This window comes from Mycobacterium sp. E2699 (assembly GCF_001666745.1).
Taxonomy (GTDB): domain Bacteria; phylum Actinomycetota; class Actinomycetes; order Mycobacteriales; family Mycobacteriaceae; genus Mycobacterium.
The window spans coordinates 288,358-346,028 of the sequence record NZ_LZJH01000055.1; the positions used below are offsets into that span (position 1 = coordinate 288,358).

Sequence of the window (57,671 nt, forward strand, 5' to 3'; positions counted from 1 at the left end):
CGTTCTCCGGCATCGTCTGGCGCGCCACCGGAGCCGGCGCCGGGGAGTCGGGCGCCGAATCCGTTGCGCGACTGGAGACCGAGATCGCGCAGCTGCTCAGTGCCGTGCACACCCTGCAGGGTGACGGGGCGGTGAAACTGCCCGGCGGGCTGTGGATCGTCACCGAACGGGCCGTGGCGACCGAGTCCGGCGAGCCGGTCGACCCGGTGCAGGCGGCACTGTGGGGGCTGGGCCGGACCATCGTCAACGAGGAGCCCGGTCTGCGCTGCAGGTTGGTCGACTGCGACGGATCGGAGCAGGCCGTGCGCGCGCTGGCCGGCTTGCTCGGTGAACCGATTGACGAACCCGAACTCGCTGTGCGCCAAGGCAAATTCTTGGCGTCCCGGTTGCTGCAGTGGTCGCGCAGCGGTCACCTCGCGGTGCCGCGGGCAGCCGATTACGTGCTGGCGCCCACCGAACGAGGCGCGATCGACAACCTGCGCCTGACCGAGGCGGAGGTGCCGCCGCCGGACGATGGTTATGTGCAGGTCCGGGTCGAGGCCGCCGGGTTGAACTTCCGGGATGTGCTCAACGTGTTGGGCCTCTACCCGGGTGATCCGGGTCCGATCGGCGGCGACTTCGCCGGCACCGTAACCCAATTGGGAAGCGGCGTCACCGGACTCGAGGTCGGCCAGCGCGTCTACGGCTTCATGCAGGGCGCGTTCGCCAGCCGGTTCAACGTGCCCGCCCAGTTGGTGGCGCCGGTTCCCGCCCGGGTGAGCGCGGTGGACGCCGCGACCATTCCCGCCGCGGCGCTGACGGCCCGGCTCGCCTTCGACTGGGCGCAGCTGAAGCCCGGTGACCGGGTGCTCATCCACGCCGCCAGCGGTGGCGTCGGGTTGGCCGCCATCCAGCTGGCGCAGCAGCATGGTGCGACCGTCTTCGCCACGGCGAGCACCTACAAGCGCGCGACACTGCGCAAGTTGGGTGTCGAATATGTCTACGATTCGCGCAGTACGGATTTCGCCGATCAGATCCTCGCCGACACCGACGGCGCCGGCGTCGACGTGGTGCTCAACAGCCTGACCAACGAGGGCTTCGTCGAGGCGACCGTGCGGGCCACCGCCCAGAACGGCCGGTTCGCCGAGATCGCCAAGCGGGACATCTGGACGCACGAGCAGATGGCGGCGGCCCGTCCCGACATCGCCTACGAGATCGTCGCGCTGGACACGGTCACCTTCCAAGAGCCCGAGCGCATCCGCGGCTTGCTGGGCGAGGTGTCCGACGGGTTGGCCAGGGGCGAGTGGACCCCGCTGCCCGCCGAGATCTACCCGCTCACGGAGGCGAAGACGGCGTTTCGCCGCATGCAGCAGGCGCGCCATATCGGCAAGATCGTGCTGCGGATGCCGAATCCGCTGCATCCGCGCGGTGATCGGAGCTATCTGGTCACCGGTGGGCTCGGCGCGATCGGCCTGCACACGGCGTCGTATCTGGCCCAACTCGGCGCGGGTGACATCGTGTTGACCAGCCGGCGCGCGCCCGACCCGGACGCGCAGCGGGCGATCGACGACATCACCGAGCGTTACCGGTGCCGCGTCCACACCTTCGCGGCCGACGTCGGCGACGAGGCGCAGGTCGAGGAGCTGCTGGCCCGGATCCGCGCGGAGTTGCCGCCGCTCGGGGGAGTGGTGCATCTGGCGGGTGTGCTCGACGACGCGCTGCTGGCCCAGCAGAGCCTGGAGCGCTTCCGGACGACGTTGGCGCCCAAGGCGTTCGGCGCGTGCTACCTGGACCGGTTGACTCGGGAAGACGATCTCGACTTCTTCATCGTGTCGTCGTCGGTGTCCAGCCTGCTCGGTTCGCCGGGCCAGGCCAACTACTCGACGGCCAACGCGCTGCTCGACGGGCTGGTCGCGGAACGACAGGCGCACGGCCTGCCGGCGACCGGCGTCAACTTCGGTCCCTGGGCCAAGGGCGGCATGGCCTCGTCGGAGGCCGCGCGCGCCAATATCAGTGCGCAAGGCCTCATTCCGCTGGAGCCGTCGGCGGCGCTGAGCGCGCTGGCCGAGGCGGTCGCCAACGGGTCCGCGCAGGCGACCGTGATCAAGGCCAACTGGCAGCGTGCCGCGAAGGTGCTGGGCAGTTCCCGCCCACCGATTCTCGACCTCGTGCTGCCCAGCGCCGCCACGGAGGCCGCCGGCGACAGCGAGTTGCTCCGGCAGCTGCAGGAGATACCGGTGGCGCAGCGCGCCGGTTTCATCACCGAATTCCTGCAGCGCGAAGTGCAGGGCTTCCTGCGGCTCGCGCAACCGCCCGCGGCGACCAGTCGGTTCCTGGACCTGGGCACGGATTCGCTGATGGCGGTCGAACTCCGCAACCGGTTGCACAGCCAGTTCGGTGGCGCGTTCACGATCAATGCAACCGCGGTCTTCGACTATCCGACCATCGGGGGACTCGCCGAGTACCTCGCCGGTCAGCTGCCGGAGTCCGACTCGGCCAAGGCGGAACCCGCGGCGGCCGGCCCGGAAACGGAGGCGGCCGAGCCCGAAGCGGAGGCGGCTGAGCCGCAAGCGGAGGCGGCCGAGCCGGAAGCCCCTGCGGCGCAGCCGGAGTCGAGCCCCGGATCGGCGGCGGGGGCACAGTCGAGCTGACGCCCGGCTTGGGTCAGTCGCTGATGTCGAATCCGGCGATGACCTTCGTCGGGCGCACCCGCACCACCAGCTCGCCGGGAACCGCGTTGCGGCGGCCGAACTCCTCGGCGCGCTCGGCGCCCATGTAGCGCGCACCGGTGCGCGTCGCGACGTCCAGCACGTCGCGGGCGTCCTCGCCCACCGACGCCAGGCCCTGGACCTGGACGAACGAGTACGGCGGATGCGGATCGTCGACGCACATCACGACCCGCGAATCACGTTTCAGCGCACGGCCTTTCGAGGTGTCCCGGCCGGTGGTGAACACCAGCTGGCCATCGTCGACCACAAACCACACCGGCGCCACCAGCGGCCGGCCGTCGGCGGCGACGTAACCGAGCATGCCGGTGCGCGTGCCTTGCGAGAGGAACCCGACCACCCGCTCCGTCAGTTTCGCGGGCTCGGCCATGAGCTACAGCCGGGCAAGGTCGTAGTCGCCGAGGTGGTCGATCAGGTTGTGCAGGTGGTCGCTGGAGGTGCCCAGGGTGTGCTCGATCGCGGTGAGCCGTGCGGCGTAGTGGCTGACCGGATACTCCGCGGTCACGCCGATTCCGCCGTGCATCTGGATCGATTCCTGCGCGATGTGCCGGCCGGACCGGCCGATCTGCACCTTGGCGCGTGACGCGATCAGCGGGTCCAGGTTGCCGTCGGCGATCGACAACGCGGCGTAGAAGCTCATGCTGCGCGCCACTTCCAGCGACACGTACATGTCGGCGGCCCGCTGGGTGAGCGCCTGGAACTTGTTCAGCGTGACGCCGAATTGCTTACGCGTCTTGAGGTAATCGGTGGTCAGGCGCAGCGCCTCCTCCATCGCCCCGACGGCTTCGGCGCACAACGCCGACTGGATGCGGATGACGGCGTTCCGGATGGCAGGCGAGACATCGACCGCTTCGCCGAGGGGTTCGGCGGTCGCGGCGTCCAGGTCGATCTGGGCGCCGCGCTGACCGTCGAACGTGCGGTAGGGGTGCCGTCGCACGGCGGCCGCCTCGACCAGGAACAGGCCGGTCCCGCCGTCCGGCAACGCGGCGCTGACTACCAGCGCGTCGGCGGAGTCGCCGGCCAGCACCGGGTTCTTGCGTCCGGTCAGCGCCCACGAATCGCCTTGCGGCACGGCCCGAGTCGTCACCGCGGCGGTGGGCGTGCGCTGGCCGGGTTCCAGGTGCGCGAAGGCGAGCAGGCGTTGCCCGGCCGCGACCTCGTCGAGCTGTTGTTTCTGGGCGTCGCTGCCCAGCTCGGCGATCAGCGCGCCCGGCGCGAGCGCGCCGTGCAGGATCGGTTCGGGGGCCAACCGGCGGCCGACCTCGGTGAGCACCACCATGATCTCGATCTGACCCGCCTCGTCCGGCTCGAACCCGAGCCCCAGGATCCCGGTGTCGGCGAGCTGGCTCCAGACGTCACGGCTCCAGCCGAGCTCGGAGCCGATCACCTTGTTGCGGCTCTCCGGGTCGTAGGTGCGCGACAGGAGGTCGCGGGTTGTGTCGCGGAGCAGGGCCTGCTCGTCGCTCAACTGAAAGTCCATTGCTGCCTCACAATCCCAGAATGGTGGACGCGATGATGTTGCGCTGCACCTCGCTGCTGCCGCCGTAGATCGTCGTCTTGCGGTAGTTGAGGTAGTGCGGCGCGCTGTGTTGCGCCCATTCGGGAGACGCGATCTGGATCGCTCCGTCACCGTCGGCGGGGAGCGCGTCGGGACCGGCCACCTCGACGAGCAGCTCGGTGGCGATCTGCTGCAGCTGGCTGCCGCGAAGCTTGAGCACCGAGGACGCCGGGTTGGGCTGCCCGTCGGCGGAGTCCGAGACGACCCGCGACTGCGTGAGTTCCAGCGCCAGCACCTCGTTCTCGGCCTCGGCGAGCCGCGCCGCGAACAGGGGATCGTCGAGCAGCCCGGTTTCGGCGGCGCGCTTCTTCACTTCGGCGAGGCGCACCTTGGTCCGTCCGACGCCGGCGATGCCGGTGCGCTCGTTGCCCAGCAGGAACTTCGCGTAGGTCCAGCCCTGATTCTCTTGTCCGACAAGCTGATTGGCGGGCACCCGGACGTCGGAGAAGAACAATTCGTTGATCTCCTGGCCGCCGTCGATGGTCTTGATGGGCCGCAGCGTTATGCCCGGCGTCTTCATGTCGAAGAGCAGAAACGAGATGCCGGCCTGGCGCTTGGGGGCCTGCGGGTCGGTGCGCACCAGGCAGAAAATCCAGTCCGCGTACTGGCCCAGCGTCGTCCAGGTCTTCTGTCCGTTGACGATGTAACTGTCGCCGTCCCGGACCGCCGTGGTGCGCAGGGACGCCAGGTCCGAGCCGGCCTCGGGCTCCGAGAATCCCTGGCACCACCAGATGTCGAGGCTGGCCGTCGGCGGCAGGAACCGTTGTTTGATCTCCTCGGAACCGAATTCGGCGATCACCGGCCCGACCATCTTGGTGTTGAAGTTCAGCGGCTCGGGCACGCACGCCAGTTGCATTTCGTCGGCCCAGATCTGGTGCTGGGTGGGCGTCCAGTCCTTGCCACCCCATTCGACGGGCCAACTCGGCACCGCGAGGCCGTGCTCGTGCAGGATCTTGTGGCTGGTGACGATGTCCTCGCGGCGCACCGACGCCGAGCCCGCGCGCACCCGCTCGCGCAGCTCCTCGGGGATCTTCGTGGTGTAGAAGGTGCGGAGCTCATCGCGGAACGCGGCTTCCTCCGGTGTGAGTGCCAACTGCATGGCAGCCTCCTGTCGTCGGGGACCACCGGAGGGGCGCAGCTGTCAGCGGGGGACCGGGGGTCTCGTCCTGCACGTTAAGCGCAGAACGCCATTCAACTTTAATCGGGGGCGCGGGGCGCAGCCCCGTCACCGCGGGGCTGTCCCCCGCCGGCACCGCCACCAGGCAAAGCAGGTGATCGTGATCCCGCCGAGGACGGCCGCTATCGCCAGGCGCGATGCCGCGGACCTCGCCTTGTCGGCCTTGCCGGCGATCGCTTCGACGGTGGCGCCGAGTTGCTCGCGCGTCTGCTCGATGTCGGCCTGCAGGTCATGGATGCTGGCGTCAGGCCCGACTGCGGGGGTGCCGGGACCCCGTGGCCGTTCAGCTCGGGTCATGGCGGGCGTCCTTCACTTTCTGGACGTCTTTCTTGACATTGGCGACGGTGAGGGGCGCCGCCGGTGCGACCTCTTCGACCTGGTGCTTACTGAGCAGCGTCGCCGCCCCGGCCGCGGCGAACAACGCCGCGCCGACGATCAGGGCGGCCGCCCACACCGGCACGGCCAGCGCCACCGCGGCAATGGCCGCCGCGATCAGGCTGGCAAGGCCCGATAGCGCGAGTATCCCGGCCGCACCGAACAGTCCCGCGCCAACGCCCGCGTGTTTCGCCGATCGTTCGATTTCCTTCTGCGCCAACTGCATTTCGTCGCGAACCAGCCGTGACAGCTGCGACGAAAGCTGACTCATCAGCTCGCCGATCGAGGCGTCGGACGTCGGCTTTGCCTCCGTGCTCATACGCGGCTGGCTACCCCCGCATGCGGACGCCAAACCTGGCGGACACCCCCGGCGCCCGCGTATTGCACAGCCCCGCCTCGCTCCACAGCCGGGCGCGGTACACACCGTCGCACGGCCGTTTCGGCGGTCGACGCGCCTACGGTCGGCGCATGCGAACAGAACTGCCCGCCGCGCGCCTGCAACGCAGGCTCGGAGCGGACCCAGAGGCCGATTCGGACACCGGGGCCGCGGACGGATCGGACCCCGAGGTCCAGGATGACCAGAATTCGCTGCTGCCGCGGTGGGTTCCGGATGCGGGAGAGGGCCGCGGGTGGCTGGCGAAGATGCGCGCCGACCCCGGCCGCGCCGGTGCGATCGCGCTGGCGGTCGTGGCCGCGCTGGCCGTGCTGGTGACGGTGTTCACCCTGATCCGCGACCGCCCCGCGCCGGTGATGTCGGCCAAGCTGCCACCCGTGGACAAGGCCGCCACCGCCGGCGCGAGATCCTCGGCGAGCCCGGGTGCCGGCCAGCCGGCCGCGCCCGACCGACCGGTGGTGGTGAGCGTCGTCGGCCTCGTGCACACCCCGGGTTTGGTGACCCTGGCGCCCGGCGCTCGCGTCGCCGACGCGCTGCAGGCCGCCGGGGGCGCGGTGAACGGCGCCGACACCATCGGGCTCAACATGGCCCGCCCGGTGGGCGACGGGGAGCAGATCGTGGTCGGCCTGGCTCCGGCGGCGGGGCAGCCGACGGCGCTGGGCAGCTCGGTGGCCTCCGGGAGCGCGCCTGCGTCCGGGGCGCCGGGGCCGGGCTCGGGGACGGTGAAGCCGAAGCCGGGTGAGGTGCTCGACCTCAACACGGCGACCGTCGAGCAGCTGGACGCGCTGCCGGGCGTGGGACCGGTCACCGCCGCCGCGATCGTGGCGTGGCGGCAGGCGAACGGCAAGTTCACCAGCGTCGACCAGCTCGCCGACGTCGACGGCATCGGCCCGGCGCGGCTGGAGAAACTGCGCCCGCTGGTCCGTGTCTGACACCGGTGCGCCGCCACGTCGATGTGCGGCTGGTGCCGCCGGCGCTCGCCGCCTGGATGGTGACCGCCGCCGGGATCTGGTGGCCGGTCGGGCGCGTGGTGGCGTGCGGCTGCCTCGTGTTGGCCGCCCTGGGCGCGCCGGCCGGTTACGGCGCGCGCCGCTTCGGCTGGACGCCGCGGCTTCCGGCGGTCGGCGCGGGCCTGGTGGCGATCGGCGTGGTGGGCGCCGGTTTCGGGCTGGCGATCGCGCTGCGCGCCGACGCGGTAGGTCGCCACCCGATCACTGCGGCGTTCGGCACGGCCGCCCCCGTAACGGTCACCCCGACCGAGACCGCGCTGTCGCTGGGCTCCGGCCGGCTGATGTTTCGCGCCACCCTGCAGCGCCTGCGTGACGATGAGATGTCCGGCAGGGTGGTCGTCTTCGCCCGGGCGTCGGACTTCGGCGGCCTGATGGTCGGACAGCCGGTGCGCTTCACCGCCCGCATCAGCCGCCCGGGCCGCCGCGACTTGACGGTCGCGGTGCTCAACGCGACGGGCCGGCCGACCATGGGGACCGCGGGTGCGGTGCAGCGGGCCGCCCACGCCGTGCGCCGCCGGTTCGCGGCCGCGGCCCGCGAGGCACTGCCCGCGGACGAGGCCGCGATGCTGCCGGCGCTGGTCCTCGGCGACACCGCGGCGGTCGCCAGCGAGACCAGCCGGGAGTTTCGGGCCGCGGGCATGACGCACCTGACGGCGGTGTCCGGGGCCAACGTCACGATCGTGTGCGCGGCGGTGCTGTTCTCAGCGCGGTTGATCGGCCCCCGCGCCGCCGTCGTGCTCGCGGCCGTCGCCCTGGTGGCGTTCGTCATCGTCGTGCAGCCGACCGCGAGCGTCCTGCGCGCGGCGGTGATGGGCGCGATCGCGTTGACCGGGATGCTGTCTTCGCGCCGGCGGCAAGCGATTCCGGCACTGTCCGCCACGGTGCTGATCGTGCTGGCCCTCGCTCCGCATCTGGCCGTCGACGTGGGTTTTGCGCTGTCGGTGCTGGCGACGGCCGCGCTGGTCGTCATCGCGCCCTCGTGGTCGCGGCGCCTGGTCGGCAGGGGCTGGCCCAAACCGCTGGCGGACGCGTTCGCCGTTGCGTGCGCCGCCCACGTGGTGACCGCCCCGCTGGTCGCGGGGATCTCGGGCCGGTTCAGCCTGGTGGCCGCGGTGGCCAACCTCGCGGTGGCTCCCGTGGTAGCGCCGATCACCGTGCTCGGCAGCGCGGCGGCCGTGGGCTGCCTGCTGTGGCCCGCCGGTGCGCAGCTGTTGATTCGGTTCAGCGGGCCCGAACTGTGGTGGGTGTTGCGCGTGGCGCAGTGGTCGGCCGACGTGCCCGCGGCGACGGTGCCCGTGCCGGCCGGTGCGCCCGGCGTGGTGGTGGTCGGCGCCGGCACGGCGCTGGCGATTCTGGCGGCGGCGCTGCTGTGGCGCCGGCGCTGGTTTCGTGGGGCGCTCGGGCTCGCCGGGTCGGCGGTCGTCCTGTCGTGGCTGGCCTGGTCGATTTCGGGCCTCGTGGCGATCGCGAGCGCGGCGTAGCCGGGCGCTGCGGGTCGCCACCATCAACCTCGTGGCGATCGCGAGCGCGGCGTAGCCGGGTGCTGCGGGTCGCCACCATCAACCTCGTGGCGATCGCGAGCGCGGCGTAGCCGGGTGCTGCGGGTCGCCACCATCAAACCCGTCGCACCCACGTGACACCATCGTGGGGTGAGCGAGGATGCGCACCACCTGCACCTGGTCCTGGGCGACGAGGAACTGCTGGTCGAACGGGCGGTCGCCGACGTGCTGCGGTCGGCGCGCGCACGCGCCGGCACCGACGATGTTCCGGTCAGCCGGATGCGGGCCGGCGACGTGAGCACCTACGAACTCGCCGAACTGCTGAGCCCGTCGCTGTTCGCCGACGAACGCATCGTCGTGCTGGAGGCGGCTGGGGAAGCGGGCAAGGACGCGGCCACGATGATCGCCGCGGCCGCCGCCGACGTCCCGACCGGCACGGTGCTGGTGGTCGTGCACTCCGGCGGCGGGCGGGCCAAGGCGCTGGCCGGCCAGCTGCAGTCACTGGGCGCCCAGGTGCATCCGTGTGCGCGGATCACCAAGCTCAGCGAGCGCGTCGACTTCATCCGCAGGGAGTTCCGCGAGCTGCGGGTCAAGGTCGACGAGGAGACCGTGACCGCCTTGCTGGACGCCGTCGGCTCCGACGTGCGCGAGCTGGCCGCCGCGTGTTCACAGCTGGTCGCCGACACCGCGGGTCAGGTCGATGCCGCCGCGGTACGCCGCTATCACAGCGGCAAGGCGGAGGTGAAGGGCTTCGACATCGCCGACAAGGCGGTGACCGGCGACGTCGCGGGCGCAACCGAGTCGCTGCGGTGGGCGATGCTGCGCGGCGAACCGCTGGTGGTACTCGCCGACGCGCTGGCCGAGGCCGTGCACAGCATCGGCCGGGTGGGCCCGCTGTCCGGCGACCCGTACCGCCTGGCCGCACAGCTGGGAATGCCGCCCTGGCGCGTGCAGAAGGCGCAGAAACAGGCGCGGCGCTGGTCGCGTGACACCGTCGCGACCGCGATGAGGGTGGTAGCGACGCTCAACGCCAACGTCAAGGGTGCCGTCGCCGATGCGGATTACGCGCTGGAATCGGCGGTCAGACAGGTCGCCGAATTGGCCGACCGGGGCCGCTGAACGGCCGAGAGGAACCCGAACGGGCTCAGATCTTGTTGAGGGCCCGCGCCAGCGCCGACTTCTTGTTGGCCGCCTGGTTCTTGTGGATCACGCCCTTGCTGGCCGCCTTGTCCAGCTTGCGGTTGGTCGACACCAGCAGCTCGGCGGCCTTCTCCTTGTCGCCGGAGTGGGCGGCCTCGCGGAACGCGCGCACGGCCGTGCGCAGCGAGGACTTTACCGACTTGTTGCGCAGGCGGGCGCGCTCGTTCGTCTTGATGCGCTTCTGCTGCGACTTGATGTTGGCCACGCGTGAGTTCCTTCGTCAAAAAAGTCGTTGCTTTGCTCGGGCGCCCCACACCCGATTGCGACTGCCCAGGTTAGCAGTCGGTTACGTTTTCTCCCAAAAGGGGAAACCGTGGCCGGCCAGAACGTCATTTTGAGGCACCATCTAGCGAGTGAGTCTTACGAGCCAGCTTGAGGAAACCAGGCGGGGACCGCGCGGCGCTTCGGGGCGCCCGGACGCGCGTGCCGAGCGCATCTTCGGCGGCTATGACGAGTCGGACGCCTACGCCGGCGTTTATTCGAAGGCCTTCGACGAGATGTTCGACGCGCAGGGCACCGTGCGCGGTCCGTACAAGGGCATCTACGCCGAGCTTGCGCCGTCGGACGCCTCCGACCTGAAGGCCCGCGCCGAGGCGCTGGGCCGCGCGTTCATCGACCAGGGCATCACGTTCTCGCTGTCCGGCCAGGAGCGGCCGTTCCCGCTCGACCTGGTGCCGCGGGTGATCTCCGCCGCCGAGTGGAGCCGGTTGGAGCGCGGCATCACCCAGCGCGTCAAAGCCCTCGAGCTGTATCTCGATGACATCTACGGCGACCAGGAAATCCTGAACGACGACATCATCCCGCGCCGCCTGATCACCTCCTGCGAGCACTTCCACCGTCAGGCCTTCGGCATCGTCCCGCCCAACGGCGTCCGGATCCACGTGGCCGGCATCGACCTGATCCGCGACGAGAAGGGCAACTTCCGTGTCCTCGAGGACAACCTGCGCTCCCCCTCGGGCGTGTCCTATGTGATGGAGAACCGGCGCACGATGGCGCGGGTCTTTCCCAACCTGTTCGCCACCCACCGGGTGCGCGCCGTGGACGACTACGCGTCGCACCTGCTGCGCGCGCTGCGCAACTCGGCGGCGACGAACGAGGCCGACCCCACCGTCGTCGTCCTGACGCCGGGCGTTGCGAACTCGGCCTATTTCGAGCATTCGCTGCTGGCCCGGCAGATGGGCGTCGAGCTCGTCGAGGGCCGCGACCTGTTCTGCCGCGACAACCAGGTGTACATGCGCACCACCGAGGGCGAGCGCCAGGTCGACGTCATCTACCGGCGCATCGACGACGCCTTCCTGGACCCGCTGCAATTCCGCGCGGACTCGGTGCTGGGGGTGGCGGGCCTGGTCAACGCCGCCCGCGCCGGCAATGTCGTCATCTCCAGCGCGATCGGCAACGGCGTCGGCGACGACAAGCTCGTCTACACCTACGTGCCGACCATGATCGAGTACTACCTGGGCGAGAAGCCGCTGCTGGCCAACGTCGAGACCTACCGGTGCTGGCTGGACGACGAACGCGAAGAGGTCCTGGACCGCATCGACGAGCTGGTACTCAAGCCGGTCGAGGGCTCCGGCGGCTACGGCATCGTCTTCGGACCGGAGGCGTCCGACAAGGAGCTCGCCGCCGTCGCCAAGAAGATCCGCGACGACCCGCGCAGCTGGATCGCGCAGCCGATGATGGAACTGTCCACCGTGCCGACACAGGTCGGGAGCACGCTGGCGCCGCGCTACGTCGACCTGCGGCCGTTCGCGGTCAACGACGGCGACGAGGTGTGGGTCCTGCCCGGGGGTTTGACCAGGGTCGCCCTGGTCGAGGGCTCGCGGGTGGTCAACTCCAGCCAGGGCGGCGGGTCGAAGGACACCTGGGTGCTGGCGCCGCGCGCCGCGTCCGGCCCGCGGGAGCTGGGCCGCGCGGAGGTGGTGCGCGCGCTGCCGAAATCCATTCCCGACCCGGTGCTCGAGGGCGGGCCGCGGTTGTCGCAGCAGCAGACGCAGCCGACCCAGGTCCCGGACGAACAACCCCAGCAACAGCAACAGCAGAGGCTGCACTGATGCTCGCCCGCAACGCCGAGGCGCTCTACTGGATCGGTCGCTACGTCGAGCGCGCCGACGACACGGCACGGATCCTGGACGTCGCGCTGCACCAACTGCTCGAGGATTCCAGCGTCGACCCGGACCATGCGTCCCGGCTGCTGCTGCGGGTGCTGGGCATCGACCCCCCCGACCACGACCTGGATGTCTGGTCGCTGACCGACATGGTGGCCTTCAGCACCAACGCTTCGGGAGGCTGTTCGATCGTCGACGCCATCACGGCGGCGCGGGAGAACGCGAAGTCGGCCCGGGAGGTGACGTCCATCGAGATCTGGGAATGTCTCAACACCACCTACCACGCCCTGGCCGAACGCGAGCGTGCCGCCAAACGCCTTGGGCCACACGAATTCCTGTCGTTCATCGAGGGCCGCGCGGCGATGTTCGCCGGCCTGGCCGACTCGACGTTGTCGCGCGACGACGGATATCGCTTCATGCTGCTGGGCCGGGCGATCGAGCGGGTCGACATGACGGTGCGGCTGCTGCTGTCGCGGGTCGGGGACAGCGCGTCGTCGCCGGCGTGGGTGACGCTGTTGCGTTCGGCGGGCGCGCACGACACCTATCTGCGCACCTACCGCGGGGTGCTGGACGCCGGCCGGGTGGTCGAATTCATGTTGCTGGACCGGCTGTTTCCGCGTTCGGTCTTCTACTCGCTGCGGCTGGCCGAACACAATCTCGAGGAACTGCTGCACAATCCGCAGAGCCGGATCGGGTCCACGACCGAGGCGCAGCGGTTGCTCGGGAAGGCGCGCAGCGAACTGGAATTCGTGCAACCCGGCGTGCTGCTCGAGTCGTTGGAGAGCCGTCTGGCGGCCCTGCAGCGGACCTGTAGCGATGTCGGAGAAGCGTTGTCGCTGCAGTACTTTCACGTCACCCCGTGGGTGGCATGGTCAGACGCGGGCCAGCGCGCCCGGCTGGTCAGCAGGCCGGGCGAATCCTGATGTGGCGCCTACGCGTCGTGCACACCACCGGCTATGCCTACCAATCGCCGGTGACCGCCTCCTACAACGAGGCTCGGCTGACCCCGCGCTCGGACGCCAGGCAGAACGTCATCCTCAACCGGGTCGAGACCATTCCCGCGACACGGTCCTACCGCTACATCGACTACTGGGGCACCGCCGTCACGGCGTTCGACCTGCACGCGCCGCACACCGACCTCACGGTGACGTCGTCCTCGGTGGTCGAGACCGAACGCGGCGAGCCGGCGGTGGCTGGGGTCAGCTGGAGCGACCTGCACTCCGCGGCGGTGATCGATCGCTTCGACGAATTGCTGCGTCCCACGCCGCACACCCCGACCAGCAAGCGCGTCGCGTCCGTGGCCAAGAAGATCGCCAAGTCCTACGATCCGGCCGAGGCCGTCGTCGCGGCGGGCAAGTGGGTGCGCGGCGAGCTGGACTACCTGCCCGGGACCACCGGCGTGCATTCGTCCGGGCTGGACGCGCTGAACGAGGGTAAAGGCGTCTGCCAGGACTTCGTGCACCTGTCGCTGATGATGTTGCGCGGCATGGGAATTCCTGGTCGCTACGTGTCCGGCTATGTGCACCCCAAACGCAACGCCGTCGTCGGCGACACCGTCGACGGGCGCAGCCACGCCTGGATCCAGGCCTGGACCGGTGGCTGGTGGAACTTCGACCCCACCAACGACACGGAGATCACCGAGCAGTACGTCAGCGTGGGTGCCGGGCGCGACTACACCGATGTCGCCCCGCTCAAGGGCATCTACTCGGGGGAGGGCGCCACAGACCTCGACGTGATCGTGGAGGTCACCCGGTTGGCCTAGCCGGGCGAACCGTGCCATAACCCGGGTGCACGCGCGGTGTCAGGCCCTGCTGCCGCGCCACCGTGGCAAGCAGCTCCCGAAGGGTGCCGTATTGCTCACTGTCGAGCGCGTTGGCAAATCGCAGCTCGTGTTGGCGCGCGATTTCGGAAAGCTTGCGCATCAGCCTTTTTCCGGCCGCCGTGAGGTAGAGAGCGTGCAGTCTGCGGTCGTCGGGATTGCGGCGCCGCTCGATGTAGCCGCGGTCCTCGAGCTCGTCGATGTAGACGACGACGCGGCTGGGCAACATACCCAACTGGGCGCTCAGGGCCTGCTGACTGCGTCCCGGCTCGGCAGCGATGGCGCGCAGAATTCCCGCGTGCGGAGGGGTCAACTCGATGGTGGCCACCTGTTCGGCGAACAGCGCTGCGGCGTGATGACCTAGTTGAGCCAACAGGAAGGCGACGCCGTCGGGACGGTCGTCGGGGGTCGATGACACCGCCACATCATAGCGGGCGCGAATGATTCGACGTGTGAATCGTTCAGGTCTTGTCAAGTCCGATTCCCCGGCCTATCGTTCACGCCATGAACGATTCACCGACAGATGGAACTCGGTCGGTCGCCGACCGCCCCGAGCAGGGGGGACCGCCGCTGGTGTTGCTTTCCGTGATTTGTCTGGGATTGCTTTTCGGCGGCTTTGCGATCGGCGTCACGCTGGGCGGCGTGCCGCCTTTGCCCTACGGGCCGGCGACGGCGGTTGTCGCCTATGTCCGCGCCCAGCCGGTCGCGGTGCAGGTGATCGCCACCTCGGTGTTCGCGTCGTCGGTGCCGTTGGCGATCTACGCGGCGACGGCCAGCACCCGGTTGCGGCAACTTGGCGTCACCGCCCCCGGTGCCACGATCGCGCTCACCGGCGGCACCCTGGCGGCGGGTGGTCTGGGCCTGACCGGGCTGGTGGCGTGGACGCTGTCAAGGCCGGACGTCAGCGGGGATGCCGCGTTGGTTCGCGCCCTCTACTTCCTGGTGTTTCTGGTCGGCGGCGTGGGTCACATCGTGGCGTTGGGTCTGCTTGTGGCGGGCATGGCGGTGCCCAGCCTCATCCTGGGATTGACGCCGAGACCGGTGGCCTGGGTCGGCCTGGCGACGGCCGCGCTCGCCGAATCGACGACGTTCGTGTTGGTGTGGCCGCAATTGGGGCCGATCCTGCCGATCGCGCGGGTCTCGGCGTTGCTGTGGCTGGTGCTGGCCGGTGCGCTGCTACCGCTGCGCCGGAACGACATTCGGCGAAAGGCGGCTATTGCCGCGCGGTGACCTCGACCCGATGTAGGTCGTCGCCGAGTTCGACCCGTCCGCCGAACTCGGCGGCGGCCAGCGCGCGCCACTGCTCCTCTTGGCCGGGCACCAGGGCCGGCACGTAGTGCGTCAACACCAGGGTGCCCACGCCGGCGCGCGCAGCCGTCGCCGCCGCCTCCTGCACCGACGAGTGGTACTCGCAGATGTCCTGCAGGCGCTGCTGCGGGATGTTGGCGACGATGTCCTTGCGGATCACGGTGTGCACCAACGCGTCCGCGCCGCGGGCCAGGTCGTCCAAACCGGCGCACGGCACGGTGTCTCCCGCGAGCACCACCGAGGCGCCGTCGGTCTCGATGCGGAAGCCGATGGTCGGCGCCACCGGCCGGTGGTCGGTCGGCGCCACGCGGATCGACACCCCGTCGCGGTCCCACACCGTACCGTCAGTGCATTCGTGCACCTCGACCGCCGGCGGCTCGTTCAGGTCGGCGTGGTGAGCGATGCGGTAGCCGATGTCATGGCCGAACGCCTTGAGCGTTGCCTCCACCGTCTCGGCGGTGCCGGGCGGCCCGATGATCGGCAGGGGCGCCGGATCGGGCGCGAACGTGGTGATCCACCGCGTGATGAGCAGGTCACCGAGGTCGCCGATGTGGTCGCTGTGCAGGTGGGTGATCAGCAGCGCCGACAAGCCCGCGGCGCCCACGCCGACCGCCGCCCCGCGCTGCAGCACCCCACGCCCGCAATCCACCAGGAACACCTGCCCGCCGGCCCGCACCAGGGTCGACGGCCCGGCGCGGTTGGGGTCGGGAATGGGGCTTCCTGTTCCCAGCAAAGTGATCTCGATCATGGACCCATCCTCGCAAGCCGCGGCCTTGCGCAGTGCCATTTGGCCGACCCGGGTTTGGGCCGTGAATGCCGGGGTATGGGAGCCCCCGGTTCCGGTGCTCGCGGTGGCTTTCCTGGCGCGCGAATTGGCCGTAACCTGGTGTGAAGCGGATCACAACCGGCTGGAGGCCCTCATGCGGATTGCGGACGTCTTGCGGAACAAGGGCGCGGCGGTGGTGACGATCAACCCCGAAGCAACCGTCAAGGAGTTGCTCGCCGGCCTCGCCGAGCAAAACATCGGCGCCATGGTCGTGGTGGGCGACGAGGGGGTCGTCGGCATCGTCTCCGAGCGCGACGTCGTGCGCCAACTGCACACGCACGGCGCCAGCGTGCTGTCCCGGCCTGTCTCGAAGATCATGACCTCGACCGTCGCCACCTGCTCGAAGTCCGACACGGTCGACTCCCTGAGCGTGCTGATGACCAAGAACCGGGTGCGCCACGTGCCGGTGCTGGACGGCAAGAAGCTGATCGGCATCGTCAGCATCGGTGACGTGGTGAAGACCCGGATGGAAGAACTCGAGGCCGAGCAGCAGCAGCTGCACTCCTACATCACGCAGGGCTGATTGCCCGCCCCCACATCACGCCCGCACGGCCGCCCGGCGGGCTGAACCGTCGTTTCGCTCGCACTTTTCTCGACGTGGTGACGCGCTCGGCGAAGCGCCGGCTAGCTCCACGCGTACTCCGCGCGCAGCCGGGCGGCGACGATGTCGAAGATCTCGCGGTCCAGGATGGCGCCTTCGCGGCGGATGCCCTCCTCGGGCACGTCGAGCACCCGGTCCAGGCGGACCCAGCTTTCCCTGCCCTCGTAATCCCAAGCGCCGGCGCCGATCCCGACCCAGTCGCGATCACCGGCGTGGCGCTCCTGGCTGGACACCATCAGCCCGAGCAGGACGCGCCGGTCCCGACCCACGACCAGGACCGGTCGGTCCTTGCCGCGGGTGGGATCGTCCTCGTAGACCACCCACGTCCAGACGATCTCCCCGGGATCGGCCCGACCGTCGAGGTTCGGGGCGTAGACCAGCTTGCGCGCCCGCTGGGCGGTCGGGAAGCTGGCGCTGGTCACCGGCCGTCCGGCGGTGACCGCCGCGGGGGGTTGCGGCGCGGCCGCGGCGATGACGTTCGCGGTGATCTTCACGGCCTGCTGGATCTCGCGCAGCACCGTCTGCGAGTTCTGCACGTGCCGGGCCAGCCGCGGGGCCCGGTCGAACACCAGGTTTTCCGCGAACCGCTGAAACGTCTTCCACTGAGACTTTCGGGCGGACGGCATATTCGCAGCATAGACGCGGGCGGCCGGGTCCGGCTGTGTCCAAGTAGGTCCCGCACACCCCGCCCAGATACCCTGGACATACTCGCGGGCCGCCGCTCAAGCGGCCACCAGCAGGCCCAGACCAGGAGATTTCCATCAGCAGTTTCGCCGACAAGACCTTCACGCCGCCGGCGCAGATTCGGAATTTCTGCATCATCGCTCACATCGACCATGGCAAGTCGACGCTGGCGGACCGGATGCTGCAGCTCACCGGCGTCGTCGATGAGCGGTCGATGCGCGCCCAATACCTGGACCGGATGGACATCGAGCGCGAGCGCGGCATCACGATCAAGGCGCAGAACGTGCGGCTGCCCTGGCGGGTATCCGGCGGCCAGGACGCCGGAAAAGAATTCGTCCTGCACCTCATCGACACCCCGGGCCACGTCGACTTCACCTATGAGGTGTCGCGCGCGCTGGAGGCCTGTGAGGGCGCCATCCTGCTCGTCGATGCGGCCCAGGGCATCGAGGCCCAGACGCTGGCCAACCTCTACCTGGCGCTGGACCGCGACCTGACGATCATCCCGGTGCTCAACAAGATCGACCTGCCGGCCGCCGACCCGGACCGCTACGCCGGCGAGATCGCCCACATCATCGGCTGCGAGCCGGGCGATGTGCTGCGCGTGTCCGGCAAGACCGGCGAGGGCGTGCCCGAGCTGCTCGACGAGGTGGTCCGCCAGGTGCCGCCGCCGCAGGGCGACGCCGACGCGCCCACCCGCGCCATGATCTTCGACTCGGTCTACGACATCTACCGCGGCGTGGTCACCTACGTCAGGGTGGTGGACGGCAAGATCACGCCGCGCGAACGCATCGCGATGATGTCGACGGGCGCCACGCACGAACTGCTCGAGGTCGGCATCGTCTCGCCCGAGCCCAAGCCCAGCGACGGCCTGGGCGTCGGGGAGGTGGGTTACCTGATCACCGGCGTCAAGGACGTCCGCCAGTCCAAGGTCGGCGACACTGTGACGACCGCCCGCCACGGCGCCACCGAGGCGCTGACCGGCTACCGCGAGCCCAAGCCGATGGTGTACTCGGGGCTGTATCCGGTCGACGGCTCCGACTACCCCGACCTGCGCGATGCCCTCGACAAGCTGCAGCTCAACGACGCCGCGCTGACCTACGAGCCGGAGACGTCGGTGGCGCTGGGCTTCGGGTTCCGCTGCGGCTTTCTGGGCCTGCTGCACATGGAGATCACCCGCGAGCGCCTGGAGCGCGAGTTCGACCTGGACCTGATTTCGACGTCGCCCAACGTCGTCTACCGCGTCGTGAAGGAAGACGGCTCCGAGGTCGTGGTGACCAACCCGTCGGACTGGCCGGAGGGCAAGGTGCGCACCGTCTACGAGCCGGTGGTGAAGACCACCATCATCGCGCCGAGCGAGTTCATCGGCACCATCATGGAGCTCTGCCAGTCTCGGCGCGGCGACTTGGGTGGCATGGATTACCTGTCGCCCGAACGGGTGGAGCTGCGCTACACGATGCCGCTGGGCGAGATCATCTTCGACTTCTTCGATTCGCTGAAGTCACGCACCCGCGGTTACGCCAGCCTCGATTACGAGGAGGCCGGCGAGCAGGAGGCCGACCTGGTGAAGGTCGACATCCTGCTGCAGGGCGAGGCGGTCGACGCGTTCAGCGCGATCGTGCACAAGGATTCGGCGTACGCCTACGGAAACAGGATGGCCACCAAGCTCAAGGAGCTCATTCCGCGCCAGCAGTTCGAGGTGCCGGTGCAGGCCGCGATCGGGTCGAAAATCATTGCGCGCGAGAACATTCGGGCGATCCGCAAGGACGTGTTGTCCAAGTGCTACGGCGGTGACATCACCCGTAAACGCAAGCTTCTGGAAAAGCAGAAGGAAGGCAAGAAGCGCATGAAGACCATCGGCCGGGTCGAGGTGCCGCAGGAGGCTTTCGTCGCCGCCTTGTCCACCGACGCGGCCGGGGACAAATCCAGTTCGTCAGGCAAGAAATAGTGCGGATCACGGGCGTGGCGGCGGCATTGGCGGTGATCGCCGCGTTGGCGGTGGGCTGTGGTGGAGTGGTCGGCGGCACCGCAAAGCCGGCGCCGAATCTCAAGCCCCGACCGCTCACCGGTGCGACCGTCAAGCAGGTGCTCCTGGACGGCGCGACGCTGTCGCGGATGCTCAGTCAGCCCTTCGTCGCCCGCAACCCGGCTGAGTCCGGCGGCCCCGAAATCCTTTACCACAAGGACGAAACGGTGTCGCCGGCCGATTGCCTGGGCGTGACCGCGATGCTGCAGAAGAGCGTCTATCAGCAGGCTGACGTGAAAGACGTCGCGTCGGAGTCGTGGTGGAACAACGGCGAACCCGCGCAGGTGCTCACCGTGATCGAGGGCGTGGTCACGCTGCCCTCGGCGGCGGAGGCCAACGCGCTGTTCGGGAAATTCTCGCAGCAGTGGCAGCAGTGCGCGGGCGCGACGATGACGGAACAAACCGGCCCGATCAGCACGACGAACGCCATCAGCGACGTCCGCGTCGCCAATTCGGTTGTCGCCGCGACCAATACCGCGACATCGACACTGCCGAACATGCCGCCCCTGCGGCCCACGCCCCAGGCGCGAGCGATCGGGGTCCAGCTGAACTGCCTGGTCGAGGTCGAGGTGGTGTTCTTCGGCGAGCGGCGCCCTGCCGACCCGGGATCGGGCAACGTCGACACCAGCGCCATCGACATCGCGCACGCGATGATGGACAAGGTCAACGCCCTGAGCTGACGTGGCTCTTGAAAAGAGCCTGAGACATAGCTGGCGGTGCGCTGTGGTTTCGGCGTGGCGACGGCGACCGCGTCGGCTCGAATCTAAACTGCGGGTGAACACGGACGCAACACGGTTGCGTCGTCAACGAATGCCCATGACCCCATGAAGATTCGCTCGTTTGTTGCAGTCCCGCTGGCGGCGATGACGCTCGTCGCCGGCTGCACCGCCACCGTCGGCGGCGCGGCGATACCGGCTCCGGATGTGACGCCGCGACCGCTGACCGGCGCGACCGTCGGTCACGTGCTGCTCGGCGACCGGGCGTTGTCGCGGATCGTCAAGCGATCCTTGAACATCGATCCACGCTTTCCGCCGCGGTTCGGCGGCGCCGAGGAATTGCAGGACGACGCAACGGCTTTGCCCGACGGCTGTCGCGGCGTCGCGTCGATGCTGCAGCAAAGCGTCTATCGGTCCGCCGATGTGAAAGAGGTCGCGGTCGAGACCTGGCGGCACGCCGCCCCGACCCCGGATGTGACGGGCGTGACGGAGGGCGTGGTCAGCCTGCCCACCGCCGCCGACGCCGGCGCGCTGTTCGCGTCGTTTTCCCGGCAGTGGCGGGGATGCGACGGCGCGGTGACGTCGTTGCCCGGCGGCGTGTTTCGGCTCAAGGGCAAGATCACCAACGTGCAGGTCTCGAGTTCCGTTCTCGCGGCGACCGTTTCGATAGGCTGGACGTCTGGCAGCGCGGAGCCGGAGGCGGATTCCATCCCGGCGGCGCGGGCCATCGGGATCCGCGGCAACTGCCTCATCGAGGTCGAGGTCGACTTCTTCGACGGCTCGAGCGCATCGGGGTCGGCCAATCCGGGCAACCTCAACGGCACCGCTGTCGACATCGCGCGCGCCATGATGGACAAGATCGGCGCGCTGATCTGACGTCGGCTCGCCAATGGCCTTGCTACATGGGGGCGTTGGCGGGCTGGAAGCCCCCGGTGCTGTCGGCCTCCTCCTCGGCCCGGATCACGTGGACCACGGCGTTGATCAGAGCCAGGTGGGTGAACGCCTGCGGGAAGTTGCCCAGGTGCCGTCCGGTGCGCGGCTCGATCTCCTCGGCGTAGAGGTGCAACGGGCTGGCGTAGGAAAGCAGCCGCTCGCACAGCCGCTTGGCGCGGGCCACCTCGCCGATCTCGACCAGCGCGGACACCAGCCAGAACGAGCAGATGGTGAACGTGCCCTCCTCGCCGGACAGGCCGTCGTCGGTCTCCTCGACCCGGTAGCGCAGCACCAGGCCTTCCTCGGTCAGCTCGTTGGCGATCGCCAGCACGGTGTTGCGCACGCGCGGGTCGTCGGGCGGCAGGAACCGGGTCAGCACCACCAACAGCAGTGAGGCGTCCAGCGCGTCGCTGCCGTAGCGCTGGGTGAACACCCCGCGCGAGTCCACCCCGTGCTGGAGGATGTCGGCCTTGATCTCCTCGGCGATGGCCCGCCACTGCTGGGCGTAGCTCTTCTCGCCCTGCCGTTCGGCGAGCTTGGAGCCGCGGTCGAGAGCCACCCAGCACATCACCTTCGACGACGTGAAGTGCTGCGGCTCCCCGCGCACCTCCCAGATCCCGCGGTCGGGCTCGCGCCAGTGCTTGATCGCCTCTTCCACCTGCTTCTTCAGCACCGGCCACAAGGTCTCCGGGATCTGCTCGCGAGACTTGGCGTGCAGGTAGAACGAGTCCAGGATCGAGCCCCAGATGTCGTGCTGGACCTGGTCGTAGGCGCCGTTGCCGATGCGCACGGGCCGGGCGTGGTCATAGCCGGACAGGTGGTGCAGCTCGTCTTCGACGAGGCTGCGCTCGCCGCCGACGCCGTACATCACCTGCAGCGGGTGGCGCTCGTTGCTGTTGGCGCCGGAGACGTCGGCGATGAACGCGAAGAAGTCGTCGGCCTCGCGGTCCAGTCCCAGGGTGTAGAGGCCCCACAGCGCGAACGTGGAGTCGCGGACCCACGCGTAGCGGTAGTCCCAGTTGCGCTCGCCGTGCGGCGTCTCGGGAAGCGACGTGGTGCTGGCCGCCAGCAGCGCGCCGGTGGGCGAGTACGTCAACCCTTTCAGGGTGAGCGCGCTGCGCTGCAGGTATGCCCGCCACGGGTGGTCGGGGAAGTTGCCGATGTTGATCCACTGCCGCCAGCACTCGGTGGTCTGCCACATCCTGTCGGCGGCCTCTTCGTACGTCTGCGGCGCCGGGTGCTTGGTCCAGCTCAGGGCGACGAAGATGTCGTCGCCCTCCTTCATCCGGGTGCGGGCGCGCGCCTCGCGGCCCTCCAGGCCGATGCGCAGGTTCGTGGTCAGCCGCAGCGTGGGGTGGGCGTCCGGTTGCCTGCTGGCGCGCGCGATGGCCTCGCCGTAGGCGTTGGCCGAGTATTCCCAGGTGGAGCCGACGCGGTGGTAGTCGAACGCCGGCTCGCAGCTCATCATCAGCTCGACGGTGCCGCTGACGCAGCGCACGGTGCGCAGCAGGATGTGCTCGGCGTCCCAGTCCATGGGGGTGCGGCGATGGGTCCGCGACCGCCGCTCGATGTCGTGCCATTTCCCCATCACAAGCGCGTCACGCACGATCAGCCACCCGGTGTGGGTCTGCCAGGTGGTCTCCATGATCAGGCTGCCCGGGAGATAGCGGCGCGCCGACGGCACCGAGACGCCGTAGGGGCCGAGCCGGAAATGGCCGGCGCTGCGGTCCAGGATCGCGCCGAACACGCTCGGGGAATCGGGCCGGGGCACGCACAGCCATTCCACCGACCCGGCGGGGGAGATCAGGCACGTCGTCTCCCAGTCGGAGAGGAACGCGTAGTCGGCGATCGGCGGGAACGGGTTCCGCAGCGACGCGCTGTGCACGAGCGGCTCGGGCGCATTGAAGTCGATCGGCGAGGGCAGCACCGCTTCGGGCGCCGTGTCGAACTCCTCCGGCCGGGCCTCCGGGGAAGCACCGTCGGCCGGCTGGTCGGCGGGTTGCGCGTGCAGAACCATCCCGACATCATCGACTGTCAACCTGCCCGGCGTCCAATGTTCGCACCGGATGTCGGGTTTTAGCCGGTGCGCCTGGCGTAGTGGGGCACGTGCTCGGGCAGCGGGCCGATCGCCACCAGGTAGCCGATGAACCGCCGCAAGGCCACCGTCCGGCTCACCACGCGCACGGCTCGGGGGGCCGCCGCGGCACCGCCGGACACCGCGACCGCGATGACGTTGGCGTGGATCATGCGTTGTGCCGCTTGCAGGATCGCCGTCGGCAACCAGCGCCGCGCCTGCACCCGCGCCAGCTGCCGGGTGGACACGCGCCCTTGCCGCAATGGGTGGGCCAGGATGCGGGCCGCGGCCACCGCGTCGGCCACCGCCAGGTTGATGCCGACGCCACCGACCGGCGACATGGCATGCGCCGCATCGCCGATCAGCAGCACCCCGTCCGAATACCACCGGCGCAGCCGGTTGAGCTGCACATCAAGGAGTTTCACGTCGTCGAAGGACGTCAAGGTGTCGACGCGGTCGGCCAGCCAGGGCACCATGCCGATCAACGCCCGGTGCAGCGCCTTGATGCCCTCGGCTCGCAGCGCGGCGTCGGTGCCCTTCGGGATGATGTAGGCGATCTGGTAGTAGTCGCCGCGGTCGATCGTTATCGTCGCGTGCCCGGAGCGCAGCACGCCGGCCAGTCCGCTCGGATCGTCGGGCCGGCGCGGCAACCGGAACCACCACACGTCCATGGGCGCGCCGAAACTACGCGGTGTCAGCCCCACGGCATCGCGCACCGTCGACGAGCGGCCGTCGCACGCCACGGTCAAGACGGCGCGCATTTCCCCGGTTTCGCCCGTCTGGTCGCGGTAGGTGACACCGACGATCCGCTTGCCGTCGCGGAGCACGCCGGTGACCTCGGTGCTGCGCAACAACCGGAAGCTCGGTTCGGCCTCGGCGGCGGCGGCCACCATCTCGAGGAAGTCCCACTGCGGCACCAGGGCGATGTGCTGGTGGGCGCCCGGCAGCCGGGTGAGGTCGAGGCTCACCGGTGTGTTCTGGATCTCCATCCGGACGCTGTCGACCAGGCGGTGCGGAAGCCGGGCGAACCGCGGGCCCAAACCGAGTTCGTCGAGCAGCCGCAACGTGCTCGCGTGCACGGTGTCGCCGCGGAAATCACGCAGGAAATCGGCGTGTTTTTCCATCACCGTGACTTTTACGCCGGCCCGCGCCAGGAGCAGGCCGAGGATCATGCCCGCCGGTCCGCCACCGGCGACCAGGACGGTCGTCGCCTCGGCCGCGGCCGATCCGGCTGGCGGGAAAGGCTCGGGACTCACCGCCCGATCCTGGCACATTGGTTTGAACGTGCCGGTGCGAATAGGCTGAGCCCGATGAGCGCGTTCCTGAACTGGTGGGACGGCAACGAGCTGTGGCTTTCCGGCCTGCCGTTCGTGCTGCAGGCCCTGATCGTGATGCCCATCGTCCTGGGGGTGGCCTACGGCGCGGCGACCCTGCTCGACGCCCTGCTCGGACGCGGCATCAAGTTGATGCGGCGCATCCGGCGCGCCGACGGGGCCTCCGGGTAAGCGCATGCCCCGGTCACACGTGACCTTGATTCTGATCGCGCTCGTCGTGCTGGTGATCGTCGCGTGGCTGGTGACGCACTGAGAAGACGGGCCCAGCGAATCCTGTTAGGCTTCGCGACATGCACGTGGCATCCGGCGTTTTCGCATGCGCCGTCCTCGCGCACTGTTGTCGCTGACTCCCAAACCCGTGTGCGGTCTGGTCCTGAGTCGTGAACTCGCCTGCATTGCTCAACCCCTTTCCGCCGCAACGGGACGCCAACCGCTAAGTCCGCGCACCGAAAGGCCACCAATGCTCAACGACATCGCCAGCGCCCCGCGCCGGCGGGTTGCCCGGTGCGCCGGGGCGCTCGCGCTGATCGCCGGTGTCGTCGCCGCCTGCGCGGGCGGCCCCAGCGACGTCGTGGGGGGCAGCGGGCCGGGCAATGCGCACACCAGCATCACGCTGGTCGCCTATTCCGCCCCAGAACCCGGCTGGAGCAAGGTGATTCCCGCCTTCAACGCCTCCGACGAGGGCAAGGGCATCCAGGTGATCGCGTCGTACGGCGCTTCCGGCGACCAGTCACGGGGCGTGGCCGAGGGCAAGCCGGCTGATCTCGTCAACTTCTCGGTCGAACCCGACATCACCCGGCTGGTCAAGGCCGGCAAGGTTTCCAAGGACTGGAACACCGACGCCACCAAGGGAATCCCTTTCGGGTCGGTGGTGACGCTGGTGGTGCGCAAGGGCAATCCGAAGAACATCAAAGACTGGGACGACCTGTTGCGGCCCGGTGTCGGGGTCATCACGCCCAGCCCGTTGAGTTCGGGGTCGGCCAAGTGGAATTTGCTTGCCCCCTACGCCGTGAAGAGCGAGGGCGGCACCAACGGCCAGGCCGGCATCGACTTCATCCGCAAGCTGGTGAGCGAACACGTCAAGCTGCGGCCCGGATCGGGACGGGAAGCCACCGACGTCTTCGTCCAGGGCAGCGGCGACGTGCTGCTGAGCTACGAGAACGAGGCGATCGCCACCGAGCGGGCCGGCAAGCCCGTCGAGCACATCAACCCGCCGCAGACCTTCAAGATCGAGAACCCGGTGGCGGTGGTGACCACCAGCTCCCACCTGAACGCCGCCGTCGCCTTCAAGAACTTCCAGTACACCGCCGCGGCGCAACGGTTGTGGGCGCAGGCGGGCTTCCGCCCGGTCGATCCGGCCGTCGCCGCCGACTTCCGCAACCAGTACCCGGCGCCGGCGAAGCTGTGGACGATCGCGGACCTCGGCGGTTGGGGGACAACGGATCCGCAGCTTTTCGACAAGAACACCGGCAGCATCACCAAGATCTACACGCAGGCCACCGGATGACGGCCCTGGTGACCCCCGGCCCCGCCGCGCCCGCGCCGTCCCGCCCGCAACGTGCCCGCGGACCCGCAACCACGTCGCTGCGCGTCGGCGTTGCGACGCTGTGGCTTTCGGTGATCGTGCTGCTGCCGCTGGCCGCCATCGCGTGGCAGGCCGCGGCGGGCGGCTGGCACGCCTTCTGGATCGCGGTCACGTCCAACGCCGCGCTGGAGTCGTTCCGGGTGACGCTGACCATCTCGGCCGGGGTGACGGTGATGAACCTGATCTTCGGCCTGCTGATCGCATGGGTGCTGGTGCGCGACGACTTCTTCGGCAAGCGGCTCGTCGACGCCATCATCGACCTGCCGTTCGCGCTGCCGACCATCGTGGCCAGCCTGGTGATGCTGGCCCTGTACGGCAACAACAGCCCGGTCGGCCTGCACCTGCAGCACACCGCGTGGGGGGTGGCGGTGGCGCTGGCCTTCGTCACGCTGCCCTTTGTGGTGCGCGCCGTTCAACCGGTGCTGCTGGAAATCGACCGGGAGACCGAGGAGGCGGCGGCGTCGCTGGGCGCCAACGGCCCCAAGATCTTCACCTCGATCGTGTTGCCCTCCCTCACGCCCGCCCTGCTATCGGGTGCGGGGCTGGCGTTCTCGCGCGCGATCGGCGAGTTCGGGTCGGTGGTGCTGATCGGTGGCGCCGTCCCGGGCAAGACCGAGGTGTCCTCGCAGTGGATACGGACGCTGATCGAGAACGACGACCGCACCGGCGCCGCCGCGATATCGATTGTGCTGCTGGCTATTTCTTTCGTCGTGCTGCTCGTCTTGCGGATCGTGGGCGGGCGTGCGGCCAAGCGTCAGGAGCTGGCCGCATGACGTCCTCGCCCAGGGTTCGCTACCTGATCCGATTCGTGGCGCTCGCCTACATCTTCGTGTTGCTCGTCGTTCCCGTGTCGTTGATTCTGTGGCGGACGTTCCGGCCCGGCGTCGGCCAGTTCTTCGACTGGGTGAGCACGCCGGCCGCGATATCGGCGCTGAACCTGACGCTGCTGGTGGTGGCGATCGTGGTGCCGCTCAACGTGGTGTTCGGCATTCCGACCGCACTGGTGCTGGCGCGCAACCGGTTTCGCGGCAAGGGGGTGCTGCAGGCCGTCATCGATCTGCCGTTCGCGGTGTCACCCGTCATCGTGGGCGTGGCGCTGATCCTGCTGTGGGGGGCCGCCGGCGCCTTCGGATTCGTCGAACGCGACCTCGGGCTCAAGATCATCTTCGGGCTGCCCGGGATCGTGCTGGCCAGCATCTTCGTCACCCTGCCATTCGTGGTGCGCGAGGTGGAGCCGGTGCTGCACGAGCTGGGAACCGACCAGGAGGAGGCGGCGGCCACCCTGGGTTCGAGCTGGTGGCAGACGTTTTGGCGGATCACGTTGCCGTCGATCCGGTGGGGTCTGACCTACGGCATCGTGCTGACCGTCGCGCGCACGCTCGGCGAATTCGGTGCGGTGATCATCGTGTCGTCCAACCTGCCGGGCCGATCGCAGACCCTGACATTGCTCGTCGCGGACCGGTACAACCGCGGGGCCGAATACGGCGCGTACGCGCTGTCGACACTGCTGATGGGGGTGGCCGTGCTGGTCCTGATCTTCCAGCTGGTTCTCGACGTCCGCCGGGCACGAGCGACCAGGTAAGCGCGACAAGGAGACTCGTGATGACCGACAACCCGCCCGAGCGCGGTGGCGACGCGATCATCGTGCGCGACGCGTACAAGGCGTACGGCGACTTCGTCGCGCTGGACCATGTGGACTTCGTGGTGCCGAAGGGCTCGCTGACGGCGCTGCTGGGGCCCAGCGGTTCGGGCAAGTCGACGCTGCTGCGGGCCATCGCCGGCCTGGACCAGCCAGACAGCGGGACCGTCACGATCAACGGTCGCGACGTCACCGGGGTGCCGCCGCAGCGCCGCGGCATCGGCTTCGTGTTTCAGCACTACGCGGCGTTCAAGCACCTGACCGTTCGGGACAACGTGGCGTACGGGCTGCGAATCCGCAAGCGCCCCAAGGCGGAGATCAAGGAGAAGGTCGACAACCTGCTCGAGGTGGTGGGGCTCAGCGGCTTTCAGACCCGCTATCCCAACCAGCTCTCCGGCGGCCAGCGGCAGCGCATGGCGCTGGCCCGGGCGCTGGCCGTCGACCCGCAGGTGCTGTTGCTCGACGAGCCGTTCGGGGCGCTGGACGCCAAGGTGCGCGAGGACCTGCGGGCGTGGCTGCGGCGCCTGCACGACGAGGTGCACGTCACCACGGTGCTGGTCACCCACGACCAGGCCGAGGCGCTCGACGTGGCCGACCGGATCGCGGTGCTGAACAAGGGTCGCATCGAGCAGGTCGGATCGCCCACCGAGGTCTACGACTCGCCGGCGAGCGCGTTCGTGATGTCGTTTCTGGGCGCGGTCTCCGAACTCAACGGCGCGTTGGTGCGTCCGCACGACATCCGCGTCGGCCGCAAGCCCGACATGGCCGTCGCCGGCGGGGACGGCACCGCGGAATCGATCGGGGTGGTGCGCGCCAAGGTCGACCGGGTGGTCGCGCTCGGTTTCGAGGTGCGCGTGGAGATGACCAGCGCGGCCACCGGTGGGGCCTTCACCGCGCAGATCACCCGCGGGGACGCCGAAGCGCTGGCATTGCGGGACGGTGACACCGTCTACGTGCGAGCCACCCGCGTCCCGCCCCTGCCCAGCGACATCGCCGCTTCGGGGGTCGCCGGGGGCGCCGACACCGACCGGAGCACCTTGACGTCGGCGTGAGTCATCCGGTGTCGCCCATGACGGCGCCCTCGCGGCGGGGGTCGGCGCCGCCGGTCCACCCCGTCGGGCCGTGCGTGATGGCCGAAAGCCCGCTCGACTGATCGGTCAGGCTCACCCGGTGCCCCAGCGCACGCAGACCGGCCACCAGCGGGTCGTGGTCGCCGTCGTCGGACCGGTTGATCTCGGGATCCTCGCCGCCGACGTTGGTAAGCGGTGAGTTGTCCGCGCCGAAATCGACCAGCGACACCGCCTGCTGCGGGTTCAGGCCCCAATCCAGCATTGCCACAAGGGTTTTCACGACAAACTGGATGATCGTGGAGCCGCCTGGTGAGCCCGTCACCGCGTACAGCGCGCCCCGCCCCGCCGGCGCGGGATCGAACACCAGCGTCGGCGCCATCGAGCTTCGCGGCCGTTTGCCGGGCTGGACGCGGTTGGCCACCGGCGACCCGTCGGGCGCGCGCGGGTCGGCGGCGAAGTCGGTGAGCTGGTTGTTGAGGACGAACCCGTCGACCAGGTGGAACGAGCCGAACGCCGACTCGACGGTTGTGGTGAACGCGGCGGCGTTGCCGTAGGAATCGACGATGCTGACGTGGCTGGTGCCGTGTTCTCTGCCGGGGGGCGCGACGCCGCCGGGCGCGCCGAAGTCCCCCGGCTTGGCGGTTCCCATGCTGCGCTGAAGCGAGATCAGCGCGGCGCGCCCGGCGAGGTACCCCGGGTCGATCAGCGTGGCGAGGGAGCCGCCGGGCAGCCCGACGAAATCGGCGTCGGCGACGTACTTGTCGCGGTCGGCATAGGCCAGTCGCTCGGCCTCGGAGACCAGGTGAACGCCGAGCACACTGGGGCGGCCGCCGTTGAGGTCGACGTTGGTGGGCGGGTAGTTTCCCATCGGGAAATGCTCGAGGATTCCCAGCGTGGCCGCCACCGCGACGCCGCCCGACGACGGGGTGGGCATGCCGCAGATCTGCCGGCCGCGATACGACGCGCACAGCGGGTCGCGTTTCTTGGCCACGTAGCCGGCCAGGTCCGCGGCGGTCATCAGGCTGGGGGTGCGCCCACCGGCGGTATCGACGGCTTCGGCGACCATGTCGTGGGCGATGTCGCCGGTATAGAAGGCGTGGACGCCGGCGGAGGCGATGGCGGACAGCGTCTTTGAGTACGCCGGGTTCGTCAGCCGGGTGCCCACGGCCTTCGGGGTGCCGTCGGGGTTCAGGAAGTATGCGCGCGCCTGCGGATCCACCCGCAGTTGCGCCGCGGAGTCGGCGATCGCGGCGGCCAGCCGCGGGCTGATGTCGAAACCGTTGTCGGCCAATGCTATTGCGGGGCTGAACAGATCGCGCCAGGGCAGGCGCCCGTGGTCGTTGTGCACGAGTTCGAGCATCCGCGGAATGCCCGGCACCCCGATCGATCGGCCGGAGGCGCGCGCGTCGGGGACGGGCGCGGCGCGGTCGCCGTCGCTGATCCAGCGCAGGTAGTTCTCGGTGGCGGCCGCGGGTGCGGTTTCGCGGCCGTCGTAGGCCTGTACCGAGCCGGTGCCCGCGTCGTAATAGACAGCGAACCCGCCGCCGCCCAGCCCGGACGACTGCGGTTCGACCAAACCCAGCACCGCCTGGGCCACCACCATCGCGTCGGCTGCCGTCCCGCCGTCGCGCAGCACCCGGCAGGCCGCCCGCGTGGACAGGGGATTGGCGGTGGCCACCGCGTAGTGGGCCGTGCGCACCACGGTCATGTCGCTGCGGTACCCGGTTGCCGTCTCGGGGCTGGCCGAAAGGTTTCTCGACGACGGTGAACCCGGGTGCGCCTGCGCCGTCGCCGTGCCGTTCGGCACGATCTCGCACGCCCCCGCCGCGAGCGGCGGGGGCACGTGCTGACCGCCGCAGCCGGCCAGCCCTGTCGCCAGCGTGGCCAGCAGAGCCCGAATTCGCAAGGGCGTGTTCAAGGCACGAAGTGTACTGGCTCTTAAAGCCCTCTTGCCGTGAGCCAGTTGTCAATCCTTTCGGCGACTGCTCGCCATCCTGCCTCCAGCATCATGACGTGCCCCATGTCGGGGAAGATCTTCACATCTGCCTGGTACATCGCCGCCACAGCAGACGCGTCCCCGTTGATTCGCGAGCCGTCGTCTCTCGCGCCGAGGACAAGGATCGGCGCTGTCAGATCGCGAGCATCGGGAAGTCGGTCCACCGTTTCTCGTGCAGCGCGCGTGCTCTCGGGTTCCAAGCTGGCCGCAGTGGAGCTGACGACGGCGTCGGGGGTTCGCGCGGAAAACAAGAATTCGCGCGCTAAGGCCGGAGTTTTAAACAGATCAACTTGGTTGCCGAAGGTGTTGGTCCACAGAAAAATCCACGGGTGACGGCGCATCGTGCGGAATGCCCATCGTCGTAGTCCCCGCGGTGTGCCTGGTGCCATGAGAACCCCTGCTGCGGCGTCCTGCTTCTCGAGGTACTTGAGCACAACCCAACAACCCATCGAATGACCGATGAGCACTGGCGGGCGACCCAGCGTGCCGACAACAGCGTGCACGTCGTCCACGTAATCGGCGATCGAACAAGATTTGAGTGGCTGGGACAAGTCGCTGGCTCCGTGGCCGCGAAGGCTCAGCGCGACGGCGCGGTAACCCTCATCGGCGAAGAAGGCCAGAAAATGATCGTCCCAGATCCTTGCTGTGCTGAAACCGCCGTGAACGAAGAGCAGCGGAACAGGATGCGCCTCAGTGGCCGACCCCTTGTCGATCACTTCCAACATGAGCCGCCCCAATCTATTCGATGCTTACTCCTCCGGCATCTTCCCAGCCGCCGGTCCGCCGAACGGCAAATTCGGCTGGATTCGCTCGCCGTGGCGCCACCACGAATGACGGCTGGGACCGATGTGGGAGAACGTGGAGCTCTCAGGCCGCGATGCCGTGAATTCGAGATTCGACGGCTTGGTCGAAGCGGTCCAGCACCGTTTCGGCGACCAGCCGGTGCGCGCCCAGGGGTTCCGCCAGCTCGATGCCGGCCCCGTCCGCGAAATCACGCACCCGGTCGGGCAGCTTGCCCGGCGCCAGGAACCACGGCGCGATGACCACCCGCCGCGCGCCCTGGCGGCGCAACCGGCCGGCAGCCTCGGCCAGCGACGGTTCCGGGCGGGTCACGAACCCGGTTGTCGCGCCCGCCCAGCTCGTCCCGGCCAGCAGCCGGGGTGCCACCTGCCGAGTGCGCGCGTTGGCACGCGGGTCGGATGAACCGATCGCGGCCACGAGCACGCCGACCCGGTCATCGAGCCGGGAGACACCACAGGCCGTAACCCGCTGCCGCAGCAGCGAAATCAGCCGTGGATCCTCGCCGAGGACGTCGGCTTGCAGCGCATCGGCACCGGAGCCGGCGATCTGGCGGGGGATGTCGACGCGCGCGTGATAGGCGTTCGCCAAGAGCAGCGGGGTGACGACCGCGTCGCGGCACTCGCCCAGCACCTCGGCCAGGCCCGGCGCGTTCAGCTCGCAGAACGCCGGCCGCACGTCCAGGCCTGGCCGCAGCCGCTTCAGCTCGTCGGCGACGGCCCACGCGTTGGCCGCCGACCGCGGATCCTGGCTTCCGTGCGCGGTCAGCACGAGGGTCATCGCGCCGCTCCTCCTCATCGCTTCCCTCTGCATCGTCGCCGGCGCAGCGTGGTCACGACGCGTGCAACCCGCATTCCGTTTTGGCGTGCCCCTGCCAGCGCCCGCTGCGCGGGTCGGCGCCCTCGGCCGGCTTGGCCGTGCAGGGCGCGCAACCGATCGACGGATACCCGTCGTAGACAAGGGGATTCACCAGCACATCGTGCTCGTCGATGTAGTTCTGCATGTCTTCGTCGGTCCACGCCGCCAGCGGGTTGATCTTCACCAGCTTGTAGCCCTCGTCGAAGCTGACCAGCGGGGCGTTGGCGCGCGTCGGTGAGTCGCTGCGGCGCAGCCCGGTGACCCACGCCGAGTAGCCGCGCAGCGCCTTGCCCAGGGGGGCGACCTTCCGCAGCCGGCAGCACTCGCCGGGGTCGCGCGCGAACAGGTCCTTGCCCATCAGCCGGTCCTGCTCGGCAACCGTGTGCTCCGGCGTGACGTTGACCACCCGGATGTCGTAGACGGACTCGATCGCGTCCCGGGTGCCGATGGTCTCCACGAAGTGGTAGCCGGTGTCCAGGAACATCACCGGCACACCCGGCCGCACCTTGGCGGCCAGGTCGATCAGCACCGCCTCCTGCATGCTGGACGCCACCACGTAATTGCATGTCGCCCACGCGCGCGGCCCGTTCACCCCGCCGAAGTTCTCGTCGGTCCAGCGCAGCAGGTCGGTGGCGCTGGCGCCCTCGAGTTCCGCGGCACCACGGGCGGCCAGCTCGCGCAGGTCGGCCTCGGTGGGGCTGGTGGTTTCTATGCTCATCGCAAGTCGCCTTCCTCGGCGCGAACGACCCACTGCGCGAATCGTTCGCCGTCGCTCCGGTGCTTGATGAAGTTGCGTACTACCCGATCGATGTAGTCGCCCAGCTCGTCGCTGGTGACCTTGTGCTGACGTAGTTTTCGGCCGAAACCGCTGTCCAGGCCGAGGCTTCCGCCCAAATGCACCTGAAAGCCCTCGACCGAGCCGCCGTGACCGTCGTCGACCATCTGGCCCTTGAACCCGATGTCGGCGACCTGGATTCGCGCACACGAATTGGGGCAGCCGTTGATGTTGACCGTGATCGGCACGTCCAGCCGCGAGTTGAGGTCCTCGAGCCGGCGCTCCAGCTCGGGCACCAGTTCCTGTGCCCTGCCCCGTGTTTCGGCGAAGGACAACTTACAGAACTCGATCCCGGTGCACGCCATGAGGTTTCGGCGCCACTGCGACGGGCGCGCCTGCAGGCCCAGCGCCTCCACCCCGGCGATCAGCTCGTCGAGCTGCTCGTCGGGCACGTCGAGGATGATGAGCTTCTGGTACGGCGTGAACCGGACCCGGTTCGAACCGGCGGCCTCGGCCAGGTCGGCCACCGTCGACAGGATGGTGCCGGACACCCGCCCGGCGATCGGCGCGACACCGACGGCGTTGAGCCCGTTCTTGAGCCGCTGCACCCCGACGTGATCGATCGGATGCTTGACCGGCTCGGGGGCCGGTCCGTCGATCAACGGCCGCTTGAGGTACTCGGTTTCGAGAACCTCGCGGAACTTTTCCACGCCCCAGTCCTTGATCAGGAACTTCAGCCGCGCCTTTGACCGCAGCCGCCGGTAGCCGTAGTCGCGGAAAATCGAGGTCACCGCGGCCCACACCTCGGGCACCTCGTCCAGCGGCACCCAGGCGCCGACGCGCTGGGCCAGCATCGGGTTGGTGGACAGGCCTCCGCCGACCCAGAGGTCCAGGCCGGGACCGTGCTCGGGGTGGTTGACGCCGATGAAGGCGATGTCGTTGATCTCGTGCGCGACGTCCTGCAGGCCCGAGATGGCGGTCTTGTACTTGCGCGGTAGGTCGGCGAAGTCCGGCTTGCCGATGTAGCGACGCACGATCTCCTCGATGGCCCAGGTGGGGTCGAGCACCTCGTCGAGCGATTCGCCGGCCACCGGTGAGCCCAGGATCACCCGCGGGCAGTCGCCACACGCCTCGGCGGTCTGCAGCCCGACCTCGTCGAGCCGCCGCCAGATCTCGGGAACGTTCTCCACCTCGATCCAGTGCATCTGCACGTTCTGCCGGTCGGAGATGTCGGCGGTGTCGCGGCCGAATTCGGTCGAGATCTGGCCGACCGTGCGCAGCGCGGCGGTCGACAGCGCGCCGCCGTCGCAGCGCACGCGCATCATGAAGTACTTGGCCTCGAGCAACTCGGCGTTCTCGTCGCCGGTGAACGACCCGTCGTAACCCTGTTCGCGCTGGGTGTACAGGCCCCACCAACGGAAGCGGCCACGCAGGTCGCTCTTGTCGATGCTGTCGAATCCGCCCTGTGCATAGACGTTTTCGATGCGATCCCGGACCTCGAGCGGGGCTCCGGCCTGCTTCATCTCTTCGTTGGGGTTGAGGGCCTCGCGATTTCCCAGCGCCCACTGGCCCTCGTTGCGGGACTTTGCGGGAGGTGCTGTCGTCATCGGATCTCCTTCGCGAACATCGCAGGCTTGGACGCGCAGCACACCGCATTTATTTCGGCTGCGCAGATCCGGCAGCCAGCTGAGTTACAGGTGGGGCGGGTCTACGGCATCAAGGCAGACAGCAACAACAACAGCTGCAGACACGCTTGAGATCAATGTGCCGCCGCGCCACGAGGGCGATGCGCAAGCTGCGGTTGGCGGTCACGGCTGCCATTCTGCCATGGCCCGGGAGGGGGGTTGCGATCAGGTCATATTTTTCCTCACGCTGACCCAAACTAGGCGGCGAACCTGGACGTTCGGTCAGCGAAAGCGGAGAATCCGCTGAGCACCGTGTGGCGCATGACCTGCGCCGATGCGCTTGTCGGCGTCGACGCCGCACGCCTCGCCCCGGCCGCCGTGGGAGTATTTGGCATGCCACTTCGCGAGGCCCCCGCCGAGCTGCCCGCCCTGCAGCCGATTCCCGGCCGGCCGTTCGGGTTGTACGTCCACGTCCCGTTCTGCTTCACGCGGTGCGGCTATTGCGACTTCAACACCTACACCCCGGCCGAACTGGGTGGCGTCAACCCGGACGCCTGGCTGGAGGCGCTGGGGACGGAGCTGGGGCTGGCGGCCGCCCGCTTGGACGGACCGACGGTGAGCACGGTGTTCGTCGGGGGAGGGACGCCGTCGCTGCTGGGTGGTGAGCGGGTGGCCCGGCTGCTGGGCATGGTGCGCGACCACTTCGTCCTCGCCCCCGACGCCGAGATCACCACCGAGGCCAATCCCGAGTCGGCGTGGCCGGACTTCTTCGCGGCGACCCGCGCCGCCGGCTACACCCGGGTGTCGCTGGGCATGCAGTCGGTGTCACCGACCGTGCTCGGCGTCCTCGACCGGATACACACGCCGAACCGGTCGGCGGCCGCGGCCCGCGAGGCGTTGGCCGAGGGCTTCGAACACGTCAGCCTCGATCTGATCTACGGGACGCCGGGGGAGTCCGACGACGACCTGCTGCGCTCCGTCGACACCGCCGTCGACACCGGCGTCGACCATGTGTCCGCCTACGCCCTGGTGGTGGAGGAGGGCACGGCGCTGGCGCGGCGGGTTCGACGCGGGGAGCTGGCCGCTCCCGACGACGACGTGCTGGCGCACCGCTACGAATTGGTCGATGCCCGGCTGTCCGCGGCCGGCCTGGGTTGGTACGAGGTGTCCAACTGGTGCCGGCCCGGTGGCGAGTGCCGGCACAACCTCGGCTACTGGGACGGCGGCGAGTGGTGGGGTGCCGGGCCGGGCGCCCACGGATATGTCGGCGCGACGCGCTGGTGGAACGTCAAGCACCCCAACGCCTATGCGGACGCGCTGACCGCGGGCACGCTGCCGGTCTCGGGTTTCGAGCGGCTGGATGGCGAGGCGTCGCACACCGAGGAGGTGTTGCTGAAAATCCGTTTGCGGCAAGGGCTTCCGTTGGACCGACTGGGCGCCGACGAGCGTCAACGCGCCGAGACCGCGGTGGCGGACGGGTTGCTGGTCGCCGACGGTGACCGGCTGGTGCTCACCCCGCGCGGCCGCCTGCTGGCCGACGGGGTGGTGCGCACGCTGCTGGGGTAGGCGTCGGGCGTCAATCGGTGGTCTGAGCGACCCGCAATTCGTGCTCGGCTCGATCCGCGGAGGCCACCTTCTCGACGGTGGCTATGGCGATCCTCAATTCAGGTTGGGCCCGATCCGTGGCGGCCCCTTTCCCGACGGCGGCGATCGCGATCCGCGTGCTCGTCTCATGTTTGGAGAGGGGCCGCATGTGGTCCCACCCCTCGATCAACAGCCTCGGACTCTCGTCCTGGCCGCTGAATTCTTCCAGGTAATAACGGAGGGACTCACCCGTCGTGTGATCGACAAGCGGCACCCGTGAGCTCAAGTGGAGATAGACCGTTCGGGTGCCGTCCGGAAGCTGCCTCAGCTCCCGAATCACGTGGAACAGGTTGAAACACACCAGCGGGCCATCCAAGTACAGGTGGTAAGTGGCGCCGTCGACTTCCCGCTGGGACACCGGATTGCGGAAGAGGCTGAGGAAGCGAGCGACGAAATTCGGCCTGTCGAATTCCGAGTTGCTCAGGGTGTGCCAGAGGCCCACGTACCACAGGTTCAACAGCAACTCCAGGACGACGCCGGCGACGATGCCGACGAGCAGGTCCGTCGTCACGGTCACGAGCAATGTGGTTGCGAATACGACGAACTGCGCCGTCCCGATCCGCGCGATCTTGACCCAGAGCGCGGGCTTACACAGCTTGTAGCCGATGAATACCAGGATGGCGCCCAGGACGGCCATCGGGACCAAGTCGATCACGTACCGGCCGACAAGCACGAACGTCAGCAGGAAGCAGGCGTTGTAGAAGTTGGCCCACTGGGTCCGGCCGCCCGCCATGACATTCGCCGTGCTCTTGACCATGCCGGGGATGATGGTCAAGCCGCCGAGCATGCTGGAGGCGCCGTTGGACATGCCCATGGCCAGCAAGGTCTTGTCCGGGTCGGATCGGCGGCGATAGGGGTCGATGTTGTCCACGGCCGCGATCGTCGCCAGGGACTCGGTCGCGTCGATCAAAAGCAGGGTGATAACCAGGTAGGCCAGGGGCAGCCACACCGCGGCATCGGTGAATGCCTCACCGAATTGGGGGAAGACGATCCCGTGCTCGAGCGAGTCGGGGATGTTGATCAGGTGGGACTTGTCCACCTTCAGGATCAATGTGCTGACCAACGTGCCGCCCAAGAACACCCAGACCGGGGGCGGCATGATCTTCAGGAGCCGCCAGGGCACCGCCGCGAGCGCGAACAGCGCCGCCAGGCAGCCGATCCCGAGGGCGCAGACCTTGGGACTCATCGTGTGGACATGGCTGGGCACTTCGCCCAGAACCGCCCAGAATTCGTGAGCCTCGAACTTCACGCCCATGAAGAGGGGAATCTGCTTGACGATGATCATCAGGCCGATCGCGGCCAGCATGCCGTGAATGGCCGCGGCCGGGAAGATGGCGCTCAGCCGCGCCACCTTCAACTTGGCAAGGACCACTTGGAATACGCCCGCGATGGCGATGGCGACCAACACCAGCGGGTATCCCACGGCGAGCAACTGCGCTGTAGAGCCGCCATGGCCCAAGCGGGCGTGTCCCAGTGCGATCATGCCGGCGAACAGGGCCGGTGCCAGTCCCGCGGCCGGGCCGCTGATGGTCACATACGAGCCGCCCACGAACGGCAGGACGAAGCCGGCAATGATCGCCGACATGATGCCGCAGATCGGCGGCGCACCCGAGGTCATCGCGATTCCCATCGAGAACGGCAGCGAGATCATGGCCACCGTAAAACCCGAGCGAAGGTCGTAGCGCCAGTGTTTGAGACCGGCCAGGCCATTGCGGGGCTTTTCGGCCGGAACGGTTGCCGGAACGGATGTGTTCTGTAGCACGGTGAGCGCCCTCTCGACAACGGCTCGAACAGGTGTGAGTCGAATTCATGTGGAACTCATGCAGTTTCCTCCCTTCCCCGCGCGCGCGAACGGCAGTGAACAGGTCTTTACGAATATTTGACGCCGCGTTTACGGGCAATTGACAACGCGCGGCCGGGCGAACGGAAACTTCCAAGCACCAATGGGTGCTGTGGCGGGTAGTACGCCAAGCCGCCGGCTGAAGCGCCGGGTGGCCCGGAAGTGAAAGTCGTTGGCGTGGAGGCTGTCCGGACTTCCTACCCCGGCGCGCGGGTTGCTCGGGCGGCGCCGTTTCACGAGATCGCAGACGGCGCATGGCCATGCGGACGATCTCGATGTCGGGCGAATCCCGATACGCGTTTGTCAGGCGCCCGGGAACCAGTGCGCGACCAGGCGATTGAACTCGATGTAGAGCGGGATGCCGATGGTGACGTTGTACGAGAACGTCAAACCCAGCGACGCGGCCAGCGGCAGCGTCGGGCTGGCCTCGGGGATCGCCAGCCGCTGCACCGCCGGCACCGTGATGTAGGACGCCGCACCGCACAGCACCGCGAACAGCACGTAGGTGCCCGGCTGGAAGTGGGTGTGGGTCAGCTCCGCGTAGGTGTAGGCGGCCAGAATGCCGAGCGCCGCAAACAAGTTGGGCGCCAGCAGGCCGAAGAGGATGAAGCCGCGCCCGGCGAGCTTGAGGTCGTGCAACTTTCGCGACGCTGTCATGCCCATCTCCAGCAGGAACAGGCAGAGCACGCCCTGAAACGCCGCGACGAAGAGCTCGTTCTGGTCGTGGACGACTTTCTGTCCCTGCAGCGCGCTGATGAAGCCGATGACGATGCCGCCGATGAGCAGGATGAGCCCGGGATTGAGGAACACTTCCTTTAAGATCTCGCGGGAGAAGATGGGCATCCTCTTGGCCCTCCCGCGGGCCGGGCTTTGATCGGGCTCCCAGTTCGGATGTTCCAGCTTTTCCATCGAGAATTCGAGTTCCTGCTCGACCCCGCGTTCGCCCTCGCTCTCGAGACTCCGACCCTGCGGGGGGCGCGTAGCGGTCCCGGGACCACTCGCGACCTTGCTCGGTGCGACGTAGCCGGGCTCGCCGGGCATGTACCCCGATTCGGTGAGTCCTCGATGACGCAACCGCGCCACCAGGTAAAGCGCCACCAGGCAACCGGGAATCTCCATGACGGCCAGCAGAACCGGCATATAGGCGTTGAAGGCCATGCCCGCGCCCGCCAAGACGGCCACGCAGGTAGCGAAGGTTCCCGCCGAATCCGACCCGTAGTACCCCGCGACCGTCGCTCGGTCAACGCGGCGCATAGCGGTCATGTACTTCAACAACACGTAGGCCAGGCAGCCGATGGCGAAGTTCAGGACGAAGCCCATGACGGCGAAGCCGGCGATGTTGTCGATGTCGGCCGGTTGGATCTTGGCGAGTTCTTCGCCCCCCTGCCAGCCGATCGACACCAGCAGGTACATGGTCAGGCCCTGATAGATCACGTAAGGGAACTCAAACCGCACCTTGAGGATCGGGATCAGGAATCCGAAGTAGAAGAAAAGCAGCAGGGGCTTGAAGAGATTGTGCGTGAAGTTCTGCCAGAACTCCTGCAACATTGTGGCGCCTCCGTGCGATTCAGTCCGGCGATGCGAGAAGCGGCAACTGACGCGGAGCGTCCCAGAACATCAATAGAAATATGAAGACTCACGCGGCCTGCGTCAACGGAGTCATGCCGTCTTTACGAACAATTAACAACGCTGGTTCGTGCCCGATCACCGTCCGGCGTCAGGCGCAGGACGGCGATCGGCCACGAAAGGACCGGCGCTAGAACCAGTGCGCGACCAGGCGGTTGATCTCGATGTAGAGCGGGATTCCGATGGTGACGTTGTAGGAGAACGTCAAGCCGAGGGACGCGGCCAGCGGCAAAGTGGGACTGGCCTCGGGGATGGCCAGCCGCTGGACCGCCGGGACGGCGATGTACGACGCCGCGCCACACAGCACCGCGAACAGCACGTAGGTTCCCGGCTTGAAATCGGCGTGGGTGGCCGACGCGTAGATGTGGGCGACGATGATGCCCAGCGGCGCAAAGATATTCGGCGCGATCAAGCCGAATGCGATGAAGCCGGGACCGGCCGACCGCAAGTCACGCAACTTGCGGGACGCCGTCATGCCCATCTCGAGCAGGAAGAGGCACAGCACGCCCTGGAAAGCCAACACGAAGAACTTGTCGTCGTCGGCCACGACCTTCTGTCCCTGCAGCCCACTGATGAGGCCGATCATGATGCCGCCGAACAGAAGAACGAGCCCGGGGTTGAGGAACACTTCCTGCAGCAGCTCACGGGAGAACATCGGCATCCGCTTGGCCTTGCCGATCGGCGGAGTCTGGTCGGGCTCCCAGTTCGGGTGCTCCAACTTTTCCATCGCCAGCTCCAGCTCCTGCTCGACGCCCCGGTCGTGCTCGGCCTCCAGGCTCTGGCCGTGCGGCGGCTTTGCCGCCGTGCCCGGCCCGATGCCGACCTTGACCGGCGGCGTGTACCCGGGCTCGTCGGGCATGTTCCCGGCGGCGTCCATGTTCCGGTGGCGCAGCAGCGCAACGAAGTAGAGCGCGACCAGGCAGCCGGGAATCTCCATGACGGCCAGCATCACCGGCATGTACGGGTTGAACGAGATGCCGACGGCGGCCAGGACGGCCACGCAGGTGGCGAACGTGCCGGCCGAGTCGGATCCGTAATAACCCGCGACCGTGGCCCGATCGACCCGTCTCAGCGAGGTCAACCACCCCATCAGCACGTAGGCGACGGCACCGATCACAAAGTTGAGCAGGAAGCCCAGCACCATGAAGCCGACGATGACCCCGATGCTGGAGGCGTTGATCTTGGCGAGCTCTTCGCCGCCGTGCCAGCCGATGGCCAGCAGCAGGTACATCGTCAGGCCCTGATAGATCACGTACGGGAACTCGAAGCGCACCTTCAGGATCGGGATCAGGAACCCGAAGTAGAAGAACAGCAGAAGTGGCTTGAACAGATTGTGGGTGAAGTTGTGCCAGAACTCTTGCAGCATGGGTGCCTCTCTTTTTGAAGCAGTGACTGGGGAAGCACCGTTCGCAACACCGGGGCAACCACGACTTCCCGAAACCGGTGCAAAATTTAACCCCGCGGGTAGGGGTCCGCCACTCGGACACAGCGTGAAAAGCCGATGTTTTACACAGCCGTATCGCAATAGCTAAATTTCCCAAAGTCGGTGGTCACAGCGCCGCTGGTCGGGGGCATAAACGGCGCTTGACGTGAATCCTCTGTGACTTTTCTGGGGATTTGCTGTAGGGGGCGTTGCCCGGGCGGGTGTGGCAGACGGCGGGTGTCTCCGACGCGCGGGCGGGGCGGGGGTTGCGCCCGCCTAGATAGGTTAGGCTACATTTACTAACCGTGACCGAGGTCAGCGTCGAGGCCAGTTCCGCCGGCTCCACGTCACCGCACATTCCCTTGCCGCCCGACGTCCATCCCGCCGACATGGCGGCCGAGCTGGCCGCCGCGCTGCCCGAGCGGCGCGGCGAGGAGTACCTGCTGTACGAGCACGACGGGCAATGGGTGCTGGCCAGCGGCGTGCGGGCGATGATCGAGCTGGACAGCGACGAACTGCGGGTGATCCGCGACGGCGTCGTCCAGCGGCAACAGTGGTCCGGACGGCCGGGCCCGGCCCTGGGCGAAGCCATCGACCGGCTGCTGCTCGAAACCGATCAGCTCTTCGGCTGGATCGCCTTCGAACTCGGCGTCTACCGCCACGGGCTCCAGGAGCGACTGGCGCCGCGAACCCCGTTGGCGCGGGTGTTTTGGCCCCGGACCCGCATCGTGGTGACCCCAGAGGCGGTGCGCGTGCAGGGCGCCGAAGCCGCCCAGCTCGAGGCGGTACGCCGATTGTTGACCGACGGCCTGCCCGGGGTGCCCGACGCCCGCGCGGTCGACGTGACCGCCGACCCGTCCGGATACCGCGGGCGGGTGGCCGCGGCCGTTCGCGAGATCGCCACGGGCCGCTACCACAAGGTGATCCTGTCCCGTTGCGTCCAAGTCCCTTTCGCGCTCGACTTCCCGTCGACCTATCGGCGGGGCCGGCCGCACAACACCCCGGTGCGGTCGTTTCTGTTGCGGCTGGGCGGGATTCGCGCCGTCGGCTACAGCCCCGAACTTGTGGCGGCCGTTCACCGTGACGGCGCCGTGGTGACCGAGCCGCTGGCCGGCACGCGCGCTCTCGGGCGCGGTGCGGCGCGCGATCGCCAGGCCCGCGACGACCTGGAGTCGAATTCCAAAGAGATTGTCGAGCATGCCATTTCGGTGCGCAGCTCGCTGCGGGAGATGGTCGAGATCGCCGAACCGGGCACCGCGGTGGTCACCGACTTCATGACGGTGCGGGAGCGCGGCAGCGTGCAGCATCTCGGTTCCACGGTCAGCGCGCGGCTGGACCCGTCGAGCGACCGGATGGACGCGTTGGAGGCGCTCTTCCCGGCGGTCACGGCGTCGGGCGTTCCGAAGGCGGCCGCCGTCGAGGCCATCCTGCGCCTCGACGATGGCCCGCGCGGGCTGTATTCCGGTGCGGTCGTCATGCTTTCGGCCAACGGCGGCCTGGACGCCGCACTGACGCTGCGGGCGGCCTACGAAAGCGACGGGACGACGTGGTTGCGCGCCGGTGCCGGGATCATCGAAGAATCCCAACCCGAGCGGGAATTCGAGGAGACCTGCGAAAAGCTGTCCACCCTCGCGCCCTACCTGATCGCGCGGCAACAGCGCTCGAGTGGTCTTTCGTCGAGATCGACGCCGGTGTGAAGAAGTGCGCCCGTCGTGGCGCCACCCGTAGGGACTTTTGGCCCTAGTCGCCCGGTTCCCGGCGTGTCATCTTGATGTAACTGCCTGAAACAGGTACTCGTCGACACAGATAACTGGGAGGTCCACGTGTCAGAGGGCTTGACGAACCTGCAGCTACTCCGCGAGCTGGAGCCGGTGGTCGAGCAATTGCTCAACCGCCACCTCTCGCTGTTCAAGGAATGGAACCCGCACGACTACATCCCGTGGTCGGACGGCAAGAACTTCTACGCGCTGGACGGCCAGGATTGGGAGCCCGAGCAGAGCCGGCTGTCCGACGTGGCGCAGGTCGCCATGGTGCAGAACCTGTTGACCGAGGACAACCTGCCGTCGTACCACCGCGAGATCGCGATGAACTTCACCATGGACGGCCCGTGGGGCCAGTGGGTGAATCGGTGGACCGCCGAGGAGAACCGGCACAGCACGGCGCTGCGCGACTACCTGGTGGTCACCCGGGCGGTGGACCCGGTCGAGTTGGAGAAGCTGCGCATAGAGCAAATGACCCGTGGCTTCAGCCCGGGTCAGAACCACCAGGGCGACATGTTCGCTGACAGCCTCTTCGACTCGGTCATGTACGTGTCGTTCCAGGAATTGGCGACCCGGGTCGCGCACCGCAACACCGGCAGGGCCGCTGATGACAGCATCGCGGAACAGTTGATGGCCCGCGTGTCGCACGACGAGAACCTGCACATGATCTTCTACCGCGACGTCAGCGCGGCGGGCCTGGACATCGCGCCCAACCAGGCGATGCGATCGGTGCACCGCATCCTGCGCAATTTCAAGATGCCCGGCTTCACGGTGCCCGAATTTCGGCGCAAGGCGGTGATCATCGCGGTCGGCGGCGTCTACGACCCGCGCATCCATCTCGACGAGGTCGTCATGCCGGTGCTGAAGAAGTGGCGCATCTTCGAACGCGAGGACTTCACCGGCGAGGCCGCCCGGATGCGCGACGACCTTGCCGTGCTGATCAAGGAACTCGAAATGGCCAGCGACAAATTCGACGAATCCAAGCAGCGCTACCTCGAGCGCGAGGCCCGCAAGGCCGAACGGATCACCGCCAGCAGGGTGCTCAAAACCGAAGGCACGCTTACACTCAGCGGCCGATAAGGGCGGAGCCGTACCCGGGTAACGGTTCGGGCACGTTTCAGCCACCCCGCGACAGGTCGCGCGGCACCGCGCTTTTCGTGGTCGACAATGCGGGCATGACGCAATCGCGGGAGCCCTACGTTGGTGCGTGAGATCTCCCGCCAGGCGTTCTTGCGCGGCGCCGCGGGCGCGTTGGCCGCCGGCGCGGTTTTCGGATCGGGCCGACTCGGCTCGGTACGGGCCACCGCCGCTCCGGCCGCGTCCGGCTGGGACGGCCTGTCCACCGCCCTGGGCGGCAAGGTGCTATTGCCGGGCAGCCCTCAATTCGGCTCGGCCAAGCAGGTTTTCAACACCAACTACAACGGTTCCACGCCGGCCGCGATCGTCACGCCCACGTCGGCGGCGGACGTGCAGAAGGCGATGGCGTTCGCCGCTGCCAACAACGTCAAGGTCGCGCCGCGCAGCGGCGGGCATTCTTACATCGGCGCGTCCACGGCCAACGGCGCCCTGGTGTTCGATCTGCGGCAACTGCCCGGCGACATCAACTACGACGCCGCCACAGGGCAGGTCACGGTGACGCCCGCAACCAGTCTCTACGCGATGCACCAGACTCTCGCCGCGGCCGGCCGGGGCATCCCGACGGGCACGTGCCCGTCGGTGGGCGCCGCGGGCCACGCCCTGGGCGGCGGGCTGGGCGCCCAGTCCCGGCACGCGGGCCTGCTGTGCGACCAGTTGACGTCGGCGTCGGTGGTGCTGCCCGGCGGCCAGGCGGTCACCGCGTCGGCCGCCAGCAACCCCGACTTGTTCTGGGCGCTGCGCGGCGGCGGTGGCGGCAACTTCGGCGTGACGACCTCGCTGACCTTCGCCACGTTCCCGACCAGTGACGTCGATGTGGTGAACATCAACTTCCCGCCGCAGTCGTTCGCGCAGGTCTTGCTCGGTTGGCAGAGCTGGCTGCGCACCGCCGACCGGAACAGCTGGGCACTGGCCGACGCCACCGTCGACGCGATGGGCACACACTGCCGGATCATGGCGACGTGCCCGGCCGGGTCGGGCGGCAGCGTGGCGAGCGCGATCGCGTCCGCCGTCGGGCTGCAACCGACCGGGACCGACAACCACACGTTCAATTACCTGGACCTGGTGCGGTACCTGGCCGTCGGGAACCTCAACCCGGCGCCGCTCGGGTACGTCGGCGGATCCGACGTGTTCACGACGCTCACCCCCGCCGCGGCCCAGGGCATCGCCGCCGCGGTCGACGCCTTCCCCCGCGGCGCGGGGCGCATGTTGGCGATCATGCACGCCCTCGACGGGGCGCTGGCGGCCGTGGCGCCGGGGGCCACGGCGTTTCCGTGGCGCCGGCAGTCCTCGCTGGTGCAGTGGTACGTCGAAACCGGCGACCCTTCGGCGGCGGCCAACTGGCTCACCACCGCACACCAAGCGGTGCAACCGTATTCGGTCGGCGGGTACGTGAACTACATCGAGGCCAACCAGCCGCCCGCGCGCTACTTCGGTCCGAATCTGTCCCGGCTGAGCGCCGTGCGGCAGAAGTACGACCCCGGCCGGGTGATGTTCTCCGGGCTCAATTTCTAGCCGCCTGTCGGATGCTGCGGCGAGAACGCGTGTCCTAGACTTTTCAGTCGTGCACGAGGCGCAAGGCGTTGCCGCGGAAGCGACGGGCCGTCGTCAATCGGTTCGACCGTGACTCAGGTCAAGGAGCGTGCCGGCGGGGGGCAACCCGCGCCCACACCGTTGCGCAATCCCCTGTACCGCAACCTGTTCATCGCGCAGTTCGTCTCGAACGTCGGGACGTGGATGCAAAGCGTGGCGGCCCAATGGTTCTTGATCGAGGCGCACGGCAGTGCCGCCATCGTGTCGCTGGTCCAGACGGCCAGCCTCGGGCCGACGCTGTTGCTGGGACTGTTCGCCGGAGTGCTCGCCGACCTGTTCGACCGGCGGCGGCTGCTGATCTTTCTGCAGTCGTACGCGGTGGTGGTGGCGCTGGCCCTGGCGGCGCTCACCTACGCCGGACACCTCAACCCGACGGCGCTGTTGCTGTTCACGGTGGCCATCGGGTGCGCTTCGGCGCTGACCGCACCGGCCTGGCAGGCGATTCAGCCGGAGGTCGTCCCGCGCGAGCAGATACCGGCCGCCGCCACCCTGTCCAGCGTCTCGGTGAACGTCGGCCAGGCGGTGGGACCAGCGATCGGCGGCATCGCCGTGGCGCTGGCCGGCCCCGCCGCGGTCTTTGCGATCAACGCGATTTCGTTCGTCGGCATCATCGTCGTCCTGCGTGGCTGGAAACGCCCCAAGCAACTCGCGCCGATCGAGCGGGAGCGCATCGGCCAAGCGATCGGCGCCGGATTGCAATATGTGGTGCACAGCCCGATTTTTCTCAGGATCCTGTTGCGCGCGGCCCTTTTTCTGTTTCCCGCCTCGGCGCTGCTGGCGCTGTTGCCCGTGTCCGCTCACCACCGCTGGCACCTGGGAGCCGGCGGCTACGGGCTGACGCTGGGGGCCATCGGTCTCGGCGCGACGCTCGCCGTCGCGGTCGCCACACCGCTGCGCCGGAAGGCCTCGGCCAACGTGCTGTTGGCGCTGTGCGCCGCGGTCTACGGTCTCGCGGTTGCGGCGGTGGCGTGGCTGCCGTTCGCGGCGGCGATGCCGGTGTTGGTGCTGGCCGGGATGGCGTGGCTGATCACGTTGTCGACCTTGAACGCCGCGGCGCAACTGCACCTCCCGCAATGGGTCCGGGCCCGCGGGTTGTCGGTATATCTGCTGGTTTTCACGGGGTCGATGGCGATCGGCTCGTACTTCTGGGGCGTCGTCGCCACACGGGCGGGTCTCGAGGTCGCGTTGAATTGCTCGGCGATCCTGCTGGGCGTCGCGGCCCTCAGCGTCGCCGTGCTTCCGCTGCGGGCGTCAACCGGGCTGCTGAGTCGCGACATCTCGACGTGCTGGACGTCGCCGATGCTCGTGTTCGAGCCGAGCCCCCACGACGGACCGGTGCTGGTGACCGTGCGATATCGCGTGTCGGCCGAGAACCTCGACGGCTTCATCGAGGCGATGAGCGCCGTCAGGCGGTCACGCCTGCGTACCGGTGGCCACAGTTGGCAGCTGTACCGCAGCGCCAAGAGCCCCCAGATCTTGCTGGAGAGATTCACTGTGGCATCGTGGGCCGAGTTCGAGCGCCAACACACCGAGCGCTGGTTGAGTTCCGATCATGAGGCCGCTTCGAAGGCGGTCGGCTACACCGTCGACAACACCCGGCAGCACGACTACTACTTGGCCGTGCGGGTGCAGCACTGAATTCGCGCCGTCATCGCCCGGCGAGTCGACGCACGATCGCTTTCTTGTCGATCTTGCCGATCGGCGTGACGGGCAGCGCCGGCATCGCGACCAGCGCGTCGGGCCGGGCGTGGGCGGCCACACCGCGCTCGTCCAGGTGGGCGTTCAGCTCCGCGAGGGTGATCGGCTCTCCGGTGAAAACAACTGCAGCACAAACTTTTTCGCCCAGGTAGGGATCGGGCAGTGCGACAGCGGCCGCCGAACGGATCGCGGCATGACTCGCCAAGTGCTCCTCGAGTTCGGCCGCCGCGATGGTTTCGCCGCCGCGGCAGATGACATCCTTGACCCTGCCCGTGACCACCAGGTAGCCGTCGTGTCGTCGGCGGACGAGGTCGCCACTGCGGTAGAAGCCGTCGGGATCGAAGCAGCGCTCGTTGTCGCGCTCCGCGCGGAAATACCCGTTGAGCGTGTACGGTCCGCGCACCAGCAGCTCGCCCTCTTCGCCGGGCGGCACCGGCTCGCCCGCGGCGTCCACGATGCGCACTTCGTCGTCGACGCACAACGGTCGCCCCTGGGTGTTCTCGACGATCTCCGCCGGGTCATCGGGGCGGGTGTAGTTCAGCAGGCCTTCCGCCATCCCGAATACCTGCTGCAGGCCCGGAGTCAGAGCGGCGCGCACCCGGCGGGCGTCCGCCGGTTCCAGCCGCGAGCCGCCAACCTGTAACAGCCGCAACGATTTCGGTGTCGCCGGCTCCCAGTCGCAGGCCTGCGCCCACAGCGTGGCCAGCGCGGGCACCAGAGCGGTGACCGTGACGCCGTGGCGCTCGATCGCGGCGAAGGCGGCCTCCGGGCTGGGGTCGGTGCCGAACACCGTCGCGGCGCCCACGGACATGGCGCCGAGCAGGCCGGGGCAGGCCAGCGGGAAGTTGTGGCCCGCGGGCAGCACCGCCAGGTAGACGTCGTCGCCGCCCAGCCCGCAGACCTCGGCGCTGGCGGTCGCGTTGAAGAGGTAGTCGTCGTGGGTGCGGGGGATGAGTTTGGGAGTGCCGGTGGTGCCGCCCGAAACCAGCAGCAGCGCAGGTGTTTCCGGATCAGGCGGCGGCACTGGGGGCTTTCCGGCGGTTTCGTCGCACAGGTGCGTCCACGGGGTGAATTCCGCGGGGTCGCCGTCGACGACGACGTGCGTAAGCGCGGGGTGCTCGGCCACCAGGCCGCGCGCCATCGCCCGGTGGTCGAAACCGCTTGCGGTGTCCGGGATTACGAGGCCGGTCGCATCGCTGACCGCGGCGAAGTGGGCCAGTTCGGTGGCCCGGTGGCCGGGCAGACACAGCACCGGGATCGCGCCCGCCCGCAGCAAGCCGAACAGCGCCACCGCGAACGAGCAGCCGTTCGGCAGCTGAAGCAGCACCCGGTCGCCCGGCGCGATGCCCAGCCGCCCCAGCCCGGCCGCGACGCGATCGGCCCGCGCGTCCAGTTTGCCGAAGCTCAACCCGGTATCCGCCGCGGCGTCGACGACAGCGCGCCGGCGGGGCCAGCGGCGCGCCGCGTCGGTCAGCAGGCTGTCCAGCGGGCGTCCCGCCCAATAGCCCTTCGTCCGGTAGGACGCGGCGCGGTCGGCCGGGAACGGCACGAATCCGCTCGGGCCCGGACGCCGCGGTGGGTTCGGTTCCATAGGACTCCTGGGTGGGGGGTGGTAGCGGCGCGCAGGTATCGAGGATAGGGTAACCAGACAACTTAGGGCAGCCTTGGCTAATTAAGGGAGGGTTTCGTGGTGCGTGCCCCGGCGTGCTCGGAGGACATCCGGGCGGAGGTGGCCCAGCTGCTCGGCGTCAGCGCCGACGCCATCGACCCAGGTGGCAACCTCATCGGCCAGGGCCTGGACTCCATCCGGATGATGACGCTGGCCGGTCGCTGGCGCCGGGGCGGCGTCGCCGTCGACTTCGCCACGCTGGCCGCGGCCCCCACGATCGAGGCCTGGTCCGAGCTGGTTACCGCCGCCGTGCCGGCGCCCACCGCCGAGCCTGCGGACCCACTCGTCGACGCCGCCGCGGACGCCGGCGACGCTTTCCCGCTCGCCCCGATGCAGCACGCGATGTGGGTCGGGCGGCAGGACAACCAGCCGTTCGGCGGGGTGGCCGGGCACCTGTATGTGGAGTTCGACGGCGGCCCGATCGACCCGGACCGCCTGCGCATCGCGGCCACCCTGTTGGCGCGCCGACACCCGATGCTGCGGGTCCGGTTCCTGCCCGACGGCACGCAGCGCATCCGCGCCGACGACAGCGGTGAGTTCCCGGTCGCAGTGGTCGACCTGCGCGGCGCGCTCGACCAGGGGGTCGACGTCATCGAGCGGCGGCTGGCAGCCCTGCGCGACGCCAAATCGCACCAGCAGCTCGACGGCGCCGTGTTCGAACTGACGTTGACGCTGTTGCCCGGCGATCGCTCCCGGCTGCACGTCGATTTGGACATGCAGGCCGCCGACGCGATGAGCTATCGCACCCTGATGGCCGACCTGGCCGCGCTCTACCTAGGCCGCGACCTTCCCGAATTGGGTTACAGCTACCGGGAATACCGCCAGGCCGTCAACGCGGCGGACGCGCAGCCGCGACCGGACCGCGACGCCGACCGGGACTGGTGGGCGCGGCGGATCCCGCGGCTGCCCGACGCGCCGGCGCCGCCATCGATTGGCGGCCGGGGCTCGCGGACCAGCACCCGGCGCTGGCACTGGCTGGACCCGGACACCCGCGACGCGCTGTTCGGCCACGCCCGGGCCCGCGGCGTCACCCCGGCGATGACGCTGGCCGCGGCGTTCGCCAACGCGCTGGCCCGCTGGTCCGGCGCGCGATTCTTGTTGAACGTCCCGCTGTTCGGGCGCCGGCCGCTGCACCCCGACGTCGACCTTCTGGTCGGCGACTTCACCTCCTCGCTGCTCCTCGACGTTGATTTCAGCGACCTGGCCGGCGCAAAAGACACCGCGGCGGCGCGGGCGCACGCCGTCCAGGACGCCATGCGGACCGCCGCCGCCCATTCGGCCTACCCAGGGCTGTCGGTGCTGCGCGACCTCAGCCGACATCGCGGCACCCAGGTCTTGGCGCCGGTGGTCTTCACCAGCGCCCTCGGTCTCGGGGAACTGTTCAGTGCCGACGTCACAACGCAATTCGGCACGCCCTCGTGGATCATCTCCCAGGGGCCCCAGGTCCTGATCGACGCTCAGGTCACCGAGTTCGAGGGCGGGGTCCTGGTGAACTGGGACGTGCGCGACGGCGTCTTCGCGCCCGGTGTCATCGACGCGATGTTCGCCCACCAGATCGACGAACTGCTGCGGCTGGCCGCCACCGACGAAGCCTGGGACGCGCCCGGCCCACCGGCGCTGCCGGAGGCGCAGCGCGCGGCGCGCGAGGCGGCCAACGCCCGCACCGCCGAACCCAGCGGCGAAGCCCTGCACGACGGGTTCTTCCGCCGGGCCGAGCGGCAACCCGACGCGCCCGCCGTCTTCGCCGGCTCGGGAGACCTCACCTACGCGCGGTTGCGCGATCAGGCGCTCGCGGTGGCCGCGGCGCTGCGGGCGGCCGGGATCGGTGCCGGCGACGCCGTGGCGGTGATGGGCCCGAAGACGGGCGAACAGGTGCCCGCGCTGCTGGGGATCCTGGCCGCCGGTGGTGTCTATCTGCCGATCGGCGTCGACCAGCCGCCCGACCGCGCGGAGCGCATCCTGAAAACCGGTGGCGTGAGACTCGCGCTGGTGTGCGGGGGGCGGCCGCTGTCGCTGCCGGTGCCGGCGCTGGTGCTTGCCGAGGTGCTGCGCGACCCGCCATCCGAGATCGCGCCCGCCCCAACGGATCCCGCGGGGCTCGCCTACGTCCTGTTCACCTCGGGGTCGACGGGCGAGCCCAAGGGCGTCGAGATGACGCACGACGGCGCCATGAACACGGTCGAATTCCTCACCCGCCACTTCGGCATCGGTACCGACGATCGGTGCCTGGCCCTGTCCACCCTGGAATGCGACATGTCGGTGCTCGACGTTTTCGCCACGCTGCGCGCCGGTGGGGCGATCGTGGTGGTCGACGAGGCGCAGCGCCGCGATCCCGACGCGTGGGCCCGGCTGATCGACACCCACCGGGTCACCGTGCTGAACTTCCTACCCGGCTGGCTGGAGATGCTGGTCGAGGTCGGTGGGGGCAGGCTGTCGTCGCTGCGGGCGGTGCCGACCGGCGGCGACTGGGTGCGCCCCGGGCTGGCCCGGCGACTTCGGGCCCTGGCGCCCGGCGTGCGGTTCGCCGGGCTGGGCGGCGCCACCGAAACCGCGGTGCACGCAACCATTTTCGAGGTGGACGATGACCTGCCCGACGACTGGACGGCGGTGCCCTATGGCCGGCCGTTTCCCAACATCGCCTGCCGGGTGGTCGGTGAGGGCGGCGCCGACTGCCCCGACTGGGTGGCCGGCGAGCTCTGGGTGTCCGGCCGCGGCATCGCCCGCGGCTACCGCGGGCGCCCCGAGCTGACCGCCCAGCGCTTCGTCACCCACGAAGGCCGGATCTGGTACCGCACCGGCGATCTGGTCCGCTACTGGCCGGACGGCAACCTGGAGTTCGTCGGCCGCGTCGATCACCGCATCAAGGTCAGCGGGTATCGCGTGGAACTCGGCGAGATCGAGGCCGCCCTGCGGCGAGTGCCCGGGGTGCGCGCCGCCGTGGCCGCCCTGGTGCCCGCCGCCGGCGGCGCCCAGGTGCTGGCCGCGCAGGTCTGCCTCGACGGCCCCGCAGTGCCCGCCCGGCGAATTCGCGACTATCTGGCCGATCTCGTTCCCGCCCAAATGATTCCGGCGCATGTGTCGACGGTTGAGCGCATCGCTTTCACCGACGGCGGCAAGCTCGACCGGCGTGCGGTCGCCGCCCGGCTCGCCGCGGCGGTGGCCGAGCGGTCCCCCGGGGCGCCCTGCGAGGCGCCGCGGACGCAGCTGGAACGGGCGCTGTGCCACATCGTCGCCGGGCTGCTCAACCGCGACGCCGACGCGGTGGGCGTGCACGACGACTTTTTCGCGCTCGGTGGCGATTCCGTGCTCGCGACGCAGGCGGTCGCGGGTATCCGGCGGTGGCTCGATTCGCCGGGCCTGATGGTCGCCGACGTCTTCGCCGCCCGGACCGTCGCCACCCTGGCCCGCTTGCTCGTCGGTCGGGAGACCGACGACGCCCGGCTCGAACAGGTGGCCGACGTGTACCTGGAGATCGCGGGCATGTCGAGCGTCGAGGTGTTGTCCGCGCTGGAAGTCGGACCCGCGCCGGCGCCGCGGGAGTTCCGGTCCTGGGTAAAGCGGTTCACCGGCGGGGCCGGGCGCGGCTCGGTGGTGGTGTTCCCCCACGCCGGTGGTGCCGCCGCGGCGTACCGGCCGCTGGCAAAAGCGCTGTCGGCCAACGGTGTCGATGCCTTCGTGGTGCAGTACCCGCAGCGGGCCGACCGGCGGCACCACCCGGCGCACGGCGGCATCGAGGAGTTGGCGCTCGAGCTTTTCGAAGCGGGCGACTGGGCGTCGGCGGCTCCGCTGAGCCTGTTCGGGCATTGCATGGGGGCGGTGGTCGCGTTCGAGTTCGCCCGCGTCGCCGAACGCCTCGGGGTGCCGGTCCGCGTGCTGTGGGCCTCGGCCGGGCAGGCCCCGTCGACGGTCGGCGCGCACGGGCCGCTGCCGACCGGCGAGAGCGGCGTGCTGGCGGACATGGTGGATCTCGGTGGCACCGAACCCGCCCTGCTGGAGGACGAAGAATTCGTCGAGCTCCTGGTGCAGGCGGTGCAGGCCGACTACCGCGCCCTCAACACCTACGCCTGCGGTCCCGACGTGCGCATCGCCGCCGACATTCACGCGGTGGGTGGCGCCCGCGATCATCGCATCACCCGGGAGATGTTGACCGGCTGGGAGACTCACACGTCCGGCCAATTCACGCTGTCGCATTACGACGGCGGTCACTTCTACCTCAACGATCACCTGGACGCGGTGGCCCGGATGGTGAGCGCCGATGTCCGATAGCGATCCCGTCGACCCGGTTGTGGTAGTCGGGCTGGCGCTCGAGGCACCGGGCGGGGTGGAAACCGCCGACGAATACTGGGCGTTGCTCGCCGAACAGCGCGAGGGACTCGGCCCGTTTCCCACCGACCGCGGCTGGGCGCTGCGCGAGCTTTTCGACGGGTCACGGCGGGACGGATTCAAGCCCATCCACAATCTCGGTGGCTTCCTCGCCGGCGCAACGGCATTCGATCCCGAGTTCTTTCGGATCTCGCCTCGCGAAGCCACCGCGATGGACCCCCAGCAGCGCGTCGCGTTGCGACTGGCCTGGCGCGCCCTGGAGAACGGCGGGATCAACCCCGACGCTCTGGCCGGCCACGATGTGGGCTGCTACATCGGCGCTTCAGCGCTCGAATACGGTCCCGCGCTTTCCGAATTCTCCCACCACAGTGGGCATTTGATCAGCGGTACGTCGCTGGGTGTCATCTCGGGGCGCATCGCGTACACGCTGGACCTGGCGGGGCCCGCGCTGACGTTGGACACCTCGTGCTCCTCGGCGCTGACCGCGTTTCACACCGCGGCGCAGGCGATTCACGCCGGCGACTGCGACATGGCCCTGACGGGCGGGGTCTGCGTGATGGGAACCCCGGGCTATTTCGTCGAGTTCTCCAAGCAGCACGCGCTGTCCGATGACGGCCACTGCCGGCCCTACAGCGCGCACGCCAGCGGAACCGTATGGGGCGAGGGCGCCGCCATGTTCGTGCTGCAGCGCCGGTCCCGCGCGGTGGCCGACGGCCGGCGCATCCTCGCCGAGCTGCGTGCCAGCTGCCTGAACTCCGATGGTCGAAGCAACGGGCTGACGGCCCCGAGCGGAGACGCGCAGCTGCGGCTGTTCCGGCGCGCCCTCGCCCGGGCCGGGGTCGAGCCCGTCGACGTCGGAATGGTCGAAGGGCACGGCACCGGCACCCGGCTCGGTGACCGGACCGAACTGCTGGCCTTGGCGGGCAGTTACGGCGCCGCGCAGGCCGGGCGCGGACCGCTCCTGGGATCGGTCAAGTCCAACATCGGGCACGCGCAGGCCGCCGCGGGCGCGCTGGGTCTGGCCAAGGTCATCCTGTCGGCCCGGCACGAGGCGATACCCCCGACCCTGCACGTCGACGAGCCGAGCCGCGAAATCGACTGGGAGAGACACGGTTTGCGGTTAGCCGACAAGCTGACCCCGTGGCGGGCCGTCAACGGGTGGCGAACCGCGGCGGTGTCCGCGTTCGGGATGAGCGGCACCAACGCCCATGTGATCGTTTCGATGCCCGACACCGGCCGCGGGGCCGCCTGATGCCCCTCAAACGGCTGCCCGACGGTCGCGTCCCGGTTTTGCTCAGCGCCCACGCCGACGAACTCGTGCCTGCGGACGCCCGCGCGATCGCCGACTACCTCGACCGCTTCCCGGAAACTACCGTGGCGCAGGTGGCGCGGCAACTGCGGGGGACCCGGCGGGTCCGCAGGTTCCGTGCGGTGGTCCGGGCCGCGGACCGGCGCGAGCTGGCCGACGGCTTGCGCGCGCTGGCGGTCGGGCGCGAGCATCCGCTGGTCGCCAGGTCGGCGCTGAGCGCGGCGCCCCGACGGGCGTTCGTGTTCCCCGGCCAGGGCGGTCACTGGCCGGGCATGGGCGCCGCCGCCTACCGGACGCTCGACGCTTATCGGACCGCGGGCGATGCCTGCGTGGCCGCGTTCGAGGAAGCCGGCGTCGCATCGCCGCTGCGTTACCTGACGGCCGACGGTGTCTCGCAAACTTTTTCCGAGGTCGAGGTCCAGGCAGCGCAATTTGTCCACGCGGTCGCGCTGGCCGACGTGTGGCGTTCGTGCGGCGTGGTACCCGACCTCACCATCGGGCAGAGCCTGGGAGAGGTCGCCGCCGCCGTCGTCGCTGGCAACATCACGGTGCCGGATGCGGTCGGGGTCGTCGCCGCGCGTGCCGAGGTGGTCGACCGCCTTCCGGGTCGCTACGCGATGGCGACGCTGGGAGTGGGCGCCCGGGCGGCGGGGGAGCTGATCGCGGCCGCCGACGGCTGGGTGGAGCTGTCCGTGGTCTATTCCGCCTCGACCGTCGCGGTCTCCGGCGATCGCGACGCGGTGCTGGCCGTCGTCGACGCCGTTCGCTCCGACGGTCGGTTCGCCCGCGAGATCCCCGCCGGGTTTCCGGGCCATACCAGCCTGCTCGAGCGGCTGCGCGACGAATTCGCGGCGCGGCTGCCGGACTCCGAATTCGCCGAGGCCCCAGCGCGATTCATCGGCGGCACCACCGGCGACGTGGTGGCGCCGGGCACCCGGCTTCGCGACTACTGGTATGCCAACCTGCGTAACACGGTGCGGCTGGACCGCGCGTTCGAATCGGCGATCCGGTGTGGCGCCGGGGCGTTCATCGAGTTGTCGGCCCACCCCGCGCTGTTGTTCTCGATCGGTCAGATCTTCGAGTCACGCGAGGACCCGGCGGTGCTGGTGGGATCGGCTCACCGGGACGAGCCGTTGGGTGACGCGCTCTCGGCGAATATCGTCACCGCGGCGGTGGCCGATCCCGGTTACCCTTGGGGCGACCACCTGGACCTCCTGGCCGATGATGTTGCGCTGCAAGGCTTCCCGAACGCACCGATGCGCGCGATTCCGATGTGGGCGCATCCGGAGCCGCTGACGGCACCGCCTCGGTTGCCCGGGCTGACCGTCGCCCTGGAGCACTGGGATCCCGCGCCGCGGACCACCACACCGGTTCCGGGACCGCCGGCGCGCCTCGCGGTGGTCGACCTCGGCGGTGACGGCCCGCCGGCCCGCGCGCTGCGCGCGGCGTTCGCGTCGCACCCCGCGACCGAACCCGGCGCACCGCACGACGCCGAGATCGCCGTGGTGATCGCGCCGCGCTTCGACGGCGCCGACGCCGGCCGGGCCGCCGAGACCCTCACGAAACTGATCGGCTCCGGTCAGCTCGACTATGCGCAGGCGCTCGGTCCGCGTTGCCACACCGTCTGCCTGGTCACCGCGGGCGCCGAGCGGGTCGGCGCTCGGGACGCGCCGCCGTCGCCCGTGCCCGCCGCGCTGGCCGCAATGCACCGCAGCATCGGATTCGATTACCCCGAAAAGCGTTTCACCCACCTCGACCTGCCGCCGGGGGAGCTGGCGCCGGCCACCGGCGTCGCGGTCGTGGAAGCGGCTCTGTCCGGGCTGGGTGCGGCGGCGCTGCGCCCTTCCGCCGGCCGGCACGTGCTGTTCGAGCGGTCCTTCCGCGACGCGCCCGCCGCATCGCAATGGTTGACCGACTCGTGCCTGCTCGACGACGTGGTGATCACCGGCGGCGCCGGCGCGATCGGCATGCACTACGCCCGCCACCTTGCCGAGCGTGGTGCGCGGCGCATCGTCCTGCTGAGCCGCCGGCCCGCGGACCCCGCAGTGCTGAAGTCCTTGACGGCCCGGTACGGCACCGAGCTGGTGTCGCCGGCGTGCGACATCAGCGATCCGGCCCAATTAGCCTTCGCCGCAGCGGAATACGGCGCCGCGGGTGCCTCGCTGATCGTCCACGCCGCCGGCGTTGCCGCGTTCGGTGCGCTCGCCGGGTTGACCGAGGCCGCCGTCGCCGACACCTTCGCTGCCAAGGTCGGCGGCCTTGCTCGGCTGGTCGAGCTGTGGCCGGCTCGGCCCGATGCCCGCATGCTGGTGTGCTCGTCGGTGTCCGGCGTGTGGGGCGGGCGGGGACACGCTGTTTACGCGGCGGCCAACCGGCTGCTGGATGTGCTGGCCGCCCGGGTGCGCGCCGGGGGCAGGCAGTGCATCGCGGTGCGGTGGGGCCTGTGGCAGGGCTCCGCCGACTCGGGCCGCAGCATGGCGGATGCGGCCGTGGTGGCCGACATCGAGCGGGCCGGGCTGCGCCCGATGGCGCCGCGCGCCGCGATCGAGGCGAGCCTGCGCGACTGGCATGACGACCCGCTGGTGTTCGCGGCGAATGCGGCCCGGCTGCAGATGTTTCTCGACGGCGGCCGGTCCGCACAGCCAGCGCGGGCAACGGAAGTCGCCGCGCACGGTTCGGCCGAGGTGTCGGTGGTCGATGCGGTGCGCAGCCAGTTGGCGGCCGTGCTCGGAATCGCGCCGCCCGCCGAGGTGAACCTCACCGAATCCCTCTTCGATCTGGGCGTCGACTCGATGCTGGCACTGGACCTGCGCAGGCGACTCAAACGGACGATCGGCCGGACGGTGCCGCTGGCGACGCTGATGGGCGAAATCACCGGCGACGAACTCGTCGACACACTCGGGGCCGCCGGGCGGCCCGAAACGGCACAGAAGGTGGACATTTCGCGTGACTGACATCGCCGACA

At 69.2% G+C, this 57,671-nt stretch carries 45 protein-coding genes and 1 pseudogene (2 of these 46 only partly in view); 26 read left to right on the forward strand and 20 right to left on the reverse strand.

Annotated elements, in window-relative coordinates; genetic code table 11:
• Positions 1–2,630, forward strand: partial view of a type I polyketide synthase gene (locus A5696_RS08760; protein WP_082968961.1) — the 3' portion only. 8,524 nt of this gene lie to the left of the window's left edge; only the last 2,630 of its 11,154 coding nucleotides appear in the window; its start codon lies off the left edge, out of view; its stop codon occupies positions 2,628–2,630.
• Positions 2,631–2,643: 13 nt separating this feature from the next.
• Here A5696_RS08760 and A5696_RS08765 read toward each other — a convergent pair whose 3' ends face one another.
• The 5 genes from A5696_RS08765 to A5696_RS08785 all read right to left on the reverse strand — a co-directional run bounded on the left by A5696_RS08765 (position 2,644) and on the right by A5696_RS08785 (position 6,134).
• Positions 2,644–3,075: a PPOX class F420-dependent oxidoreductase gene (locus A5696_RS08765; protein ID WP_067876444.1), complete on the reverse strand. Its 432-nt coding sequence runs from the start codon at positions 3,073–3,075 to the stop codon at positions 2,644–2,646.
• A gap of 3 nt (positions 3,076–3,078) precedes the next feature.
• Positions 3,079–4,185 carry an acyl-CoA dehydrogenase family protein gene (locus tag A5696_RS08770; protein ID WP_067876446.1) on the reverse strand — a complete coding sequence of 369 codons (1,107 nt, stop codon included), beginning with the start codon at positions 4,183–4,185 and terminating at the stop codon, positions 3,079–3,081.
• Between the two features lie 7 nt (positions 4,186–4,192).
• Positions 4,193–5,362, reverse strand: a complete 1,170-nt coding sequence (locus tag A5696_RS08775) for an acyl-CoA dehydrogenase family protein (RefSeq protein ID WP_067876449.1) — start codon at positions 5,360–5,362, stop codon at positions 4,193–4,195.
• 126 nt (positions 5,363–5,488) lie between these two features.
• Entirely contained in the window at positions 5,489–5,737 is a 249-nt protein-coding gene (locus A5696_RS08780; protein WP_067876451.1) for a DUF3618 domain-containing protein, read from the reverse strand.
• The gene (locus A5696_RS08785; protein WP_067876453.1) at positions 5,724–6,134 is read right to left on the reverse strand and encodes a phage holin family protein; all 411 of its coding nucleotides are present in this window, start codon (positions 6,132–6,134) and stop codon (positions 5,724–5,726) included. The genes A5696_RS08780 and A5696_RS08785 overlap by 14 nt, the downstream gene beginning before the upstream one ends.
• Before the next feature lie 149 nt (positions 6,135–6,283).
• Between A5696_RS08785 and A5696_RS08790 the strand changes: the two genes are divergently transcribed.
• From A5696_RS08790 to holA, 3 genes are all read left to right on the forward strand, one after another.
• Positions 6,284–7,141: a ComEA family DNA-binding protein gene (locus A5696_RS08790; RefSeq protein ID WP_067876455.1), complete on the forward strand. Its 858-nt coding sequence runs from the start codon at positions 6,284–6,286 to the stop codon at positions 7,139–7,141.
• 56 nt (positions 7,142–7,197) lie between these two features.
• Positions 7,198–8,700: a ComEC/Rec2 family competence protein gene (locus tag A5696_RS08795; RefSeq protein WP_082968965.1), complete on the forward strand. Its 1,503-nt coding sequence runs from the start codon at positions 7,198–7,200 to the stop codon at positions 8,698–8,700.
• A gap of 168 nt (positions 8,701–8,868) precedes the next feature.
• Positions 8,869–9,837, forward strand: coding sequence for a DNA polymerase III subunit delta (gene holA, locus A5696_RS08800; protein WP_255381173.1), 969 nt, complete (start codon positions 8,869–8,871; stop codon positions 9,835–9,837).
• A gap of 25 nt (positions 9,838–9,862) precedes the next feature.
• Here holA and rpsT read toward each other — a convergent pair whose 3' ends face one another.
• Positions 9,863–10,123, reverse strand: coding sequence for a 30S ribosomal protein S20 (gene rpsT / locus A5696_RS08805; protein ID WP_067876460.1), 261 nt, complete (start codon positions 10,121–10,123; stop codon positions 9,863–9,865).
• Between the two features lie 148 nt (positions 10,124–10,271).
• Between rpsT and A5696_RS08810 the strand changes: the two genes are divergently transcribed.
• Genes A5696_RS08810 through A5696_RS08820 form a run of 3 tightly spaced genes read left to right on the forward strand, consistent with a single transcriptional unit; the run spans position 10,272 to position 13,785 of the window.
• Entirely contained in the window at positions 10,272–11,969 is a 1,698-nt protein-coding gene (locus A5696_RS08810) for a circularly permuted type 2 ATP-grasp protein (RefSeq protein ID WP_067876463.1), read from the forward strand.
• Entirely contained in the window at positions 11,969–12,946 is a 978-nt protein-coding gene (locus tag A5696_RS08815; RefSeq protein WP_067876467.1) for an alpha-E domain-containing protein, read from the forward strand. Before A5696_RS08810 ends, A5696_RS08815 begins: the two co-directional genes overlap by 1 nt.
• A complete protein-coding gene (locus tag A5696_RS08820) occupies positions 12,946–13,785 on the forward strand; it encodes a transglutaminase family protein (RefSeq protein ID WP_067876470.1) in 840 nt (279 codons plus the stop codon). Before A5696_RS08815 ends, A5696_RS08820 begins: the two co-directional genes overlap by 1 nt.
• Here the strand turns inward: A5696_RS08820 and A5696_RS08825 are convergent.
• The gene (locus A5696_RS08825) at positions 13,769–14,260 is read right to left on the reverse strand and encodes a MarR family winged helix-turn-helix transcriptional regulator (protein ID WP_067876648.1); all 492 of its coding nucleotides are present in this window, start codon (positions 14,258–14,260) and stop codon (positions 13,769–13,771) included. The genes A5696_RS08820 and A5696_RS08825 overlap by 17 nt on opposite strands.
• An 86-nt stretch (positions 14,261–14,346) precedes the next feature.
• Between A5696_RS08825 and A5696_RS08830 the strand changes: the two genes are divergently transcribed.
• On the forward strand, positions 14,347–15,072 hold the full coding sequence (locus A5696_RS08830) for a hypothetical protein (RefSeq protein ID WP_231964263.1): 726 nt from the start codon (positions 14,347–14,349) through the stop codon (positions 15,070–15,072).
• Here A5696_RS08830 and A5696_RS08835 read toward each other — a convergent pair.
• Complete coding sequence (locus A5696_RS08835) at positions 15,056–15,898, reverse strand: ribonuclease Z (RefSeq protein WP_067876652.1); 843 nt, start codon at positions 15,896–15,898, stop codon at positions 15,056–15,058. The genes A5696_RS08830 and A5696_RS08835 overlap by 17 nt on opposite strands.
• A 172-nt stretch (positions 15,899–16,070) precedes the next feature.
• Between A5696_RS08835 and A5696_RS08840 the strand changes: the two genes are divergently transcribed.
• Positions 16,071–16,499, forward strand: coding sequence for a CBS domain-containing protein (locus A5696_RS08840; RefSeq protein WP_067876660.1), 429 nt, complete (start codon positions 16,071–16,073; stop codon positions 16,497–16,499).
• 101 nt (positions 16,500–16,600) lie between these two features.
• Here the strand turns inward: A5696_RS08840 and A5696_RS08845 are convergent, their stop codons facing one another.
• Positions 16,601–17,203, reverse strand: coding sequence for a type II toxin-antitoxin system PemK/MazF family toxin (locus tag A5696_RS08845; protein ID WP_067876473.1), 603 nt, complete (start codon positions 17,201–17,203; stop codon positions 16,601–16,603).
• Positions 17,204–17,238: 35 nt separating this feature from the next.
• Here A5696_RS08845 and lepA point away from each other — a divergent pair.
• From lepA to A5696_RS08860, 3 genes and pseudogenes are all read left to right on the forward strand, one after another.
• Positions 17,239–19,206: pseudogene (lepA, locus tag A5696_RS08850) on the forward strand (translation elongation factor 4).
• A complete protein-coding gene (locus A5696_RS08855; protein ID WP_067876479.1) occupies positions 19,206–19,964 on the forward strand; it encodes a sensor domain-containing protein in 759 nt (252 codons plus the stop codon). Before lepA ends, A5696_RS08855 begins: the two are co-directional and overlap by 1 nt.
• 144 nt (positions 19,965–20,108) lie before the next feature.
• Positions 20,109–20,876, forward strand: coding sequence for a sensor domain-containing protein (locus A5696_RS08860; protein WP_067876482.1), 768 nt, complete (start codon positions 20,109–20,111; stop codon positions 20,874–20,876).
• A gap of 22 nt (positions 20,877–20,898) precedes the next feature.
• Here the strand turns inward: A5696_RS08860 and A5696_RS08865 are convergent, their stop codons facing one another.
• Both A5696_RS08865 and A5696_RS08870 read right to left on the reverse strand, forming a co-directional pair.
• The gene (locus A5696_RS08865) at positions 20,899–22,950 is read right to left on the reverse strand and encodes a glycoside hydrolase family 15 protein (protein ID WP_067876485.1); all 2,052 of its coding nucleotides are present in this window, start codon (positions 22,948–22,950) and stop codon (positions 20,899–20,901) included.
• Between the two features lie 59 nt (positions 22,951–23,009).
• Complete coding sequence (locus A5696_RS08870; protein ID WP_255381174.1) at positions 23,010–24,263, reverse strand: FAD-dependent oxidoreductase; 1,254 nt, start codon at positions 24,261–24,263, stop codon at positions 23,010–23,012.
• A gap of 54 nt (positions 24,264–24,317) precedes the next feature.
• Here A5696_RS08870 and A5696_RS08875 point away from each other — a divergent pair, with 54 nt between their 5' ends.
• The 5 genes from A5696_RS08875 to A5696_RS08895 all read left to right on the forward strand — a co-directional run bounded on the left by A5696_RS08875 (position 24,318) and on the right by A5696_RS08895 (position 28,617).
• Entirely contained in the window at positions 24,318–24,512 is a 195-nt protein-coding gene (locus tag A5696_RS08875; RefSeq protein WP_067876490.1) for a hypothetical protein, read from the forward strand.
• A gap of 289 nt (positions 24,513–24,801) precedes the next feature.
• Positions 24,802–25,848, forward strand: a complete 1,047-nt coding sequence (locus A5696_RS08880; RefSeq protein WP_082956468.1) for an extracellular solute-binding protein — start codon at positions 24,802–24,804, stop codon at positions 25,846–25,848.
• The gene (gene cysT, locus A5696_RS08885) at positions 25,845–26,699 is read left to right on the forward strand and encodes a sulfate ABC transporter permease subunit CysT (protein WP_067876493.1); all 855 of its coding nucleotides are present in this window, start codon (positions 25,845–25,847) and stop codon (positions 26,697–26,699) included. The genes A5696_RS08880 and cysT overlap by 4 nt, the downstream gene beginning before the upstream one ends.
• Complete coding sequence (gene cysW / locus A5696_RS08890; protein WP_067876496.1) at positions 26,696–27,508, forward strand: sulfate ABC transporter permease subunit CysW; 813 nt, start codon at positions 26,696–26,698, stop codon at positions 27,506–27,508. Before cysT ends, cysW begins: the two co-directional genes overlap by 4 nt.
• A gap of 20 nt (positions 27,509–27,528) precedes the next feature.
• Positions 27,529–28,617: a sulfate/molybdate ABC transporter ATP-binding protein gene (locus A5696_RS08895; protein WP_067876498.1), complete on the forward strand. Its 1,089-nt coding sequence runs from the start codon at positions 27,529–27,531 to the stop codon at positions 28,615–28,617.
• 1 nt (position 28,618) lies between these two features.
• On the opposite strand, the gene A5696_RS08900 is transcribed toward A5696_RS08895, so the two are convergent.
• From A5696_RS08900 to A5696_RS08920, 5 genes are all read right to left on the reverse strand, one after another.
• Entirely contained in the window at positions 28,619–30,553 is a 1,935-nt protein-coding gene (locus A5696_RS08900; RefSeq protein WP_067876501.1) for a gamma-glutamyltransferase family protein, read from the reverse strand.
• A gap of 20 nt (positions 30,554–30,573) precedes the next feature.
• Positions 30,574–31,356, reverse strand: a complete 783-nt coding sequence (locus A5696_RS08905; protein WP_067876504.1) for an alpha/beta hydrolase — start codon at positions 31,354–31,356, stop codon at positions 30,574–30,576.
• A 142-nt stretch (positions 31,357–31,498) separates the two neighbouring features.
• The gene (locus tag A5696_RS08910; protein WP_082968963.1) at positions 31,499–32,242 is read right to left on the reverse strand and encodes a sirohydrochlorin chelatase; all 744 of its coding nucleotides are present in this window, start codon (positions 32,240–32,242) and stop codon (positions 31,499–31,501) included.
• A 19-nt stretch (positions 32,243–32,261) separates the two neighbouring features.
• Entirely contained in the window at positions 32,262–33,005 is a 744-nt protein-coding gene (locus tag A5696_RS08915) for a phosphoadenylyl-sulfate reductase (protein ID WP_067876510.1), read from the reverse strand.
• Positions 33,002–34,669, reverse strand: a complete 1,668-nt coding sequence (locus A5696_RS08920) for a nitrite/sulfite reductase (RefSeq protein ID WP_067876514.1) — start codon at positions 34,667–34,669, stop codon at positions 33,002–33,004. The genes A5696_RS08915 and A5696_RS08920 overlap by 4 nt, the downstream gene beginning before the upstream one ends.
• Positions 34,670–35,080: 411 nt before the next feature.
• Here A5696_RS08920 and hemW point away from each other — a divergent pair, with 411 nt between their 5' ends.
• Entirely contained in the window at positions 35,081–36,253 is a 1,173-nt protein-coding gene (gene hemW / locus A5696_RS08925) for a radical SAM family heme chaperone HemW (RefSeq protein WP_067876666.1), read from the forward strand.
• Positions 36,254–36,263: 10 nt separating this feature from the next.
• On the opposite strand, the gene A5696_RS08930 is transcribed toward hemW, so the two are convergent.
• The 3 genes from A5696_RS08930 to A5696_RS08940 all read right to left on the reverse strand — a co-directional run bounded on the left by A5696_RS08930 (position 36,264) and on the right by A5696_RS08940 (position 41,163).
• The gene (locus tag A5696_RS08930) at positions 36,264–38,093 is read right to left on the reverse strand and encodes a SulP family inorganic anion transporter (RefSeq protein WP_231964265.1); all 1,830 of its coding nucleotides are present in this window, start codon (positions 38,091–38,093) and stop codon (positions 36,264–36,266) included.
• Between the two features lie 381 nt (positions 38,094–38,474).
• Entirely contained in the window at positions 38,475–39,719 is a 1,245-nt protein-coding gene (locus A5696_RS08935) for a sodium-dependent bicarbonate transport family permease (protein ID WP_067876521.1), read from the reverse strand.
• A 208-nt stretch (positions 39,720–39,927) separates the two neighbouring features.
• Positions 39,928–41,163, reverse strand: a complete 1,236-nt coding sequence (locus A5696_RS08940) for a sodium-dependent bicarbonate transport family permease (protein WP_067876524.1) — start codon at positions 41,161–41,163, stop codon at positions 39,928–39,930.
• Between the two features lie 362 nt (positions 41,164–41,525).
• On the opposite strand from A5696_RS08940, the gene A5696_RS08945 reads away from it, so the two are divergent.
• The 4 genes from A5696_RS08945 (at position 41,526) to A5696_RS08960 (ending at position 47,345) form a co-directional block, all read left to right on the forward strand.
• Positions 41,526–42,917 carry a salicylate synthase gene (locus tag A5696_RS08945; protein WP_067876531.1) on the forward strand — a complete coding sequence of 464 codons (1,392 nt, stop codon included), beginning with the start codon at positions 41,526–41,528 and terminating at the stop codon, positions 42,915–42,917.
• A gap of 126 nt (positions 42,918–43,043) precedes the next feature.
• Positions 43,044–44,060 carry an acyl-ACP desaturase gene (locus tag A5696_RS08950; protein WP_067876534.1) on the forward strand — a complete coding sequence of 339 codons (1,017 nt, stop codon included), beginning with the start codon at positions 43,044–43,046 and terminating at the stop codon, positions 44,058–44,060.
• Positions 44,061–44,180: 120 nt separating this feature from the next.
• Entirely contained in the window at positions 44,181–45,629 is a 1,449-nt protein-coding gene (locus tag A5696_RS08955) for an FAD-binding oxidoreductase (protein WP_067876537.1), read from the forward strand.
• A gap of 108 nt (positions 45,630–45,737) precedes the next feature.
• Positions 45,738–47,345 carry an MFS transporter gene (locus A5696_RS08960; protein WP_067876541.1) on the forward strand — a complete coding sequence of 536 codons (1,608 nt, stop codon included), beginning with the start codon at positions 45,738–45,740 and terminating at the stop codon, positions 47,343–47,345.
• Positions 47,346–47,355: 10 nt separating this feature from the next.
• On the opposite strand, the gene A5696_RS08965 is transcribed toward A5696_RS08960, so the two are convergent.
• Positions 47,356–48,996, reverse strand: coding sequence for a (2,3-dihydroxybenzoyl)adenylate synthase (locus A5696_RS08965; protein ID WP_067876544.1), 1,641 nt, complete (start codon positions 48,994–48,996; stop codon positions 47,356–47,358).
• Positions 48,997–49,092: 96 nt separating this feature from the next.
• On the opposite strand from A5696_RS08965, the gene A5696_RS08970 reads away from it, so the two are divergent.
• The 4 genes in view from A5696_RS08970 to A5696_RS08985 are tightly spaced (each overlapping or abutting the next) and all read left to right on the forward strand, a layout consistent with a single transcriptional unit that may run on beyond the window.
• Complete coding sequence (locus tag A5696_RS08970; RefSeq protein WP_067876547.1) at positions 49,093–53,340, forward strand: non-ribosomal peptide synthetase; 4,248 nt, start codon at positions 49,093–49,095, stop codon at positions 53,338–53,340.
• The gene (locus A5696_RS08975) at positions 53,330–54,649 is read left to right on the forward strand and encodes a polyketide synthase (RefSeq protein WP_067876550.1); all 1,320 of its coding nucleotides are present in this window, start codon (positions 53,330–53,332) and stop codon (positions 54,647–54,649) included. The genes A5696_RS08970 and A5696_RS08975 overlap by 11 nt, the downstream gene beginning before the upstream one ends.
• Entirely contained in the window at positions 54,649–57,660 is a 3,012-nt protein-coding gene (gene mbtD, locus A5696_RS08980; protein WP_067876553.1) for a mycobactin polyketide synthase MbtD, read from the forward strand. The genes A5696_RS08975 and mbtD overlap by 1 nt, the downstream gene beginning before the upstream one ends.
• A protein-coding gene (locus A5696_RS08985) for a non-ribosomal peptide synthetase (protein ID WP_067876556.1) crosses the window boundary here: on the forward strand, positions 57,653–57,671 show its start. The gene runs 5,156 nt beyond the window's last position; only the first 19 of its 5,175 coding nucleotides appear in the window; its start codon is at positions 57,653–57,655; its stop codon lies off the right edge, out of view. Before mbtD ends, A5696_RS08985 begins: the two co-directional genes overlap by 8 nt.

Bases quoted from the DNA above. Each gene is read 5' to 3' on its own strand.
- A5696_RS08765 (WP_067876444.1), bottom strand. From the start codon at position 3,075: ATGGCCGAGCCCGCGAAACTGACGGAGCGGGTGGTCGGGTTCCTCTCG.
- A5696_RS08770 (WP_067876446.1), bottom strand. From the start codon at position 4,185: ATGGACTTTCAGTTGAGCGACGAGCAGGCCCTGCTCCGCGACACAACC.
- A5696_RS08775 (WP_067876449.1), bottom strand. From the start codon at position 5,362: ATGCAGTTGGCACTCACACCGGAGGAAGCCGCGTTCCGCGATGAGCTC.
- A5696_RS08780 (WP_067876451.1), bottom strand. From the start codon at position 5,737: ATGACCCGAGCTGAACGGCCACGGGGTCCCGGCACCCCCGCAGTCGGG.
- A5696_RS08785 (WP_067876453.1), bottom strand. From the start codon at position 6,134: ATGAGCACGGAGGCAAAGCCGACGTCCGACGCCTCGATCGGCGAGCTG.
- A5696_RS08790 (WP_067876455.1), top strand. From the start codon at position 6,284: ATGCGAACAGAACTGCCCGCCGCGCGCCTGCAACGCAGGCTCGGAGCG.
- A5696_RS08795 (WP_082968965.1), top strand. From the start codon at position 7,198: ATGGTGACCGCCGCCGGGATCTGGTGGCCGGTCGGGCGCGTGGTGGCG.
- A5696_RS08815 (WP_067876467.1), top strand. From the start codon at position 11,969: ATGCTCGCCCGCAACGCCGAGGCGCTCTACTGGATCGGTCGCTACGTC.
- A5696_RS08820 (WP_067876470.1), top strand. From the start codon at position 12,946: ATGTGGCGCCTACGCGTCGTGCACACCACCGGCTATGCCTACCAATCG.
- A5696_RS08830 (WP_231964263.1), top strand. From the start codon at position 14,347: ATGAACGATTCACCGACAGATGGAACTCGGTCGGTCGCCGACCGCCCC.
- A5696_RS08835 (WP_067876652.1), bottom strand. From the start codon at position 15,898: ATGATCGAGATCACTTTGCTGGGAACAGGAAGCCCCATTCCCGACCCC.
- A5696_RS08840 (WP_067876660.1), top strand. From the start codon at position 16,071: ATGCGGATTGCGGACGTCTTGCGGAACAAGGGCGCGGCGGTGGTGACG.
- A5696_RS08845 (WP_067876473.1), bottom strand. From the start codon at position 17,203: ATGCCGTCCGCCCGAAAGTCTCAGTGGAAGACGTTTCAGCGGTTCGCG.
- A5696_RS08860 (WP_067876482.1), top strand. From the start codon at position 20,109: ATGAAGATTCGCTCGTTTGTTGCAGTCCCGCTGGCGGCGATGACGCTC.
- A5696_RS08865 (WP_067876485.1), bottom strand. From the start codon at position 22,950: ATGGTTCTGCACGCGCAACCCGCCGACCAGCCGGCCGACGGTGCTTCC.
- A5696_RS08875 (WP_067876490.1), top strand. From the start codon at position 24,318: ATGAGCGCGTTCCTGAACTGGTGGGACGGCAACGAGCTGTGGCTTTCC.
- A5696_RS08880 (WP_082956468.1), top strand. From the start codon at position 24,802: ATGCTCAACGACATCGCCAGCGCCCCGCGCCGGCGGGTTGCCCGGTGC.
- cysT (WP_067876493.1), top strand. From the start codon at position 25,845: ATGACGGCCCTGGTGACCCCCGGCCCCGCCGCGCCCGCGCCGTCCCGC.
- cysW (WP_067876496.1), top strand. From the start codon at position 26,696: ATGACGTCCTCGCCCAGGGTTCGCTACCTGATCCGATTCGTGGCGCTC.
- A5696_RS08895 (WP_067876498.1), top strand. From the start codon at position 27,529: ATGACCGACAACCCGCCCGAGCGCGGTGGCGACGCGATCATCGTGCGC.
- A5696_RS08905 (WP_067876504.1), bottom strand. From the start codon at position 31,356: ATGTTGGAAGTGATCGACAAGGGGTCGGCCACTGAGGCGCATCCTGTT.
- A5696_RS08910 (WP_082968963.1), bottom strand. From the start codon at position 32,242: ATGCAGAGGGAAGCGATGAGGAGGAGCGGCGCGATGACCCTCGTGCTG.
- A5696_RS08915 (WP_067876510.1), bottom strand. From the start codon at position 33,005: ATGAGCATAGAAACCACCAGCCCCACCGAGGCCGACCTGCGCGAGCTG.
- A5696_RS08920 (WP_067876514.1), bottom strand. From the start codon at position 34,669: ATGACGACAGCACCTCCCGCAAAGTCCCGCAACGAGGGCCAGTGGGCG.
- hemW (WP_067876666.1), top strand. From the start codon at position 35,081: ATGCCACTTCGCGAGGCCCCCGCCGAGCTGCCCGCCCTGCAGCCGATT.
- A5696_RS08935 (WP_067876521.1), bottom strand. From the start codon at position 39,719: ATGTTGCAGGAGTTCTGGCAGAACTTCACGCACAATCTCTTCAAGCCC.
- A5696_RS08940 (WP_067876524.1), bottom strand. From the start codon at position 41,163: ATGCTGCAAGAGTTCTGGCACAACTTCACCCACAATCTGTTCAAGCCA.
- A5696_RS08965 (WP_067876544.1), bottom strand. From the start codon at position 48,996: ATGGAACCGAACCCACCGCGGCGTCCGGGCCCGAGCGGATTCGTGCCG.
- A5696_RS08975 (WP_067876550.1), top strand. From the start codon at position 53,330: ATGTCCGATAGCGATCCCGTCGACCCGGTTGTGGTAGTCGGGCTGGCG.
- mbtD (WP_067876553.1), top strand. From the start codon at position 54,649: ATGCCCCTCAAACGGCTGCCCGACGGTCGCGTCCCGGTTTTGCTCAGC.